At 63.5% G+C, this 54,901-nt stretch carries 64 protein-coding genes, 1 tRNA gene and 1 pseudogene (2 of these 66 cut by a window edge); 25 read left to right on the plus strand and 41 right to left on the minus strand.

Annotated features, from left to right (window positions below; all coding sequences use genetic code 11):
- A protein-coding gene (locus U4960_RS14155) for an aspartyl protease family protein (protein ID WP_324261268.1) crosses the window boundary here: on the plus strand, positions 1–761 show its 3' portion. 190 nt of this gene lie to the left of the window's left edge; 761 of the gene's 951 nt are visible here — the last part of the coding sequence; the start codon falls outside the window, past its left edge; its stop codon occupies positions 759–761.
- Positions 762–811: 50 nt separating this feature from the next.
- Positions 812–2,629, plus strand: a complete 1,818-nt coding sequence (locus U4960_RS14160; protein WP_324261269.1) for an ABCB family ABC transporter ATP-binding protein/permease — start codon at positions 812–814, stop codon at positions 2,627–2,629.
- 1 nt (position 2,630) lies between these two features.
- Here the strand turns inward: U4960_RS14160 and U4960_RS14165 are convergent, their stop codons facing one another.
- Genes U4960_RS14165 through U4960_RS14185 form a run of 5 tightly spaced genes read right to left on the minus strand, consistent with a single transcriptional unit; the run spans position 2,631 to position 5,815 of the window.
- The gene (locus tag U4960_RS14165; RefSeq protein WP_324261270.1) at positions 2,631–3,029 is read right to left on the minus strand and encodes a GFA family protein; all 399 of its coding nucleotides are present in this window, start codon (positions 3,027–3,029) and stop codon (positions 2,631–2,633) included.
- A 15-nt stretch (positions 3,030–3,044) separates the two neighbouring features.
- Positions 3,045–3,443, minus strand: a complete 399-nt coding sequence (locus tag U4960_RS14170) for an ACT domain-containing protein (protein WP_324261271.1) — start codon at positions 3,441–3,443, stop codon at positions 3,045–3,047.
- Complete coding sequence (hslU, locus tag U4960_RS14175; RefSeq protein WP_324261272.1) at positions 3,440–4,741, minus strand: ATP-dependent protease ATPase subunit HslU; 1,302 nt, start codon at positions 4,739–4,741, stop codon at positions 3,440–3,442. The genes U4960_RS14170 and hslU overlap by 4 nt, the downstream gene beginning before the upstream one ends.
- Before the next feature lie 15 nt (positions 4,742–4,756).
- Complete coding sequence (gene hslV / locus U4960_RS14180) at positions 4,757–5,317, minus strand: ATP-dependent protease subunit HslV (RefSeq protein ID WP_324261273.1); 561 nt, start codon at positions 5,315–5,317, stop codon at positions 4,757–4,759.
- Between the two features lie 57 nt (positions 5,318–5,374).
- Positions 5,375–5,815 (minus strand): outer membrane protein assembly factor BamE, encoded by a 441-nt coding sequence (locus U4960_RS14185; RefSeq protein ID WP_324263118.1) that lies wholly within the window; start codon positions 5,813–5,815, stop codon positions 5,375–5,377.
- A 194-nt stretch (positions 5,816–6,009) separates the two neighbouring features.
- On the opposite strand from U4960_RS14185, the gene U4960_RS14190 reads away from it, so the two are divergent.
- Together U4960_RS14190 and U4960_RS14195 are read left to right on the plus strand one after the other, a co-directional pair.
- On the plus strand, positions 6,010–6,516 hold the full coding sequence (locus U4960_RS14190; RefSeq protein ID WP_324261274.1) for a ubiquinol-cytochrome C chaperone family protein: 507 nt from the start codon (positions 6,010–6,012) through the stop codon (positions 6,514–6,516).
- The gene (locus U4960_RS14195) at positions 6,513–7,034 is read left to right on the plus strand and encodes a YceD family protein (protein ID WP_324261275.1); all 522 of its coding nucleotides are present in this window, start codon (positions 6,513–6,515) and stop codon (positions 7,032–7,034) included. The genes U4960_RS14190 and U4960_RS14195 overlap by 4 nt, the downstream gene beginning before the upstream one ends.
- Here the strand turns inward: U4960_RS14195 and ssb are convergent, their stop codons facing one another.
- From ssb to U4960_RS14220, 5 genes are read right to left on the minus strand one after another with little or no spacing between them, the layout of a single operon-like run.
- Positions 7,035–7,568 carry a single-stranded DNA-binding protein gene (ssb, locus tag U4960_RS14200; RefSeq protein ID WP_324261276.1) on the minus strand — a complete coding sequence of 178 codons (534 nt, stop codon included), beginning with the start codon at positions 7,566–7,568 and terminating at the stop codon, positions 7,035–7,037.
- 35 nt (positions 7,569–7,603) lie between these two features.
- A complete protein-coding gene (feoB, locus tag U4960_RS14205) occupies positions 7,604–9,442 on the minus strand; it encodes a ferrous iron transporter B (RefSeq protein WP_324261277.1) in 1,839 nt (612 codons plus the stop codon).
- A complete protein-coding gene (locus U4960_RS14210; protein WP_324261278.1) occupies positions 9,439–9,678 on the minus strand; it encodes a FeoA family protein in 240 nt (79 codons plus the stop codon). The genes feoB and U4960_RS14210 overlap by 4 nt, the downstream gene beginning before the upstream one ends.
- Positions 9,679–9,738: 60 nt before the next feature.
- The gene (locus tag U4960_RS14215) at positions 9,739–10,398 is read right to left on the minus strand and encodes a COQ9 family protein (RefSeq protein WP_324261279.1); all 660 of its coding nucleotides are present in this window, start codon (positions 10,396–10,398) and stop codon (positions 9,739–9,741) included.
- Between the two features lie 2 nt (positions 10,399–10,400).
- Positions 10,401–11,045, minus strand: coding sequence for an ankyrin repeat domain-containing protein (locus U4960_RS14220; protein ID WP_324261280.1), 645 nt, complete (start codon positions 11,043–11,045; stop codon positions 10,401–10,403).
- A 65-nt stretch (positions 11,046–11,110) separates the two neighbouring features.
- Between U4960_RS14220 and U4960_RS14225 the strand changes: the two genes are divergently transcribed.
- Genes U4960_RS14225 through U4960_RS14255 form a run of 7 tightly spaced genes read left to right on the plus strand, consistent with a single transcriptional unit; the run spans position 11,111 to position 15,584 of the window.
- Positions 11,111–11,710, plus strand: coding sequence for an SCO family protein (locus U4960_RS14225; RefSeq protein ID WP_324261281.1), 600 nt, complete (start codon positions 11,111–11,113; stop codon positions 11,708–11,710).
- Positions 11,698–12,156: a YcgN family cysteine cluster protein gene (locus U4960_RS14230; protein WP_324261282.1), complete on the plus strand. Its 459-nt coding sequence runs from the start codon at positions 11,698–11,700 to the stop codon at positions 12,154–12,156. The genes U4960_RS14225 and U4960_RS14230 overlap by 13 nt, the downstream gene beginning before the upstream one ends.
- Positions 12,153–12,887, plus strand: coding sequence for a M48 family metallopeptidase (locus U4960_RS14235; protein WP_324261283.1), 735 nt, complete (start codon positions 12,153–12,155; stop codon positions 12,885–12,887). Before U4960_RS14230 ends, U4960_RS14235 begins: the two co-directional genes overlap by 4 nt.
- A gap of 34 nt (positions 12,888–12,921) precedes the next feature.
- Positions 12,922–13,500: a DUF4402 domain-containing protein gene (locus U4960_RS14240; RefSeq protein WP_324261284.1), complete on the plus strand. Its 579-nt coding sequence runs from the start codon at positions 12,922–12,924 to the stop codon at positions 13,498–13,500.
- Between the two features lie 50 nt (positions 13,501–13,550).
- Positions 13,551–14,000 carry a hypothetical protein gene (locus U4960_RS14245; protein ID WP_324261285.1) on the plus strand — a complete coding sequence of 150 codons (450 nt, stop codon included), beginning with the start codon at positions 13,551–13,553 and terminating at the stop codon, positions 13,998–14,000.
- Positions 13,981–14,961 (plus strand): bifunctional diaminohydroxyphosphoribosylaminopyrimidine deaminase/5-amino-6-(5-phosphoribosylamino)uracil reductase RibD, encoded by a 981-nt coding sequence (gene ribD, locus U4960_RS14250; protein WP_324261286.1) that lies wholly within the window; start codon positions 13,981–13,983, stop codon positions 14,959–14,961. Before U4960_RS14245 ends, ribD begins: the two co-directional genes overlap by 20 nt.
- A gap of 5 nt (positions 14,962–14,966) precedes the next feature.
- Complete coding sequence (locus U4960_RS14255; RefSeq protein ID WP_324261287.1) at positions 14,967–15,584, plus strand: riboflavin synthase; 618 nt, start codon at positions 14,967–14,969, stop codon at positions 15,582–15,584.
- A 15-nt stretch (positions 15,585–15,599) separates the two neighbouring features.
- On the opposite strand, the gene U4960_RS14260 is transcribed toward U4960_RS14255, so the two are convergent.
- The 3 genes from U4960_RS14260 to U4960_RS14270 form a co-directional block, all read right to left on the minus strand.
- Complete coding sequence (locus tag U4960_RS14260) at positions 15,600–16,187, minus strand: GNAT family N-acetyltransferase (RefSeq protein WP_324263119.1); 588 nt, start codon at positions 16,185–16,187, stop codon at positions 15,600–15,602.
- Positions 16,188–16,196: 9 nt separating this feature from the next.
- Positions 16,197–17,372, minus strand: a complete 1,176-nt coding sequence (locus U4960_RS14265) for an aromatic amino acid transaminase (protein WP_324261288.1) — start codon at positions 17,370–17,372, stop codon at positions 16,197–16,199.
- A gap of 89 nt (positions 17,373–17,461) precedes the next feature.
- On the minus strand, positions 17,462–18,238 hold the full coding sequence (locus tag U4960_RS14270) for a DUF1134 domain-containing protein (protein ID WP_324261289.1): 777 nt from the start codon (positions 18,236–18,238) through the stop codon (positions 17,462–17,464).
- Positions 18,239–18,452: 214 nt separating this feature from the next.
- On the opposite strand from U4960_RS14270, the gene U4960_RS14275 reads away from it, so the two are divergent.
- A tRNA-Ser gene (locus U4960_RS14275) sits at positions 18,453–18,543 on the plus strand.
- Positions 18,544–18,709: 166 nt separating this feature from the next.
- Entirely contained in the window at positions 18,710–19,858 is a 1,149-nt protein-coding gene (locus U4960_RS14280; RefSeq protein ID WP_061926341.1) for a tyrosine-type recombinase/integrase, read from the plus strand.
- Positions 19,859–19,989: 131 nt separating this feature from the next.
- On the opposite strand, the gene U4960_RS14285 is transcribed toward U4960_RS14280, so the two are convergent.
- The 6 genes from U4960_RS14285 to U4960_RS14310 all read right to left on the minus strand — a co-directional run bounded on the left by U4960_RS14285 (position 19,990) and on the right by U4960_RS14310 (position 25,002).
- Positions 19,990–20,616 carry a DUF305 domain-containing protein gene (locus U4960_RS14285; protein WP_324261290.1) on the minus strand — a complete coding sequence of 209 codons (627 nt, stop codon included), beginning with the start codon at positions 20,614–20,616 and terminating at the stop codon, positions 19,990–19,992.
- Positions 20,617–20,796, minus strand: a complete 180-nt coding sequence (locus tag U4960_RS14290; RefSeq protein WP_278323610.1) for an ion channel — start codon at positions 20,794–20,796, stop codon at positions 20,617–20,619.
- Positions 20,797–20,847: 51 nt separating this feature from the next.
- On the minus strand, positions 20,848–23,214 hold the full coding sequence (locus tag U4960_RS14295) for a heavy metal translocating P-type ATPase (protein WP_221538604.1): 2,367 nt from the start codon (positions 23,212–23,214) through the stop codon (positions 20,848–20,850).
- Positions 23,215–23,253: 39 nt separating this feature from the next.
- Positions 23,254–23,616, minus strand: coding sequence for a DUF411 domain-containing protein (locus U4960_RS14300; RefSeq protein ID WP_324261291.1), 363 nt, complete (start codon positions 23,614–23,616; stop codon positions 23,254–23,256).
- A 484-nt stretch (positions 23,617–24,100) separates the two neighbouring features.
- On the minus strand, positions 24,101–24,730 hold the full coding sequence (locus tag U4960_RS14305; RefSeq protein ID WP_324261292.1) for a DUF2231 domain-containing protein: 630 nt from the start codon (positions 24,728–24,730) through the stop codon (positions 24,101–24,103).
- The gene (locus U4960_RS14310) at positions 24,727–25,002 is read right to left on the minus strand and encodes a metal-sensitive transcriptional regulator (protein WP_221538598.1); all 276 of its coding nucleotides are present in this window, start codon (positions 25,000–25,002) and stop codon (positions 24,727–24,729) included. The genes U4960_RS14305 and U4960_RS14310 overlap by 4 nt, the downstream gene beginning before the upstream one ends.
- 93 nt (positions 25,003–25,095) lie before the next feature.
- Between U4960_RS14310 and U4960_RS14315 the strand changes: the two genes are divergently transcribed.
- Positions 25,096–26,916 carry a copper resistance system multicopper oxidase gene (locus tag U4960_RS14315; protein WP_324261293.1) on the plus strand — a complete coding sequence of 607 codons (1,821 nt, stop codon included), beginning with the start codon at positions 25,096–25,098 and terminating at the stop codon, positions 26,914–26,916.
- A complete protein-coding gene (locus U4960_RS14320) occupies positions 26,916–28,070 on the plus strand; it encodes a copper resistance protein B (protein ID WP_221538591.1) in 1,155 nt (384 codons plus the stop codon). The genes U4960_RS14315 and U4960_RS14320 overlap by 1 nt, the downstream gene beginning before the upstream one ends.
- 27 nt (positions 28,071–28,097) lie before the next feature.
- On the opposite strand, the pseudogene tnpA (U4960_RS14325) reads toward U4960_RS14320, so the two are convergent.
- A pseudogene (gene tnpA, locus U4960_RS14325) lies at positions 28,098–28,430 on the minus strand (IS200/IS605 family transposase); the annotation flags it as partial.
- Positions 28,431–28,582: 152 nt separating this feature from the next.
- Between tnpA (U4960_RS14325) and tnpA (U4960_RS14330) the strand changes: the two are divergent.
- The 4 genes from tnpA (U4960_RS14330) to U4960_RS14345 all read left to right on the plus strand — a co-directional run bounded on the left by tnpA (U4960_RS14330) (position 28,583) and on the right by U4960_RS14345 (position 31,387).
- Positions 28,583–29,011 carry an IS66-like element accessory protein TnpA gene (tnpA, locus tag U4960_RS14330; protein ID WP_324260344.1) on the plus strand — a complete coding sequence of 143 codons (429 nt, stop codon included), beginning with the start codon at positions 28,583–28,585 and terminating at the stop codon, positions 29,009–29,011.
- The gene (tnpB, locus tag U4960_RS14335; RefSeq protein WP_324260343.1) at positions 29,008–29,355 is read left to right on the plus strand and encodes an IS66 family insertion sequence element accessory protein TnpB; all 348 of its coding nucleotides are present in this window, start codon (positions 29,008–29,010) and stop codon (positions 29,353–29,355) included. Before tnpA (U4960_RS14330) ends, tnpB begins: the two co-directional genes overlap by 4 nt.
- A gap of 62 nt (positions 29,356–29,417) precedes the next feature.
- On the plus strand, positions 29,418–30,956 hold the full coding sequence (tnpC, locus tag U4960_RS14340; protein ID WP_431193972.1) for an IS66 family transposase: 1,539 nt from the start codon (positions 29,418–29,420) through the stop codon (positions 30,954–30,956).
- Positions 30,953–31,387, plus strand: coding sequence for a YybH family protein (locus U4960_RS14345; protein WP_324263120.1), 435 nt, complete (start codon positions 30,953–30,955; stop codon positions 31,385–31,387). The genes tnpC and U4960_RS14345 overlap by 4 nt, the downstream gene beginning before the upstream one ends.
- 112 nt (positions 31,388–31,499) lie before the next feature.
- Here U4960_RS14345 and U4960_RS14350 read toward each other — a convergent pair whose 3' ends face one another.
- Complete coding sequence (locus U4960_RS14350) at positions 31,500–31,985, minus strand: PilZ domain-containing protein (RefSeq protein WP_324263121.1); 486 nt, start codon at positions 31,983–31,985, stop codon at positions 31,500–31,502.
- Positions 31,986–32,225: 240 nt separating this feature from the next.
- Here U4960_RS14350 and U4960_RS14355 point away from each other — a divergent pair.
- Positions 32,226–33,418 (plus strand): IS3 family transposase gene (locus tag U4960_RS14355; protein ID WP_324261295.1). Its coding sequence is split into 2 segments (ribosomal slippage): positions 32,226–32,484 and positions 32,484–33,418, totalling 1,194 coding nucleotides; the frame shifts between segments, so codons are not numbered across the junction.
- Positions 33,419–33,431: 13 nt separating this feature from the next.
- Here the strand turns inward: U4960_RS14355 and U4960_RS14360 are convergent.
- Together U4960_RS14360 and U4960_RS14365 are read right to left on the minus strand one after the other, a co-directional pair.
- A complete protein-coding gene (locus U4960_RS14360) occupies positions 33,432–34,130 on the minus strand; it encodes an anti-sigma factor family protein (RefSeq protein ID WP_324261296.1) in 699 nt (232 codons plus the stop codon).
- Positions 34,127–34,591, minus strand: coding sequence for an RNA polymerase sigma factor (locus U4960_RS14365; protein WP_324261297.1), 465 nt, complete (start codon positions 34,589–34,591; stop codon positions 34,127–34,129). The genes U4960_RS14360 and U4960_RS14365 overlap by 4 nt, the downstream gene beginning before the upstream one ends.
- Before the next feature lie 108 nt (positions 34,592–34,699).
- Here U4960_RS14365 and U4960_RS14370 point away from each other — a divergent pair, with 108 nt between their 5' ends.
- The 3 genes from U4960_RS14370 to U4960_RS14380 are packed head-to-tail and all read left to right on the plus strand — an operon-like array spanning position 34,700 to position 37,744.
- Positions 34,700–35,920, plus strand: coding sequence for a S8 family serine peptidase (locus tag U4960_RS14370; RefSeq protein WP_324261298.1), 1,221 nt, complete (start codon positions 34,700–34,702; stop codon positions 35,918–35,920).
- Entirely contained in the window at positions 35,905–36,843 is a 939-nt protein-coding gene (locus tag U4960_RS14375; RefSeq protein ID WP_324261299.1) for a hypothetical protein, read from the plus strand. The genes U4960_RS14370 and U4960_RS14375 overlap by 16 nt, the downstream gene beginning before the upstream one ends.
- Positions 36,844–36,883: 40 nt before the next feature.
- Positions 36,884–37,744 (plus strand): hypothetical protein, encoded by an 861-nt coding sequence (locus U4960_RS14380; RefSeq protein WP_324261300.1) that lies wholly within the window; start codon positions 36,884–36,886, stop codon positions 37,742–37,744.
- Between the two features lie 177 nt (positions 37,745–37,921).
- Here U4960_RS14380 and U4960_RS14385 read toward each other — a convergent pair whose 3' ends face one another.
- From U4960_RS14385 to U4960_RS14450, 14 genes are all read right to left on the minus strand, one after another.
- Positions 37,922–38,533 carry a hypothetical protein gene (locus tag U4960_RS14385; RefSeq protein ID WP_324261301.1) on the minus strand — a complete coding sequence of 204 codons (612 nt, stop codon included), beginning with the start codon at positions 38,531–38,533 and terminating at the stop codon, positions 37,922–37,924.
- A gap of 10 nt (positions 38,534–38,543) precedes the next feature.
- Positions 38,544–38,861 carry a hypothetical protein gene (locus tag U4960_RS14390; RefSeq protein WP_324261302.1) on the minus strand — a complete coding sequence of 106 codons (318 nt, stop codon included), beginning with the start codon at positions 38,859–38,861 and terminating at the stop codon, positions 38,544–38,546.
- A 9-nt stretch (positions 38,862–38,870) separates the two neighbouring features.
- Positions 38,871–40,718, minus strand: coding sequence for a DUF262 domain-containing protein (locus U4960_RS14395; RefSeq protein ID WP_156170844.1), 1,848 nt, complete (start codon positions 40,716–40,718; stop codon positions 38,871–38,873).
- Between the two features lie 137 nt (positions 40,719–40,855).
- Positions 40,856–42,124 carry a type II toxin-antitoxin system HipA family toxin gene (locus U4960_RS14400; RefSeq protein ID WP_061926355.1) on the minus strand — a complete coding sequence of 423 codons (1,269 nt, stop codon included), beginning with the start codon at positions 42,122–42,124 and terminating at the stop codon, positions 40,856–40,858.
- Positions 42,124–42,381 (minus strand): helix-turn-helix transcriptional regulator, encoded by a 258-nt coding sequence (locus U4960_RS14405; RefSeq protein ID WP_061926357.1) that lies wholly within the window; start codon positions 42,379–42,381, stop codon positions 42,124–42,126. The genes U4960_RS14400 and U4960_RS14405 overlap by 1 nt, the downstream gene beginning before the upstream one ends.
- A gap of 430 nt (positions 42,382–42,811) precedes the next feature.
- Complete coding sequence (locus U4960_RS14410; RefSeq protein ID WP_324261303.1) at positions 42,812–43,708, minus strand: DUF3618 domain-containing protein; 897 nt, start codon at positions 43,706–43,708, stop codon at positions 42,812–42,814.
- A complete protein-coding gene (locus tag U4960_RS14415) occupies positions 43,698–44,156 on the minus strand; it encodes a phage holin family protein (RefSeq protein WP_324261304.1) in 459 nt (152 codons plus the stop codon). Before U4960_RS14415 ends, U4960_RS14410 begins: the two co-directional genes overlap by 11 nt.
- On the minus strand, positions 44,153–44,716 hold the full coding sequence (locus tag U4960_RS14420) for a hypothetical protein (protein ID WP_324261305.1): 564 nt from the start codon (positions 44,714–44,716) through the stop codon (positions 44,153–44,155). The genes U4960_RS14415 and U4960_RS14420 overlap by 4 nt, the downstream gene beginning before the upstream one ends.
- Positions 44,717–44,901: 185 nt before the next feature.
- Complete coding sequence (locus U4960_RS14425; RefSeq protein ID WP_324261306.1) at positions 44,902–46,248, minus strand: PQQ-dependent sugar dehydrogenase; 1,347 nt, start codon at positions 46,246–46,248, stop codon at positions 44,902–44,904.
- Positions 46,245–46,682 carry a DUF2231 domain-containing protein gene (locus U4960_RS14430; protein WP_324261307.1) on the minus strand — a complete coding sequence of 146 codons (438 nt, stop codon included), beginning with the start codon at positions 46,680–46,682 and terminating at the stop codon, positions 46,245–46,247. The genes U4960_RS14425 and U4960_RS14430 overlap by 4 nt, the downstream gene beginning before the upstream one ends.
- Positions 46,683–46,744: 62 nt before the next feature.
- Complete coding sequence (locus U4960_RS14435) at positions 46,745–47,032, minus strand: hypothetical protein (RefSeq protein ID WP_324261308.1); 288 nt, start codon at positions 47,030–47,032, stop codon at positions 46,745–46,747.
- Entirely contained in the window at positions 47,025–49,562 is a 2,538-nt protein-coding gene (locus U4960_RS14440) for a cbb3-type cytochrome c oxidase subunit I (protein ID WP_324261309.1), read from the minus strand. The genes U4960_RS14435 and U4960_RS14440 overlap by 8 nt, the downstream gene beginning before the upstream one ends.
- On the minus strand, positions 49,559–50,527 hold the full coding sequence (locus tag U4960_RS14445) for a cytochrome c oxidase subunit II (protein WP_324261310.1): 969 nt from the start codon (positions 50,525–50,527) through the stop codon (positions 49,559–49,561). The genes U4960_RS14440 and U4960_RS14445 overlap by 4 nt, the downstream gene beginning before the upstream one ends.
- Positions 50,520–50,870: a c-type cytochrome gene (locus U4960_RS14450; protein ID WP_324261311.1), complete on the minus strand. Its 351-nt coding sequence runs from the start codon at positions 50,868–50,870 to the stop codon at positions 50,520–50,522. Before U4960_RS14450 ends, U4960_RS14445 begins: the two co-directional genes overlap by 8 nt.
- A 169-nt stretch (positions 50,871–51,039) precedes the next feature.
- On the opposite strand from U4960_RS14450, the gene U4960_RS14455 reads away from it, so the two are divergent.
- Positions 51,040–51,705: a c-type cytochrome gene (locus tag U4960_RS14455; RefSeq protein WP_324261312.1), complete on the plus strand. Its 666-nt coding sequence runs from the start codon at positions 51,040–51,042 to the stop codon at positions 51,703–51,705.
- Here U4960_RS14455 and U4960_RS14460 read toward each other — a convergent pair.
- From U4960_RS14460 to U4960_RS14475, 4 genes are all read right to left on the minus strand, one after another.
- Positions 51,629–52,279, minus strand: coding sequence for a cytochrome b (locus U4960_RS14460; RefSeq protein WP_324261313.1), 651 nt, complete (start codon positions 52,277–52,279; stop codon positions 51,629–51,631). The two genes, U4960_RS14455 and U4960_RS14460, sit on opposite strands and share 77 nt — an antisense overlap.
- A complete protein-coding gene (locus U4960_RS14465) occupies positions 52,276–52,998 on the minus strand; it encodes a cytochrome c oxidase assembly protein (RefSeq protein WP_324261314.1) in 723 nt (240 codons plus the stop codon). Before U4960_RS14465 ends, U4960_RS14460 begins: the two co-directional genes overlap by 4 nt.
- Positions 52,999–53,065: 67 nt before the next feature.
- Positions 53,066–53,518: a MaoC family dehydratase gene (locus tag U4960_RS14470; protein ID WP_324261315.1), complete on the minus strand. Its 453-nt coding sequence runs from the start codon at positions 53,516–53,518 to the stop codon at positions 53,066–53,068.
- A 113-nt stretch (positions 53,519–53,631) separates the two neighbouring features.
- On the minus strand, positions 53,632–54,315 hold the full coding sequence (locus U4960_RS14475) for an OmpW/AlkL family protein (protein ID WP_324261316.1): 684 nt from the start codon (positions 54,313–54,315) through the stop codon (positions 53,632–53,634).
- Positions 54,316–54,454: 139 nt separating this feature from the next.
- Here U4960_RS14475 and U4960_RS14480 point away from each other — a divergent pair, with 139 nt between their 5' ends.
- On the plus strand, positions 54,455–54,901 hold the 5' portion of the coding sequence (locus U4960_RS14480) for a Crp/Fnr family transcriptional regulator (protein ID WP_324261317.1). The gene runs 282 nt beyond the window's last position; the window shows 447 of its 729 coding nt (coding positions 1–447); its start codon is at positions 54,455–54,457; the stop codon falls past the right edge of the window.

Consider the following 54,901-nt stretch of genomic DNA (forward strand, 5'->3'; position numbering starts at 1 on the left):
ATACGGGTTCCGAAGCGACCGTGGTGACGGATCGGATCCAACAGCAGCTCGGCCTGCGATCTGCCGGGAACGCCGTCGTCGTGGGCATGGCCAGCCGGGTGGCGGTCGAACTGGTCATGCTGGACGGGCTCGAATTCGCCGCCCGCGTGTTCGACGGGCTGGAGGCCCCGCTGCTTGCTGCCCACAATGTTGGTGCGGACGGGATTCTCGGCCTCGACACCTTGCAGGACCTTCGGGTCCTGATCGATTTTCGCGACAACACCATTGCTGTCAATGATGCGGCCGCCCTTGGCGGCAACCGCGGCTATGACATCGTCATTCGCGCCCGGCGCAAGCTCGGACGGCTGATCATCACCGAAGCGACCATCGACAATGTGAAGACGGCGGTAATCCTCGATACCGGCGCACAGACCAGCATCGGCAATTTGGCGCTGCAAAACAAGCTGCGGGCGCGAAAGCGAGAGCTGGTCAGCAACAAGGACGTCAACGGCTTCGACATTCTCGGCTCGATCGGCGTCGCCCGCTCGCTCAAGCTGGACAAGATGCAGATCAACAACCTGCCCATCATGTTCGCTGACGGCCCGGCCTTCGCGCAACTGGGCCTCGCCGGAAAACCGGCCATGATTCTGGGGATGCGCGACCTGCGGATTTTCGACCGCGTCGCGATCGACTTTGCCACGCGCCAGATCCTGTTCGATGCTCCGCCCGGCATAGGATTCGAGTCAAGAACACGATCGGGCGGAGTGCCCGGCCTGCTGTAACGATCCCCTGGGTCATTGCTCAATCGGCCTGACTACCCCACATGGGCGCGATGCCGCCTGACCACCCAACCGATACGCCAGCCGATCACGATAGCTGGGCGACGCTCAGGCGGTTCCTGCCCTATCTGTGGCCCAAGGGTGAACCTGCCTTGCGCTGGCGGATTGTCGGGGCGTTCGTGTTCGTGTTGCTGGCCAAGGCCACCATCCTTACCTTGCCCTTTGCCTACAAATACGCCGTCGATGCGATGACCACACCCGGCAACGAGGGGGCAATGGTCGCTATGGCGCTGGTGCTGGCATATGCCGCCGGGCGCTTCGCCAGCGTCGCGTTCGACAACCTGCGCAACATCACGTTCGAGCGGGTCGGGCAGGACGCCACCCGGCGGCTGGCCGAGGACGTGTTCGCCCGGCTGCATCGGCTCAGCCTGCGTTTCCATCTCTCCCGCCGCACCGGGGAAGTGACCAAAACGATCGAGCGCGGCACCAAGAGCATCGACCAGATGCTCTACTTCCTGTTGTTCAACATCGCTCCGACCATCATCGAACTGGTCGCAGTGGGCGTGATCTTCTGGCTCAACTTCGGCTGGGAACTGGTCGCCGCGACCGGGCTGACGGTGGTAACCTATATCGCGGTCACCCGCTGGATCACCGAATGGCGCACCCAGCTTCGGCGGGAGATGAATGACCTCGATGGCCGCGCGCTCGACCGGGCGGTCGATTCGCTGCTCAACTACGAAACGGTCAAATATTTCGGCGCGGAATCGCGCGAGGAAGCCCGCTATGCCGCCGCGGCGGGCGCCTATGCGCGCGCTGCGATCAAGAGCGAGAACTCGCTCGGCCTGCTCAACATCACCCAGTCGCTGATCACCAACCTGCTGATGGCGGGTGCGATGGCCTGGACCGTGTGGGGCTGGAGCAAGGGCGAACTGACCGTGGGCGACCTGGTGTTCGTCAACACCTACCTGATGCAGCTCTTCCGCCCGCTCGACATGCTGGGCTGGGTCTACCGCACGATCCGCCAGGGGCTGGTCGACATGGGCGCGATGTTCAAGCTGATGGACACCGCGATCGAGGTGCGCGACGTGCCCGGCGCGCCCGCGCTGGCAATCCGCCAGCCGACCGTGACCTTCGAGAATGTCGTGTTTGGCTACGACCGTGACCGGACCATCCTCCATGGCCTCAGTTTCGAGGTTCCGGCAGGTTCGCGCACCGCCATTGTCGGGCCATCCGGCGCGGGCAAGAGCACGATCGCGCGGCTGCTGTTCCGATTTTACGATCCGTGGAGCGGCCGCATCCTGATTGACGGGCAGGATATTGCATCGGTGACCCAGGCATCCTTGCGCGCAGCGATCGGGATCGTCCCGCAGGATTCGGTCCTGTTCAACGATACGATCGGCTACAACATTGCCTATGGCCGTGATCAGGCGAGCGAGGACGACGTGCTTCGCGCCGCGAGCGATGCTTCGATCCTGCCGTTCATCGAGCGCCTGCCGCAGGGTTTCGCCACCGAAGTGGGCGAACGCGGGCTCAAGCTCTCCGGCGGCGAGAAGCAGCGGGTCGCGATTGCGCGGACCCTGGTGAAGGACCCGCCAATCGTTGTGCTGGACGAGGCCACCAGCGCGCTCGACACCCGCACCGAGCAGGACATTCTCACCACTCTGAGGCGGGTCAGCGAGCACCGCACCACCCTGTCAATCGCCCACCGCCTCTCGACCATCGCCGATTCGGACGAGATTCTGGTCCTCGATCAGGGGCTTCTGGCAGAGCGCGGCACCCACAGCGTGCTGCTGCGGCGCGACGGGCTCTATGCCGAAATGTGGGCCCGCCAGCTGAATGAACGCGAGTCGCTGGAGCAGGCAGCGGAGTAAGCTAATCGCCGGGAAAGCGGTCGAAACCGGGCAATTCGGCGAGGCCCGCTTCCCAGTTCAGCGCATCGGCCAGCTGGACATGGACCTGCGGCGGGAACAGCTCGGGATCATCGAGCGTGACGGTCTGGATATCGACCAGCCCGGGCAGGACGTTTTCGTTGACGTAATAGAGCCCGGTTCCGCAGTCGCCGCAGAAATAGCGCTCTGCATCGGCGGACGAGCGGTAGAGCTTCGGCTTGCCCTGCTCGATCGCGAAATCATCCGCCGCGACGGCGATCCACGCCACCCCTGCCGCACCGGCGCAGCGGCGACAATCCTCGCAGTGGCAGACCGAGGAATGGCGCACCCCCCCCTGGAAGCTGTAGCGGATGGCCCCGCAATGGCAGTGTCCGCCCGGCATGATCTCTCTCCTCTGTTACGCCACCTTCGCACCGGCGGCGAGAGCCTGCAAGATCGCCAGTGCGTCATCAGCGCGGTCGGCGGGCACGAACAGGTGGTCATGATGCAGTGCGGCGACGACGTTGCAGGCAATCTGCGCATCGGCAAGTGCGGTCGCCACCGCCGCTGTCAGCCCGACGCCTTCGAGGTCGGAGTGGACGGTGAGCGTGATCCGGGCGAAAGTCGGCGCATCTGCGGCCAATGCCGCCGGGACGATGGCGCTTACGCCCTCGTGCTCGCGAAAGGTGCCCAGTGCCGCGCCGAGCAGTTCCGGGGCGCGGTCCGGCGTCACCGCAACGAAAGCCCAGCGGTGCGGGTCAAGCTGAGGTGCCATCCCCGCGATCATGGCCTGCGAATCGCGAACCGCGGGGCTCACAGGATATACTTGCTGAGGTCGCTGTTCCCGGCGAGGTCCGACAGACGGTCGCGCACATAGGCGGCGTCGATGCTCACTGTCTCGCCGCCATGCTCCTCGGCCTCGAAACTCACTTCCTCAAGCAGGCGCTCCATCACTGTCTGCAGCCGGCGCGCACCGATGTTTTCAAGGGTCTCGTTCACCTGGGCCGCGATCCGTGCGATCTCGGCAACCGCATCCTGCGAAATGTCGAGCGTCACGTTCTCGGTGGCGAGCAGGGCCCGGTACTGTTCGACCAGGTTGGCGCGTGTCTCGCCGAGAATACGGACAAAATCCTCCTCGGTCAGGGCGCGCAGTTCGACCCGGATCGGCAGGCGGCCCTGGAGTTCGGGCAGCATGTCGCTGGGCTTGGCTACGTGGAAGGCACCGCTGGCGATGAACAGCACATGGTCGGTTTTCATCGGGCCATACTTGGTGGCCACGGTCGTGCCCTCGATCAGCGGCAAGAGATCACGCTGCACGCCTTCGCGGCTGACCGAGCCGCCGCGCACGTCGCTGACCGCGATCTTGTCAATTTCATCAAGGAAAACAATGCCATTGGTCTCGGCATTTTGCAGCGCAACCCGGGCGACATCATCCTGGTCGAGCCGCTTTTCCGCTTCCTCGTCGACGAGCTTGTCCCATGCGTCGGGCACCTTGAGCTTGCGGCGCTTCAGATTCTGGCGGCCCATCGCCTTGCCCAGCATGTCACCGAGGTTGATCATGCTCGCCCCGCCCGGCATTCCGGGCACCTCGAATGGCATTTGCGGCGCATCCTCGACGTCGATTTCGACCTCGACATCGTTCATCGCATTTTCGACAATCCGCTGACGGAACGCCTCACGCGTGGCCTCGCTGGCGTTCTCGCCCACCAGCGCGCGCAGCAGCCGGTCCATTGCCGCCTTGCTGGCCGATTCGCGCACGGCTTCGCGACGGCGCTCTTTCTCCAGCCGGATCGCTTCCTCGACCAGGTCGCGGGCGATCTGCTCCACATCGCGGCCGACATAGCCAACCTCAGTGAACTTGGTCGCCTCGACCTTGACGAACGGCGCATCGGCCAGTTTGGCCAGCCGCCGGCTGATCTCGGTCTTGCCGCAGCCCGTCGGGCCGATCATCAGGATGTTCTTGGGCGTGACCTCGTCGCGCAGTTCGGGGCCGAGCTGCTGGCGCCGCCAGCGGTTGCGCAGGGCCACGGCGACGGCGCGCTTGGCATCACGCTGCCCGATGATGTGCTCGTCGAGCGCAGCGACGATGGCTTTGGGAGTGAGGGCTTCTGTCATGGGGTTCCGATGTGCTCAGACGGTTTCGAGCGTGACGTTGTCGTTAGTGAACACGCAGATTTCCGCCGCGACGTGCATGGCCTTGCGGGCAATCACCTCGGCGTCTTCCTCGTAATCCACCAGTGCGCGGGCAGCGGCCAGGGCATAGTTGCCGCCGCTGCCGATCGCGGTAATCCCGCCCTCCGGCTCCAGCACGTCACCGTTGCCGGTCAGCACTAGCAGCACGTCCTTGTCGGCAACGATCATCAGGGCTTCGAGATTGCGCAGGTACTTGTCGGTCCGCCAATCCTTGGCCAGCTCGACCGCAGCCCGCATCAGCTGACCGGAATACTGCTCCAGCTTCTTTTCCAGCCGTTCGAACAGAGTGAAGGCGTCGGCGGTCGCTCCGGCAAAGCCGGCCACGACGCTGCCGTCCTTTCCGATCCGCCGCACCTTGCGGGCGTTCGGCTTCATCACAGTGTTGCCCATGGAAACCTGGCCGTCGCCTGCGATCACGGTCTTGCCGTGCCGCTTTACGCCAACGATGGTGGTGCCGTGCCAGGGGACAAGCCCGTGGGCCGAGGAATGTTCGCTCATGCGCCCGGATATGGGGCTTGCTGCGAACCGGTCAAGCGAATGGGGGCAAAGCCGGCCTCAGCCGCCCGGACCACCCGCGCCGCCAGCTCCCGCGCCGGGTGCACCGACCTGGCCGATATTGCCGAACAGATCTTCGAAGAAGCTCCGTTCGCGGCCCAGCGTCGGGGTGGCATCGCCGTCAGGGCTGATGAAGGCGACCTGATCAAGCCCGGTGTTTTGCGCCGAAGCGACATTGCCCGCAGCGTCAAACTGGATAGCCAGTACCGAATGGTTGCGGATCGAAGGGCGGCCGAACGGCGCGCGCCCGGTCACGCTCGACACGTAATACCAGGTCGGCTCGCCGAACTGGCTGGTAAAGCTCGGGCGGCCAAGCGTGGCGGTGACGGACTGGCGGTTGTCGATCCCCGGCTGGATGCTGCCGACCAGAGCGGCATCCTGAATGTATCCGCGGCTTTCCCGGATTGCGGTGCAACCGCCCAAGCCGAGTGCGGCTGCCATCATTATAGCGGCGCCCAAAGCCTTGCCTGCGTGCATCGAATGTCTTCCCTTGGTTGCCGGATGCGCCCTGAGGCACGCGCCAGCCGTGATTTCGCCCACAGCCTTAGGGGCAGGTGGCGCGGCTGGCAACGGGGCTGCGAATGGAGTTCGCGGCTTGAATTGCCGATGAACGCCGGCATCCCTACATAAGCGCCATGACCTTCCTCAAAACCCTGTTTCGCCGCGAACCCGATCCAGCCGAGGCCCTGCGCCCCTTGTGGCACCGCGTCGTCGCCCTTTCCCGTGATCCGGCATGGTATGATGAATGCCATGTGCCCGATACGGTCCAGGGCCGGTTCGACATGATCACGCTGGTGCTCGCGATGGTCCTGTTGCGGATGGAGCGGGAAGAGGCCCTGCGGCCTGGCAGCACATGGCTGACGGAGCTGTTCGTCGCGGACATGGACGGGCAGCTGCGCGAAACCGGCATGGGCGATCCCACCCTTGGCAAGGAAGTGGGCAAGCTGGTCTCCGTCCTCGGAGGGCGCCTTGGCGCGCTGCGCGAAGCGAACGGCGACGTTTCACAGATGACGGTGGTGATTGATCGCAACATGGCCATTCCCGGCGGCAGCCTGCCGGTGGCGACCAGGCTGGCGGCCTTTGCCCAGCGCCTGGCCGAAACCGACGCCGAAGCCGTACTGCGCGCAGACATTGCCCTATGACGGCGGGAGAACTGACCCGCATGGTCCGGCGCAAGCCGCTGCCCGCAGGTCCGATGGAAATCGTCGCCTCCGACGCAGAGCGCGCCGCACTGGCCCGCCGGTTCGCGATCAGCGCCGTCGAACGCCTTGTCGCGCGGGTCGAACTGGTCGATGCCGGGAGCGCGGTCGCCGTGGAAGGCAGGCTGGAGGCCGATCTGGTGCAGGCCTGCGCCGTTTCGGGTGAGGACTTCGCCCACACCGTGCGCGAACCGCTGTCCTTCCGGTTCGTGCCGACACGCGAACTGCCGGATCAGGCCGACATCGAGATCGAGCTCGCCGGCGACGAACTCGACGACATCGAATACGACGGCGACATGTTCGATCTGGGCGAAGCCGTGGCACAAACCCTGGCGCTGGCCATCGATCCTTACGCCGAAGGCCCCGATGCCGACGCGGCGCGGAAAGCCGCCGGAATCGTCACGGACGATACCCCGCGCGGCCCCCTGGCGGATGCACTTGCGGCGCTGAAGAAGACCTGATCAGAACGGAATATCGTCGTCGAGATCGTCGTAGTTGGAGCCGCCGCCCGAGGCTGCGCCGCCGCCCTGGTTCCAGCCGCCGCCACCCTGGCCGCCGCCCGACTGCCCACCCGGAGCGCCGCCGCCGTAGCCACCGCTGCGCTGGCCGCCACCACCGCCGGCTCCGCCACCGGCACCACCCTGGGCGCCATCAAGCATGGTCATGACCGAGTTGGGACCGCGCAGGACCACTTCGGTCGAATAGCGGTCGTTGCCCTGCTGGTCCTGCCATTTGCGGGTCTGGAGCTGGCCTTCGATATAAACCTTGCTGCCCTTGCGCAGGAACCGCTCGGCCACACCCGCCAGACCTTCATTGAAGATCGCGACGGTGTGCCATTCGGTGCGTTCCTGCCGCTCCCCGGAATTCTTGTCCTTCCACGTTTCACTGGTGGCGATGCGCAGGTTGCACACCTTGCCGCCGTTCTGGAAGCTGCGGATTTCCGGATCGGCACCGAGATTGCCGATCAGCATGACCTTGTTGAGTGAACCGGCCATCAGTTTGCGCCCTTTCGCTTAAAGCCCGGGCGCGCCTACAGACTCAATGCCCGCGCGCCCCAGAATGTGATTCCCGCAAAGATATAGGCCAGCGCAAACAGGTAGGCCACCATCACACCGGGCCATTTCCACCCGTTTGTTTCACGCCGCGCGACCGCAATCGTCGAAATGCACTGCGGCGCGAACACGAACCAGGCGAGGAAGGCAAGCGCGGTCGGCAGGCTCCAGCGTTTGGCGATTTCTGCCCCCAGAGCCTGGCTGGCGGCCTCCTCGTCCTCCGAATCGACCGCATAGGTGGTGGCGAGGCTGGATACGGCCACCTCGCGCGCCGCCATGGCCGGGACCAGCGCCAGCGTCATCTCGCGGTTGAAGCCGATCGGCTCGAACGCCGGGTGCATCGCACTGGCGATCTGTCCGGCGAAAGAGGCATCGAGCTGGCTCTCACCCTCGCCCGCCCGCGGAAATGTGAGCAGGAGCCACAGCGCGATGGTGACGACAAAGATGATCGTCCCCGCGCGGCGCAGGAACACCCAGGCGCGCTGCCACAGGCCAATGGCGAGGTCCTTCAGCAGCGGCAGCTGGTAGCGGGGCAGCTCCATGATGAAGCCGCTCGCCGCACCTTTCGTGACCGAGCGCCGCAGCACCAGCGCCGCCGCCATCGCACCGACAATGCCGGCAAGGTAGAGCGCGAACAGCACCAGCCCCTGCAACCCGATCCCCGGCCCCACGCTGGTGGCGGGGATCACCGCGCCGATGATCACCGCGTAGACCGGCAGGCGGGCCGAGCAGGTCATCAGCGGGGCAATCAGGATAGTGGTGAGGCGGTCTTTCGGGTCGGCAATGCTGCGGGTCGCCATGATACCGGGAATGGCGCAGGCGAAGCTCGACAGCAGCGGGATGAAGCTGCGGCCCGACAGGCCCACGCCCGCCATCATCCGGTCCATCAGGAAAGCGGCGCGGGCCATGTACCCCGTCGCCTCCATCAGCAGAATGAAGGCGAACAGGATCACGATCTGCGGAAGAAACACGACCACCGAGCCGACCCCGGCGATGACACCCTCGGTGAGGAAATCGCGCCCGATGCCCGGGGCCAGCGCCCCCTTGATTGCGTCGGAGGCGAAGGATGCGAGCGCCTCCAGTCCGTCGGCAAACGGGGTGGCCCAGGCGAACACGGCCTGGAACATGACGAACAGCAAGGCGAACAGGATCACCGGCCCCAGCCAGGGGTGCAGCAGCACCTTGTCGAGCCCGGCATGGACCAGATGCGTGCCTGAACGCGAGAGGGTGGCCGCCCGGGCAATATTGCGCGCCGCCAGTCGTCGCTCCGGCAGGGTTATGTGCGGGCCGGGTTCGCCCGCGGCGATTTCAGCTGCGGCAACCGCAGCCGCCAGCTCCGCCAGCCCCTTGCGCCGCACCGCCACGGTGGGGACCACCGGCACGCCGAGCGCTGATGACAATGCTGCCGGATCGAGCACCAGCCCGTCCCGCTCCGCCAGGTCCATCATGTTGAGCGCGACCACCACCGGCAGGCCGACTGCAATCACTTCCTGCGCGAACACCAGGTGGTGCTCGAGATTGGCGGCATCGAGCACCACAACGAGCACGTCAGGCTGCGGCTCGCCGGGAAATTCGCCGTGCACCACGCGGCGGGTCACTTCTTCATCCGGGCTGGTGGCATCGAACGAATAACAGCCCGGCAGGTCGATCAGGGCCATGGCTCCGCCACCCGGCAGCAGCATCCGGCCAGCCTTGCGCTCCACGGTCACGCCGGGATAGTTCGCGATCTTCTGCCGCGCCCCGGTCAGCGCGTTGAAAAGCGCGCTCTTGCCCGCGTTCGGGTTGCCGACGAGAGCGGCGATGCGCTGGCCGGTCACAGCGCCTCCACCTCCATCGCCGCAGCGTGGACCCGGCGCAGGGCGATGGTCATCGTGCCGACCCGCACCGCGAGCGGATCGCGCCCTGCGAAGACCCCGCGATGGGCGACATTCACCTCAGCCCCGAGATCGAGGCCGAGCGCGCGCAGGCGCTTGCCCTCTTCTTCGGCGAGCACGGCCCAGTCGATTGCGGTAATCCGCGCATTGACCCCGCGCGGCAGTGCATCCAGCGTCATGGTGCCGCGCTATGGCAGCGACGCTTCAATGGCAACCGACTATCACTACGCTGCCGCAGGCTAGCGGACGGGATAGCGCAACCGGCCGAGGAAACGGGCAACGCTGAAGCTCTCCCGATCGGGATTGAGCCACTTGGCCTTGACCTTCTCGAACTTCATCACGCCGTCGATCCGGCGTTCGAGGAAGGCGCGCGTCTCGGCCTTGTCTTCGCTTTCGTCGCTGACGAACACGGACAGGGTGGCGGCATAGATCGACGCCAGAATGGTCCGCTTGGTATAGTGATTATAGTCGGTGGCGGTATCGCCTGCGAGACGCCACATCCGGTCCGCGCTGCTCCATCCCAGCTTGAGCGCCCGCGCTGCGTTCTGCGGCAGGGCCATGATCGCCATCGCGCGGCGCAGGGCCTCTTCGCTGCCGGTCATCGCATCCAGCCGGAACTGCACCAGTGCCCGGATCCGCTCACGGATTTTCAGTGCGGCAATTCGTTCGGGAGGAAAAGCATCGGCCATCGCGAAATCGACCGAAGCGATCCAGGCTGCGATCATGTCCATCGCCCCACCGGGATAGGCCAGGGCGGCTACATCGGGATTGACGCCCCTGATCTCGGCGGCATTGATTACGGCTTGCTCGTTCCACCCGTCGAAAACGGCGGCCTCGGCAACAGCCGGGGCGAGTGCCAGACGCAGTTCGTCCAGCGTCATGTCGGAATAGTCGGTCATGGTCAGAAGGATGGTCCGTAGGATTCGCTGGCACCCTTGTTCTTGCGCTCCTCGTCAGCGCGGGTGAACTCGGCCAGGATCTGGGTATTGCCCTGCATCAGCGTGGCATAGTCGCGGGCGGACCGGCCCGAGTTATCAGTCCGGTCAGGGTTCGCACCCTTTGCCAGCAGCAGGCGCAGCAGAGCAGGATCGCGGCGGTGCACGGCGGAGATCAGCGGCGTTTCACCCGCCGCATTGGTGACATCGACCCGCGCTCCTGCGGCCATCAGCGCGTCCACCCCTTCGGCGAACCCCAGGTTGACGGCGACCATCAGCGGCGTGACGCCATTCTTGTCGGCTATGTTCGGGTTAGCGCCCTTGGAGGTGAGAAACCGGATCCACACGGCATCGCGCCGCTCGGTCACGATGTGCAGCGCCGTCTGCCCGGTCGACACGTCGCGGCTGTTGACCAGCGTGCTGCCCGGTTCGTTGAGGGAGTTGGTGACGGCGTCGCCATCCCGTTCCCGCACCGATTTGAGGAAGTTGTACCCTTCCGAAAAGAACTGTGCCGATGCCGGCACGGCCAGAGCCAGTGCCATGGCAACCGAAACCCAACCGGCCCTGCGAACCAGCGCACGCGCCATGTCGTCGATCCTTCCTTCTTTCATGCCCCTGAAAGTGCGGGACTCGCCTCTTGCGATTGTCGCGTTAGCAGAGCATGAACCGGCGCGCCATGCCCACACCGCTCCGCATTCTCGCCCTCTCCGCCCTGCTTCCGCTCGCAGCCTGTGCCCAGGGGCCGGCCCAACCGCCCTTGGCTGAAGCGCCGCTGGCCGGGGCGCGGATCGGCGGTGATTTCACCCTGACCGGTGAAGACGGCCAGCCAGTCAGCTGGACGGACTTCAATGGCAAGTGGCGCGTTGTCTACTTCGGTTTTGCCTACTGCCCGGACATCTGCCCCACAGATCTGCAACGCAGCAGCCAGGGGCTTGCGCTCTACGCCAGGGACCAGCCGCAGCTGGCCGCGCAGATCCAGCCGATCTTCATCACCATCGACCCTGAGCGTGACACCCCGGAAGTCGTCGCCGAATTCACCGATGCCTTCTCGAAAGACCTGATCGGGCTGACCGGCACGCCGGAGCAGATCGCCGCTGCGGCCAAGGCATTCGGCGTCTATTTCGCCAAGGGCGAGGTGAATGAACAAGGCGCCTACATGATGGATCATTCCAACGTCACCTACCTGTTCGATCCGCAGGGCGAGCCGGTCTCGATGCTGCCGACCGACCAAGGTGCCGAAGCGGTCGCGGCGGAACTGGCCAAATGGGTGCGCTGAGGGACCGGTTCTGGGAACTGCCGCTGGAGCAGCTCGACCGGGCCGAATGGGAAGCCCTGTGCGACGGCTGCGGCCGCTGCTGCACCCACAAGCTGGAAGACGAGGACACCGGCGCCATCGCTCACACCAATGTCGCCTGCCGCCTGCTCGACACCGGCACGGCCCGCTGCCGGGACTATCGCAACCGCAAGGCCTATGTGCCCGATTGCCTGCGGCTCACACCCCGGCTGGTCACCGAAATCGCCTGGCTGCCCGGAACCTGCGCCTACCGGCTACGGGCTGACGGTGCCCCCCTGCCCGAATGGCATTACCTGATCAGCGGTGACCGGGAAGACGTGGTCCGGGCCGGGATTTCGGTGTCGGGCAAAGTGGTCAGCGAAGTCGATGCCGGACCGCTCGAAAATCATATTGTCGAATGGGATTACCCGGCAGACCGGCGGACATGATGGACTGGCTGCGCCGCGCATCGATTACCAGGCCAGCCGATCCGGTCGTCGACCTCTCCGGCCGTACGCTGCCGGTGGCGATCCGCCGCCACCCGCGCGCGCGGCGGATGACGATGCGGCTGGCACGCGACGGCAGTTCGGTTCACGTCACCATCCCGCAATGGGGCCGGAGCGAGGATGCACTGGCCTTTGCCCATTCTCGGCGCGACTGGCTCGAGCTGCAGCTGGGCCGCTGCCGTGAACCTGCGGTGGTCGATCCTGCATCGGACATCCTGTTTCGCGGCGAAGCGGTGCAAATTGACTGGTCGTCCGGGCACCGACGCAACCCGCAATTGTGTGGCGATGCCCTGCGCTGCGGCGGCCCGCAATCGCACCTCCAGCCGCGCGTGCAGCGCTGGCTGGAGCGGCAGGCGCTAGAGATGATGAGCACCGACCTTGCCCTCTATTGCGACCGCGCCGGCCTCGCTCCGCCTGAGCTGCGCCTTTCGCGGGCGCAGCGGCGCTGGGGGAGCTGTTCGAGCACGGGGACGGTGCGGATCAACTGGCGGCTGATCCAGGCACCTGACTTCGTGCGTCAGTCAGTGGTGGCGCACGAAGTGGCGCACCTGATCCACTTCGACCACAGCCCGCAGTTCCACCGGCTGCTGGCCGATCTGTTCGGCGAACGTCTCCGCGAAGCAGACAACTGGCTGAAACGCGAAGGGCGGACCCTCTACGCGCGGTTCGGCTAACCGCAAATTAACCCTGTTGCGCGACAATCCGACAATGACTGCCCGCCTTGTCATTCTTGCCGTGATCACCGCCGGACTGGCGGTCGCCCCGGCCTATGCCCAGCGTGGGAACGGAAATGGTAACGGAAATGGGAACGGGAGCGGGAACGGGGGCCAGCCCCCTGCCTGCACCAGCGGCAGTGGCAACGCTGCCAACCAGAACCCCAATTGCATCGACATTGCGCTGACAATCGAAAGCGATATCGATTTCGGCCGGCTGGTCCTGCTGGGGGACGGGATCGGACAGGTCTGGCTCGACCTTGCCACAGGCCAGCGCTACATCACCGGCAGCCTCGATGCCGCCGGGGGGATGCCGGTGACGGGGCGTGCAGTGGTCAACGGCGCACCGCTCAGCACCATCCGGGTCAAAATGCCCGACGCGATCGTGATGGCCGACCCGGCCGGTGGTCAGGCAGAACTCCACGATTTCCGCACCAACCTGCCCGCTGCACCCATGCTCGATTCGACCGGGCAGCTGCAATTCACCTTCTCCGGCACACTCCGCACCGGCACCGGGGTCGCCATAGGCGGGCGCCTGCGCGGGCGGGTGCCGATCACGGTCAGCTACGACTAAGCAAGGACCAGGCTCTGGCGCAGCGCCGGGCAAGGCCCTACATTGGCCCCATGTCCTTTTTCACCAAACTCAATCCGGCAGGCGGCGTGGCCGATTTCTGGAGCGAATTCCGCCGCCCCAACCCCTACCGCTGGCCAATCCTGTTTGCGTCCGTGCTGATCACCGGCGGCATCCTGTCGATGATTATCTGGGATGAAGTGCGCATCCCCCCGCCGCGGCCGAAGGTGACCTATATCTCCACGTTCGCCGAGGGGCGGACTGACGCCGAGATTGCCGCGTCGAACCTTGCCAACCAGCGCCTGCAGGACGAACGCCAGGCCGAATATGAGGCACGGCTGGAGCGCCAGCGCGACGCCTATCGCGCGCTGGGCCGGGCCACCGGGATCGACGTTGAGGCAATCGACGAACGGGTTGCCCGCGAACGTGCCGCCGAACAGGCCGCTCAGGAAGCGGAACGCCGCAAGCTGCTGGGCCAGACGGTTGACGACAGCAGCGAGTGACGCGCGCTGGCTGGCGGCTGCCGCACGCCTTGCGCTGCGCGGCCGCCCGCTGAGCCGACCCAACCCGGCTGTCGGTGCGCTGGTCGTCCGCGATGGCCGGTTGGTTGGGCGCGGCTGGACCCAGGCCACCGGCCGCCCCCATGCCGAAGCCATGGCGCTGGAGCAGGCCGGTTCGCTGGCTAGCGGGGCCACCATCTATGTCACGCTTGAACCGTGCGCGCACGAAAGCGCCCGAGGCCCGGCCTGCGCCGATCTTCTTGCCGCTGCGCGACCGGCCCGGGTGGTGATCGGCGCCGGCGATCCCGATCCGCGCACCGCCGGTGCGGGCATCGACCGGCTGGGCGCAGCGGGGATTGCTGCCGCTGTCATGGATTGCCCGGCTTCGCGCGACAGCCTTGCTGGATACCTGACCCTGTGCGCATCGGGCCGCCCCCACGTCACGCTCAAGCTGGCCCTGTCGCTTGACGGGGGGATCGCAACAGCCGGGGGAGAAAGCCACTGGATCACCGGCGAACATGCCCGCGCCCATGTCCATTCCCGCCGCGCGCTGGCCGACGTGATCGTGGTCGGCGGCGCGACCTGGCGGGCCGACCAGCCTCGCCTCGATGTGCGCCTGCCGGGCCTCGAAGCGCGCAGTCCTGAGCGGATGGTGCTGACGCACGGACCGGCGAAGGGCGCAGGCGTGCTCGCATCGCCTCAGGCCGTCCATCAGCTCGCCGGAGTGCAGTATCTCTATCTGGAAGGCGGCGGCGGCGCGGCGGCAGCGTTCCTGGCAGACGATCTGGTCGACCGGCTGGAGCTCTACCGCGCGCCGATCCTGCTTGGCGGGGCCCGGACCGGTATTGCGGACATCGGCCTTGGCCAGCTGGGGGCGGCGCACGGACGCTGGCGGCTGGTCGAACGGCGGCAGCTTGGCAGCGATTGCTTCGAAGCCTATGAGCGCACCCGCACAGGGAGCTGACGCACATGTTCACCGGGATCATCACCGCCATCGGCACTGTCACCGAGGTCACCCGCAGCGGCGACCTGCGGGTCCGGATCGCCTGCCCTTATGATCCGGCCACTATCGCCATCGGCGCATCGATCGCCTGCTCCGGCGTGTGCCTGACCGTGGTCGAACGCGGCGGGACGGCGGGCGATGCCTGGTTCGTGGTCGACGTGTCCGGTGAAACCGTCGCCTGCACCATCCCCGGGATGTGGGAGCAGGGGCGACGGCTCAACCTCGAAACCGCCCTGAAGCTGGGCGACGAGCTGGGCGGGCATATCGTCACCGGCCATGTCGACACCGTGGGCGAAGTCACGCTGGCACGCGAGGAAGGTGGCTCGATCCGCCTCGCCATCCGCGCGCGCGCCGAGTTCGCCCCGTTCATCGCTGCCAAGGGCTCGATCACGGTCGACGGTGTCTCCCTGACCGTCAACGATGTGCGCGACCGGCCCGACGGTTCGTGCGACTTTGCGCTCAACATCATCCCCCACACCGGTGAAGTCACCACCCTTGGCGCTCTGGCCGAAGGGGACAAGGTGAACCTCGAGATCGACGTGCTGGCCCGCTACCTGATGCGGATGCAGGGGCTGCGGAAGTAAGGGCAGCGAGACCAGTCAGGCGGGCAGGAAATCCTGCCGGCGACAGTTTTCCCCCAGCGGCCCCGCAGCAAAGCCAGCGCGGTCGATCTCGTAGATCACGTGGCGATGGGGGACGCCCGCCCGCACGGTAATGTCTTCCCGCTCGGTCAGCACGCCCCCGATGTTGGCCATGGCCCGGCGCGAGATGACGTTGCTCTCGCCCACGCGAAATTCGACCCGTTCGACCGCTTGCAGCGCGTGGGCCAGCATCAGGCGCTTCATTTCCGCGTTGTACCCGCCGCCCCACAGCCTTCGCGCGAGGAACGTCCAGCCAATCTCGATCGCGCTTTCAGCGCCGTGCGTTTCGGGCGCAGGATGCTCCCGGAACTGCGAGGAACCGGAGATGGCCCCGCTTGCCCGCTCGATCACCACCAGGGCGCCCCCGGCAGCCAGGGCCTCGGCGAAAAATTCGCGGAATACCGGCTCCTGCCAGCGGTCGTGCGCGGGATGGATCTGCCAGACCAGCGGATCAGCCGCGACCGCGAAAAGCGCCTCCCAGTCAGCCTCCTGCAAGGGGCGCAGCACCAGGCGCTCTCCGGTCAGGACCGGCTGACGGTCCAGCACCTGCCTCACTCAGCCGGTCACCGCCGCCAGCGCCGCGATGAACCGGTCGATATTGCCCGAATGGAGCCCGGCCACGTTGATCCGGCCAGACCCTGCCATGTAGATCGCATGCTCGCTCTGCAGGCGCTCGACCTGCTCCTTGCTGACCGGCAGCATCGCAAACAGGCCGTTCTGGTGACCGAGCGGTGTCAGGTCGACCGACCCGGCGGTACCCGCCGCTGCCAGCGTGGCGCGGACCTGGCGCATCCGCGCGCGCATGGTGTCGAGCTCAGCCTCCCATGCGCGGGTCAGGTCGGCGTCTTCCAGCAGCAGGCGCACCGCAGCGCCGCCATGGTCAGGCGGCATCGACCAGGCCGCGCGGGCCAGCGCATTGAGGTTCGAGACCACCGGCGGCAAGGCGCTTTCCTCACGCATCATCACGTAGAGCGCGCCGACCCGGTCGCGGTAGTACCCGAAGTTCTTGTCGCAGCTGTAGGCGACCAGGGCTTCCGGAACAGCGGCCAGCACCCGGCGGGTGCCATAGGCGTCTTCCTCCATCCCCTGGCCAAGCCCCTGGTAGGCGACGTCGATGATCGGGAACACCGGGCTGGCAGCCAGAGCCCCGGCAATTTCGTCCCACTGGGCCGGGGTGTAGTCGATCCCGGTCGGGTTGTGGCAGCAGCCGTGGAGCAGCACGGCATCGCCCATCTGCCCATTGCGGATGACATTCAGCAGCGCATCGAGGTTCGCCGTCCCGTCGGGCAGGGCATGGTCGAACGGCACGAGTTCAAGCGCAATATCAGCCAGGATCTGGGCATGGTTGGGCCAGCTCGGCGTTCCCATGTGGATGCGGGTGACGCCGGCTTTCTGCGCCACGGCCACTGCCAGCCGCACCGCGCCGGTGCCGCCGGGGGTCTGCATCCCTGCAATCCGACCGCCCATGGTGGCATCAGCACCGAAAATGTAAGGCATCAGCGCGTGGACGAAGCCGAGATCGCCTTCCGGCCCGAGGTAGGACTTGCTCTCCTGCACTTCCAGCAGTTTGCGCTCCGCCCCCTTGACCGCAGCGAACACCGGGGTCGCCCCGTCATCGGTGCGATAGACACCGACGCCGAGGTCGATCTTGTCGGCGCGGTCATCCGCTGCATAGAGCTTGATCAGCGCGAGGAGCGCGTCGGGAGCCTGTGGGGCAAGGTTGTCGAGCATAGCGCGCCACTAGACCCGCGCAGCAAGGCCTCGCAACCGGAAATGCTTTTGGGGCACGCCAAATCTGGCTTGTGCCCCCTCTTGCGACCTCAGAAGGGCAGCCAGCGCTGCTTCTTGCTGAACTTCATGTAACCCGCGTTGAGGCCAAGACGCAGCCCCGCGCCCATCCGGATCGGGATCAGCACCACGTCATCCTTGCGCAGGTAGCTCGCGGTGAGGCCGCCGATCAGATAGGCCTGCCCCTCTCCTTGCGGGAAACGCGAGTAGAGCTCTTCACTGTCATGGAGGTTGTAGACCAGCACGAACGTGTTCGACGCATTGGCACCGAAATCGAACCCGATGGACGGGCCGGTCCAGTAGACCTTGCGTTGTCCCTCCACTTTGTGGTGCAAAGTGCCGGAGCCATACCGCACGCCGACAGCAAACGCCCCCCCCGCCTCGCGACCAACGATATAGCCATTCGGCTGCCCCTGATCCTTGAGCAGGTCCTGGATCATCTTGGCGAGACCTTCGGCGCCCTTGCCGAACACGCCTTCGGCCGCGCCGATCAGATCGTCTTCACCGTAGGTCGAGGAACTCGCCTCGGCCACCGCCACACGGTCAGGGCCGCCGGCGGGATCGGCCCAGTCAGGCGCCACTTCGCCCGGTGATTCGGACATGCCCTGAGGCGCGGTTTCGGTGAAGGTCACCCCCTCCGGATCGGTATAGACGGTCTGCTCGCCCGGATTCTCGGCCAAGTCGCCATCAATGGCAAACGCATTGGGATCCATCGATTCGATCGGCTGGGCAGCAAGCGGCGCGGCCAGCAGGGCCCCTGCCCCGGCAATGGCAGCAAAGCTGCGGCGAAATAGCGTGGCGATCCTCATGGTCCCTCCGTCAACGCAAGGCGTAACAAGACATTGCACATGAGAGTCCCTCACGCCTGAAGCGGCAATGAACCGGCGACAAAACGAATCGAAAACGGGGTGAATCGAGTCGCTGCCAGGCATCCGATGCGAAATGAGCGCGGGCCGCAGTCCCCGCTTGCCGTGCTGCAAAGGCCCCGTTATAGCGCCCGCCTTGCCACAAGCGGCCTCTTGCGGAGACGTGGGTGAGTGGCTGAAACCAGTTCCCTGCTAAGGAACCGTACCCTATCCGGGTACCGAGGGTTCGAATCCCTCCGTCTCCGCCACCTATACCATCCCTAGATATCCCAGAAAGTCCCTGAAAGCCGCAGAATTCTGAGGTTTTTCGGACTTGCATCGGAATCTCTAGTTCTTATTTTGTTCTAACTCTTCCCACACTTTCTACCCACTATTGTGGGAGCAGATGTGGGAAGAGAACCAGGATGGATGGCTATGGGAAAACTTTCCGCTGCTCAGATTCGAGCTCTCACTAAACCGGGCCGCTACATGGATGGCGATGGCCTATCGCTGCTGCTCACCGCCCCAAAAAAGGGGTATTGGGTGCTGCGCGCGACCATAAACGGGCGCCGAAGGGACATCGGCCTAGGGCCACTAGACTTAGTTACATTGGCTGAAGCCCGCGAACTCGCGATCGACATGCGCCGCGATATTCAGCGAGGCATTGATCCGATCGAAGAGCGCAAGCGCCAGAAAATCGAAATCCTCACGTTCAAGGCCGCTGCCGAGAAGGTCCACTCCGAGCAAAAGGCGGCCTGGAAAAACGGGAAGCATCAGGATCAGTGGATCAATACACTCGAAACCTATGCTTTTCCCAAGCTCGGCGACCGGCTCGTAAATGACATCGAGGGCCCACTCATCCGAGAAGTGCTCCTCGACATCTGGCTGGAAAAGCCAGAGACAGCTCGCCGCGTAAAGCAACGGATCGGCGTTGTGCTCGATTGGGCCTATGCAAACGGAATGCGCGCGACCGAAGCGCCGATGCGCTCGCTGAGTCGTGCGCTGCCACGGCAGCCCAAGCAGGACGGCCATTTCGCTGCGATGCCCTATGAGGATGTCCCAACTTTCTTGAAGCATCTGCACAAGCGAACGAGTGTCGCACGGCTCGGGCTTGAGTTCCTGATCCTGACTGCCTCTCGATCGGGCGAAGTGCGGGGTGCTAAATGGGCGGAGATCAATCTGGACGCAAAACTCTGGACTGTCCCAGCGGAGCGTATGAAGGTCGGCAAGGAACATGTGGTCCCGCTGACCGATGCGGCAATCGACGTGCTCGAACGTGCCAGACCTTACTACGCTGAATGCAGCAATCTGGTCTTCCCGGGTCGCAATGTCTTGCGCCCGATGTCCGACATGACGCTGCTCAAGATCCTGCGTTACGCGAAGCTAGCCTTCACGGTGCACGGCTTTCGATCTGCGTTCCGAGATTGGGCCGCCGAGAAGACAAGCTACCCCGGCGAAGTGGCGGAAGCGGCGCTAGCGCACTCGGTCAGCAACAAAGTGGAAGCGGCCTATCGCCGTACCAACTATTTGGACAAGCGGCGTGAGCTGATGCGCGAATGGTCAGACTTCTGCGTCGGAAGATAAAGAAGCGCTCTCGTGGGCACGACGGCTTTGCGCCCTCATATCGGTCATTCAAGAAACTGCAGTCGATCTCCAAAAGCTGCCGGTCGTCGGGATGACTGTCACTGATCCGTCCGACCACGGTTCGAAGAATATCAGTCGCCCAACTTGACCTCTTCACGTACGTCCGGCCCTACAGGGCGCTCGAGCGCTTTTACGGCCTCCTCCAAGAGTTCCGGGGTCAGGTCGGTAGTCCGTGCCGGGAGAGGGGTGCCATCTCCCATCTCACCATTGGTCTCGATGTCTTCGATCAGCATCTTCATCTCGGCGATTTCCTTGACCTGCGCTTCGATGATCGAGTCTGCGAGCTTGCGAACACGCGGATCGGTGATCTCTGCTCGCGAACTTGTCAGAACGGCGATCGAGTGATGCGGGATCATCGCTGCCATGTATTCTTCATCGTTGACGGTCGCCTGGCTGCGAACCAGCCACAGCGCCACCGCGAAGGTCAGGGCACCGACGCCCAGGATGATCAAGTTCTTGGTCTTGTCCTTGTACATGCCCCACATGAAGAGAAGCATTACGATCATCATCATGCCGCCCATCACAAAAGTCATCCAGAAGCGGGTCTCGCTCCAGAATACGTGATCGAGCTCGTACGTATTTAGATACATCAGGCCGAACATGATCGCGGTCGAAGTGGCCACCATCGCCATGAAGCGCCAGTAATTGCCCCCACCGCCGTGGTGCTGCTGGTGATCCGGGTCCTGGTTATCGGCCATTCAATCCTCCTGCTGGCTCATGGTCTTGTATACGTACTGGGCCGTGCATCTGATCAGGATGAAACCCGTCAGCGACGCAATGCCTGCAATCTCCCTGAGGTGATCGGTCGGATAGATGCCTCCCAAGCCCACCGTCGTCACGGTGATCAAGGCGAAGTAATCGTAATCCATGGCCGACATGGCCGGTTCCTTTGCGAACCCGCCAAGCTTTTCCGATTGCCGTAGCCGCGATCATTTCTGACCTTCGGCCAATGTCGGAAGCCTTAGCCCACGCAGCCGCAAGGCATTGGCAATGACCGAGACCGACGAGAGGCTCATCGCGGCGGCTGCGATCATCGGATTGAGAAGGAGGCCGAAGGCAGGGAACAACACACCGGCTGCTACAGGGATACCGAGCGTGTTGTATCCAAAGGCGAACACCAGGTTCTGACGGATGTTCCGCATGGTGGCGCGCGACAGGACGATGGCTTGGAGCACACCGGTGAGGTCGCCGCGGACCAGAGTGACGCCGGCGCTCTCGATCGCGACATCGGTACCGGTTCCCATCGCGATGCCGACGTCCGCAGCCGCCAGCGCAGGCGCATCGTTGATGCCATCCCCGGCCATAGCAACGCGCTTGCCTGAAGCCTTGAGAGCCTCGACCTTGCGATGCTTGTCTTCCGGCGAAACGTTGGCTTCGACCTCGTTGATACCGATCTGGCGCGCCACGGCTTCGGCAGTGGCGCGGCTATCCCCAGTGAGCATCACCACGTCGATTCCGCGCTCGTGCAGCGCCCGGATGGCCGCAGCGCTGGTCGACTTGATCGGGTCGGCGACCGCGATAAGTCCTGCCGGTGCACCATCGATGGCGACGAACATTACCGTCTGGCCCTGTGCGCGGCCTGCCTCTGCCGAACCGAGCCATTCCGGATCCTCGATACCCAGCCGACGCATGAGTTTCTCGTTGCCGATAGCAACCATGCGCGATCCTACGCGGGCTTCGACACCCTCACCGGTGGTGGACGAGAGATCCGACGCAGCTTGGAATGTCACTCCTCGTGCCTTGGCGCCTTCCACGATGGCGTGGGCGAGAGGATGTTCGCTTCCTGCTTCGACTGCTGCGACGGCGGAAAGGAAATCCGTTTCATCAAGGCCATCGCGAGGGGTCACGGCTACGAGATCGGGTTTGCCCATTGTTAGCGTGCCGGTCTTGTCGACCACCAGCGTGTCGATCTTTTCAAGCGTCTCGAGCGCCTCGGCGTTGCGAATGAGGATGCCGTGCTGGGCGCCCTTGCCGGTACCGGTCATGATCGACATCGGCGTAGCTAGTCCTAGCGCGCAAGGACAGGCGATGATGAGGACCGCAATCGCATTGACCAGTGCATAGGCCAGCGCCGGGAAAGGCCCCCAGATTGCCCAGACAATAAAGGTAACGACCGCTATCACGACCACTGCAGGCACGAACCAGGCCGCGACTTGGTCGGCCAGGCGCTGGATCGGTGCCCGGCTGCGCTGTGCCTCGGCAACCATCTGGACGATCTTGGACAGCATCGTATCCTTACCGACTGCGCCAGCGCGCATCACAAAGCCACCCGTCTGATTGACCGTTCCGCCGATCACCTGGTCGCCGACCTTCTTGGAAACCGGCAATGGCTCGCCGCTGATCATGGACTCGTCGATGGAGCTCGCGCCTTCGGTCACCTCGCCATCGACCGGTACCTTGTCACCCGGGCGGACGCGGAGCAGGTCACCGCTCGCCAAATGGTCGAGCGACACTTCGCGCTCGTCGCCGGCCCCGAATATCTTGACCGCTGTCGGCGGCGCGAGTTCTAGAAGCGCACGCAGCGCGCTCGATGTCGAGCCGCGCGCCCTGAGTTCAAGCACTTGGCCGAGCAGGACAAGTGTGGTGATGACCGCCGCCGCCTCGTAATAGACACCGACGTGGCCAGAGTGATCGCGGAAGGCGGGCGGGAATATATCGGGCAGGAGCGTCGCGACGAGGCTGAACAGAAAGGCAATCGCAACACCGAAACCGATCAAGGTGAACATGTTGAGATTGCGGGTCTTGATGGATTGCCACGCCCGCACGAAGAAAGGCCAGCCACCCCACAGCACCACCGGTGTAGCGAGAAACAGTTGGGCCCATTGCGCACTTGCCGGCTCGATCAGCCGGTCGAAGCTGATCCCGGGTACCATGTCGCTCATCGCGTAGACGAACAACGGCAAGGTGAAGAGCGTGCTGACCCAGAAGCGCCGCGTCATGTCGACGAGTTCGGGATCGGGTCCATCCTCCAGGCTGACCGTCTCGGGCTCCAGCGCCATACCGCAGATGGGGCAGCTTCCCGGTCCTACCTGGCGGATCTCGGGATGCATGGGACAGGTATAGATCGTCCCTTCGGGAACGTCCTCAACCTGATTGAGATGCGCGCCCGAAAGATAGTGCTCCGGGTCGGCTACGAACTTGTCCTTGCACCGCGCCGAACAGAAGTAGTGGGTCGCACCATCCTGCTCAGCGACATGTGTGGCGCCCTCGATCGTAACACTCATGCCGCAGACGGGATCGATCGCGCTGCCTTCCCCTCTCGCATCCTCCGTGTGATGGGTATCGCAACAGCTCATAGTCGGCCTCCTCTGCGTGGCAGGAGTGTGTGATCGAGATCAGGGATAGGACGCGAAAATCTCACGGCGGCCATTGCCGAAAGCGATGACCTGATAGGGCTGGGTCCGTCCCCCGGCTTCCATACCTGGCGAGCCGAGCGGCATACCTGCGACCGCCAGACCCTGGACCCATTCGGGCCTTTCAGCGAGCAGGCGCTCGACGTCAGCTGAAGGCACATGTCCTTCTATCACATAGCCGTCCGCGATCATCGTATGGCACGAACGCAAGTCATCTGGCACGCCGTGCTCAGTCTTTACCGACGCCATGTCGGGGTGATCGACCGTCTCGACCTCGTGCTTTTCACCGTGGCGCATATGCGCTGCCCAGGCTTCGCAGCATCCGCAACTGGGATCGCGGTACATGGTGAAGTTCGCAGCCTGAGCTGCGCCTGTGCATGCTACGAGAAGTGCAGTGCCGAGCACGGGCAGAAAGGGGCGGCGGGTCTTGTTTCCATTCGAGTTCATCAGTCGTGTCCCATGGTTTTCATGTCCTCTTCCGACATGTTCGACATGTCGTGCCCGGCATGCGGATCCGCAGCGGCCGTTGCGGTCGGGCCAGGTGCAGGTGTCGCCACAGGGGCAGGGCTGGCCTTGCGAGCCGAAGCAGTGGGCGATGAACTGGGCGAAGGAGCCTGGGTAGGAACGGCAATCGGCTCATCCGTTGCGGGCGTGGCCGTAACTTCGGGCTTGGTCGCAGCGGGAGAAGCGATCGTCGTCTCAGCCGCCGGCGCTCCATCATCGACCGGCATTTCGGGGTCACCGCATGCTGCAAGCGTCAACAGGCAGGAAGGCACAACAAGCAACTTTCCAGCGAATGCGAGGGTAACGGGACGCATGAGAGGTTCCTTTAGAGCTTAAAATGATTGAGTCCGTGGGCGAGCTCTCCACCCATGAAGCCTTGAACAATGAGCAATGCGGCAATCGGAAAAAGCAATGCGCGCAGAGCAGCGCGCGAACCTGAAGCGCGGTAAGCAATCCAGGCTGCTGCAATGCCCAGGACAGCAATCAGCATGCCGTTCCAGCGGTGGACTTGCATGACGAAATCGCCGCCGAACCACAGGCCAGTGTGTATCCACCCGAAGAGGGCGGCGAGGACACCTCCCGCAGCGCCGCCAAAGATCATGATCCTTACGGCCGCTTCACGTTCGGGTGTACGGTGGGACATAACGAACAGCTCGGTAAGCGCGGCCATCAAGAAGAGCGCTATCGGAAAGTGGACCGTTGCCGGATGCAGGCTCTTGAGAACGCCGATGATACCTTCGCTCTGAGCCTGCTCGTCATCGTGACCTTCCACGGCTTCATTCGAAATCGCAGCGCTTCCCGTTGCCTCCATATCGTGCCCGGGCTGAGCATGGGCGACCTCGCTTGCCGCTGGACGCGCCTCTTCGCCGCCGTGCTTTTCGTCACCGTGCGCGAACGCAACCGTTGCCGAGAGGAAGAGGGCCAGGCTGGCGAAAAAGCGGAGAACGGAAGTCACCGCTTTGCCTTCTCGAACAGGTCGACCAGCTCGCTGAACTTCTGTTTCTGCTCGTCAGCGTCACCGCTGGCAATCGCGTCAGCCACACAGCACGCAGCATGGCGCTTGAGTATCTCGCTCTCGGCCCGACCCAGTGCGGCCTTTATTGCCTGCACCTGATTAAGGACGTCGATACAGTAGCGATCGTTCTCGATCATCTGCGCGACGCCGCGCACCTGTCCTTCGATCCTGCGAAGACGATTGACGATGCGGGAACCATCGGTTGCTGACACGTTTTGCACTCCATCTGCCGCAATACCCCGCGGGGTATCTTGCAATACTCCTGGGGGGTATATATGACAAGGGCCAAAGGAGTTGCAAGACCCATGTCCGAATTGCTGGTTTCACGTCGACGACTGTTAGGGGCTGGAGCGCTGGGCGCAGGTGCATTGGCCCTGCCTGCCTGGGCCCGCGGTGCCGATCTGCACGGTAATGAATCTATCCGCCCCGGTTTCGACGAGGTGTCGGGCCGCGACATCGCTCTGACAATCGGCGAAGGGCCTCGCGTCGTGCAGGGGCGTCGCGGACACGCGATCGCCGTCAACGGCAGCGTGCCGGGTCCGCTGGTTCGCCTCAAGGAAGGTCAGCCGGTTCGGCTCGCGGTCACGAACACGCTCGATGAAGACAGCTCGATCCACTGGCACGGCCTGCTGCTGCCTTTCCAGTTCGACGGCGTTCCCGGCGTCAGCTTCCCGGGGATCAAGCCGGGTGAGACATTCGTTTATGACATTCCCGCGCTGCGACAGAGCGGCACCTACTGGTGGCACAGTCACTCGGGGCTGCAGGAGCAGGCGGGGCACTACGGCCCGATCGTGGTCGAACCCGCCGCAACCGATCCGGTCCAGGCCGACCGCGATTACGTCCTGTTGCTGAGCGAATTCACCCCTCTCCATCCACATACCATCATGGACAAGCTCAAGAAGGGCGAAGGCTACTTCAATTACCAGCAGAATACCTGGACCGACGACTATCCCCTGTCGGGCGAGGACCGCAGGATGTGGGCGCGTATGCGCATGATGGCGACCGACATTCTGGACGTAACGGGTTCGACCTACACCTATCTCGCCAACGGGCGGGGACCGGAAGAAGGGTTGGAGTATCTCTTCAACCCCGGCGAACGGGTGCGGCTGCGCATAATCAACGGCAGCGCCATGACGTTCTTCAATGTTCGTATTCCCGGGGTTAAGTTCTGGGTGGTCGGCGCCGATGGCCAGAACGTGCGCCCGGTCGAAGTTGAAGAATTCCAGATAGGCACGGCAGAGACTTACGACATCGTTGTCGAGCCGACTGGCGAAGCCCGGACGATCATCGCCGAGAGCATGGACCGGTCAGGCATGGCTGTGGCCACTTTGGCATCCCGCCCCGGTGCGCGCGCAAGCGTACCGCCCCTGCGCGACCCGCCGCTGCTGACGATGGCGGACATGGGCATGAACCACGGGTCGGGCGGAATGGATCATGGCGGTGGTGACATGGCCGGGATGGACCATTCGGCCATGAGCCATGACATGCCATCGCAAGGAGCCGCTGCCGAGCCGATGGGCGGGATGGATATGAGCGGCATGAACATGCGTGATACGTCCAAGCTGCCTTCCGACGTAAGGATCGGCCCCGGTATCGACATGGTGTCGATGAACCCTGTCGATCGCATGGGCGATCCGGGTCTTGGCTTGGACAACGTACCCCACAAGGTCCTCAATTACAGGGATCTCGTTGCGCTCGAATCTAATGACGATTTGCGCCGCCCATCGCGTCAGATGGAAATCCATCTGACGGGCAACATGGAGCGCTACATGTGGTCGTTCGATGGCAAGAAGTTCACCGCCGTGAGCGACGATCCCATCCGCTTCGCCTACAATGAGCGTGTCCGGGTGAAGCTGGTCAATGACACGATGATGGCGCACCCGATCCATTTGCACGGGCACTTCTTCGAACTGGTCAACGGTGCACCTGCCGATCGCCAGCCGCAAAAGCATACCGTTATCGTGCAGCCCGGTGGCAGCGCTACCTTCGACCTTACCGCCGACGAAGAGGGCGACTGGGCCTTCCACTGCCACCTGCTCTATCACATGCACTCTGGCATGTTTCAGATCGTGACCGTCGCGCCGCGGGGCAACCAGCCCGATGTGAAGCGGGTGGGAGAAGACTGATGCGCCTGCTTGTCGCCATGCTCTTCGTGAGCACCGCCGCCCCCGCTATCGCACAGGACCATTCGGGCCACGCGATGCCTTCCGCGCAATCACCTGCTCAGACCGAATGCGAAAAAGAGGCCGAACGCCACCGCGCTATGGGCCATTCGGTGCCTGAGGGGGCGTGTGCGCCCAAAGCGCAACCAACCGAACCTGCGCAGGACGGCCATACCGGCATGGACCATTCTCAAATGGACCATTCCCAGATGGACCATAGTCAGATGCAGGGCATGGACCACTCCACCATGGATCATTCCAAGATGGAAGGCATGGACCATTCCGCGATGGGCCATAAAAACACGCAGCAACCCGAACAGACAACCATGGATCACGGTGCGATGGGGCACGGTACCATGGACATGACACCCATCCCGGAAGGGGCGCCTCCGGCTGCGGCAGGATCGGGTCCGCCACGCGCTGCCGATGCGATCTGGGGTGCCGATGCCATGCGAGCCTCGCGCAATGCCCTTCGCACCGAGAACGGCGGCATGAAGGTGTTCTGGTTCCAGGGCGACCGCGCTGAATATCGCGCGCGAGAAGATAGCGATGGCTATCTTTGGGACGTGCAGGGCTACTACGGTGGCGATACCGACAAATTCTGGTTCAAGAGCGAGGGCGAAGGCGCCTTCGGGGAACAGTTGGAGTCCGCCGAGATACAGGGACTTTGGAGCCACGCGATCGGACCGTGGTGGGATCTTCAGGTTGGCGTCCGGCAGGATCTGACCGGTCCCGAGCGCACCCATGCCGTCATCGGTGTGCAGGGTTTGGCACCCTATACTTTTGAACTCGATGCAGCCGCTTTTCTGTCAAACAAGGGCGACCTGACTGCAAGTGTAGAAGGCGAGCTTGACCAGCGCATCACGCAGCGCCTTCTCCTGCAACCTCGGGCTGAGGTAAGTCTTTCTGCTCAGGACATTCCCGAGCTCGGCATCGGTGCGGGCCTGGATTCGGTCGAACTGGGGCTGCGCCTCCGTTACGAAATCGCTCGCGAGTTCGCCCCGTACATCGGGGTAGAGCAGGAATGGAAAGTTGGCCAGAGCGCGGACTATGCGCGTCTCGCAGGGGAAGATCCCAGCGTGACGAACTACGTCGTCGGTGTCCGATTCTGGTTCTGAATGACTGACCGGCTGACGCCGGTAGGTTCATGGCGAAGGGCTGAAGCCTTGCTTGTGGGTATGGCGGTCGAGATAGCGCATGATGATATCGTCGGTGATGTTTCCGGACGTGGTTGAGAAGTAGCCACGCTGCCAGAAGCGCTAGCCCCAGTAGCGCTTGCGGATATGCTCGAACTCCTGCTGGATCTTGCGCGAGGACCGCCCCTTGACCCGGCGCACGAAGTCGCTGACCGAGATATGCGGTGGGATTTCAACGAACATATGGACGTGATCGCGTGAAAGCGCGCCATTGACGATCGTCACGCCCATTTCGAGACAGACCTGCTTGATGATCTCGCGCACCCTGAGGCGGACCTCGCCGTGCATTCGGCACACGACACACACGGCGATGGTAAGCGTGGTCCGTAGGCCGCCTTGCCGATGACGGCATTGCTGCGATGCTTGTCGCTTTCGGGTGGAGCGGCGCGGTGGATGAGGTCGTTGAGCATGTGAGTAGTCATACGAGCAGTCGTATGACTGGTCGTATCGAGGTGATCGCCCGTGTGTCGGGGCGGCGGTTCTGGACCGTCGAGCAGAAGCTGACGATGCTGCGCGATGCCTTCGGTCCGGGTGGATCGGTGCGCTCGGCGATGGAGCGCCACGAGGTGACGAGCGGGCTCCTCTACACTTGGCGCCGCAAGGCGATGTCTGGCCTGCTGCTCGATCCGCCACTGAAGACGTTGCCACATCCTGCAGCAGAGCCCGGCCCTTCCTTCGCCGAGGTGCGCATCGCGGATGCGGTCGCGATCCCGCCGCCAGCGCAGACGCCCTCCCTGTTACCGTCGGTCCTGGAGGTTCCCGGTCGGATCGGGATCGAGCTACCGGGCGGTGTCAGGTTGAGTGTCGATGCGTCGGTCGATGCCGAGGCGCTCAGTCGCGTGCTCGCGGTGCTTGGGCGGTGATCGCGCTGCCACCCACGACGAGAGTGTGGCTCGCCTGCGGCGCGACCGATATGAGGAAGGGGATGTGCGGGCTCGCGGTGATGGCGCAGGAGGTGCTGAAGCAGAGTCCGCACTCTGGCGCCGTCTTCGCCTTTCGGGGCAAGCGCGGCGATCTCGTCAAGCTGCTCTGGTATGACGGCCAGGGCCTGTGTCTGTTTTCGAAGCGGATCGACCGCGGCAAGTTCGTGTGGCCGATGACCCAGACGGGCGTCGCACACCTCAGCGCCGCCCAGCTTTCGATGCTCCTGGAAGGCGTCGACTGGCGTCGCCCCGAGCGGACCTGGCGGCCGGCGTTGGCGGGCTGATAATCGGCAGGATTCAGGGGTTTTTGCTGGCATTTTCGTTGCCGGTCCGGTACAAGTTTTGCGTGTCGGATGAGGCCGCTTCCACCCCCGATCGGGACGCGCTGATCGCCAGCCTTGAAGCGCAGATCGACGCTCGCGATCACGTGATCGCGATGCTCCGCGCCCAGCTCGACCGCTTGCGCCGGATGGCCTTCGGAACGTCGTCCGAGAAGCTCGCGCGCGAGATCGCCCAGATGGAGCTGGCGCTCGAAGAGCATGAGGCCGAAGCGGCCGTCGCGGACGCGCGCGCACCCGATATCGTCATCAAGCCCGAACGGCCAACGCCGGTCCGTTCGCTGCCGCCGCACCTGCCGCGCGACGAGGTCGTCCACGAGCCCGCCACCGGTGCCTGCGCTTGTCCCTCGTGCGGCGGCGAGCTGCGCCGCCTCGGCGCCGACGCCGACGAACAGCTCGACGTCGTGCCGGTCAGCTGGCGTGTCGTGCGCCATGTCCGGCCCAAGTATAGCTGCCGCGCCTGTGAGAAGATCGTCCAGGCGCCGACGCCGCCCAAGCCGATCGCGCGCGGCAAGGCGACGTTTGGCACGCTCGCCCATATCGTCGTCTCCAAGTTCGATCACCACCTGCCGCTTTACCGCCAGGCGGAGATGATGGCCGCGCAGGGCGTCGATATCGATCGATCGACGCTCGCCGGATGGACCGGCCAGGCTGCGCATCTGCTCGACCCGATCGTCAAGCGCATCCGCGAGGAAGGCCTCAAGGCGACCAAGATCCACGCCGACGACACGCCGGTGAAGGTGCTCGAGCCCGGGAAGGGCAAGACGGCGACCGGAAGACTCTGGGCCTATGTCGTCGACGATCGCGCAAGCGGCGCCACCGCGCCGCCGCTCGTCTGGTATCGGTTCACCGCCAACCGCGCCGGCGTCCATCCCAAGCGCGAACTCGCCGGGTTCGCCGGCTTCCTCCAGGCCGACGCCTATTCCGGATTCAGCGGCATCTACGCCGGTAATCGCGTGTCGGAGGTCGCCTGCTGGGCGCACTTCCGACGCGAGCTGTTCGAGCGCCACAAGCAACAGCCCACCGCGCTTACCACCGATCTGCTCGACCGGGTCGGACAGCTCTACGCGATCGAGGCCGAGATACGCGGCCAGCCGCCCGATATCCGACGAAGCATCCGCCAGGAGCGGTCGCGACCGCTGGTGACGGCGCTTCGCGCCGCGCTCGACGACGCGCTCAGGAAGCTCGCGCCCAAGTCGCCAACGACCAAGGCCATCCGCTATGGCACCAAGCGATGGAACGCGTTCACTCGCTTCCTCGATGACGGTCGCCTCGAGATCGACAACAACATCGCCGAACGCGCGATCCGCCCCATCGCGATCGGCAGGAAGAACTGGCTGTTCGCCGGCTCGGAGGCGGGGGGCGCCCGCGCCGCCGCGATCTACTCCGTCATCGAGACGGCAAAGATGAACGGCCTCGAACCGCAGGCCTACATTGCCGACATCATCGGCAAGATCGCCGCCGATTGGCCCGCCGCGCGCTGGGACGAACTGATGCCGTGGAATTGGCAACGACCGATCGATGAACCCATCGCTCAGGCAGCCTGAGCTGCGGTCTTCAGACCACGCTTACCGGCGATGTCCAGGACGCGCTCGAGCAAGATGCGCATGCAACGCTCGTCGCCTACCGAGACGCCTTGGTCGCGCGAGACGAGGCCGCCATGAGAGCGCTGTTCGCAGACGATTCCATGGTGTTTGAGAACGGCAAAGCTGAAGGCTCCTTTGCGCAGTACATGGAGCATCATCTCGGCCCCGAACTGGGCGAGATCACCGAGTTCACTTTCACAAATCCGACGGTGAATGTCCGGATGGTCGGCCATGTAGCGTTAGGCCATGAAACCTATCGATACCGGATTGCGCTTAAGGACGGCCGCGTGATCGAGCGAGACGGGGTCGCCACGTCCGTCCTGACTCACGGGCACAGCGCATGGAAAATCGTCCAGTATCACTCCTCGTCCCGCGCCCCGCGTCCGAACTGATCAGGCAGTCGATTTTAAAATGGCAATTCAACGGTCGCGTAAGCTTCGGCTGCATATCTTCGGTAGCAAAGTCCACAAATGGCTGACCGTGGGTAGGCGAAGCTTTTCGTTTTTAAATGCCGATTGGCATGAGATTCAGCAGCACGTAGATGAAAGCAACCACCGCCGCCGACGTCAGGGCTACCATAGTATAGACCAACCAGTTCGGCGCTGGCTGGACAGGTGGACGTTCTCGAAGTCGATTGAGCTTCGGCGTGCCTTCACCAGGCGGGAATGCCGGCGCTCCCAGGATTACGGCACTCACGGCGGCCTGAGGAATGGGCCGTTCGAACTTCACGCCGTATTGATCGCCATCTGTCCACACGATGCTGGAACCGAGCGTGTCTGTTTCCGGCAACTCAAGCTGGATTTTGTCGCCAATATTGAAATGGGTCGATGATTGCAGGCGCAGACCCGTCTTCGAGATGTCGAGAATGACTACTCGGGTCCTCGTACTTGAAGGGCCAGTATCGAAGCCGAACTCCAGGCTTCGTCGGGGGGATGCGCGGCGATCGTCCGACTTCTGCGAAGTGTAAAGTGTAGCCGCTTGCGGTAGGATCGATCCTCTCCTCCAATCTACTCTCGCAGAAAAGCGTTACTTTTCTGTTAATGGCAGGACTCTTCAGATCCCCTTGGCCGGCACGCCTGTGAGCGCCTGAGAATTGAGGCAAACCCAATGCGCCAGACGGATTGGAAACCGAGTTCATTTGAATTCAGGAAGTTTTGACCTGCCCCCCAGAAAGTGGTCCGTTTTGGTAGTTAGGATTCCGGCTATTTGCAGCTTGAAAGGAGCTGATGAATGGCACGGAAGAGATACACGCCAGAACAGGTTATTGCGATGCTGCGAGAGGCCGAGGTTCGGCTGTCGCAGGGGGAGAAGGTCGGTGCGATCAGCCGATCGCTTGGGATCTCTGAGCAGAGTTACTACCGCTGGCGACGTGAGTATGGCGGCCTGAAGGTCAGCCAGGCTCGGCGTTTGAAGGATCTCGAGAAGGAGAATCAGCGGCTCAGGAAAGCGGTGTCCGATCTCACTCTCGATGCTCTGATCCTGAAGGAGGTTGTCGAGGGAAAGTACTGAGCCCTTCACGACGACGGCTGGCCATCGATCATGTGCAGGAGGTGCTGGATGTATCCGAGCGCCGTGCCTGCAAGGTCGTTGGCCAGCACCGCTCGACCCAGCGCAAGCTGCCTACACCACCAGCAGACGAGAAGCCGCTGACGGCTGCGATCATCCGGCTGGCCCAGCAATATGGTCGCTATGGTTATCGCCGGATCACAGCGCTGCTGCGCAATGAGGGCTGGCTGGTCAATGCCAAGCGGGTCGAGCGGATCTGGCGTCGTGAGGGGCTTAAGGTGCCGCAAAAGCAGCCCAAGCGTGGGAGGTTATGGTTTAACGACGGTTCCTGCGTCAGACTGAGACCGCAATATCCCGGTCACGTCTGGAGCTACGACTTCGTCATGGACCGCACACATGACGGAAAGGCGTTCCGCATGCTGACCGTCATCGACGAGCACAGCCGTCAATGCCTGGCGATCCATGTCCAGCGCAAGCTGAAGAGCGATGATGTGCTGGCGGTGCTCACCGAGCTGTTCCAACGGCACGGCCCGCCCGATCACATCCGCTCTGACAATGGGGCTGAGTTTACCGCACACGCCGTACGCGACTGGCTGGGTCGGATCGGCGTGAAGACGCTTTACATCGAGCCGGGATCACCATGGGAGAACGGATACAACGAGAGCTTCAACGGTAAGCTCAGGGACGAGCTGCTCAACGGTGAGATCTTCTACACATTGAAGGAAGCGGTCATCCTGATCGAACGCTGGCGCATCCACTACAACACCATCCGGCCACACTCATCGCTCGGATACCAGCCACCCGCACCACAAACGATCTTGCCTCGCCCTGCTAGACTGCCTTACGCTACGCTCCAGGCCGCCCAGCAGGGCGACCACAACCGCCGGAACTCTAACATAACCGGTGGACCACCTTAATGGGGCAGGCCACTCAGCGCCAGCCCTGCTCGCGCGCGGCCTGCTCTTCCTGTGCATCGAGCGCCGGACCCGCTGCCATCTCCTGGGCTAGGGCGAGGATCTCGGCTTCGCCTACGCCGGCCATGCGGTAATCGCTCGAGGCGCCTTCGCTACCTTCGCCAAGTGCCTCGAGCTTCCAGCCGGCCTCGTCGCGGCAGGCAAGACCGCCGCCCGCGCTGCCGCTGAACGCGCGGCAATAGCGGCCTTCCTCGCTGCGGAACGACAGAAGCACGCGGGTCTCGTCTCCCGGCGACTGGTCGGCGACGAGCCGGTCGTCGAGTACCCCGGCAAGCTGCGTATCGGCATAGGCCGGTACTTCGCCGCCCGAGCCTGGCAGGATCACGGCAAGCGCCAGTGATGCGGCCAGAGCTGATCCGGCGATCCAGCCCCAGTGGGGCTGGCGCCGCCTGCTCTCGCGCTGCTCGCGGGCCGCAGCGAAATCGACCACCTGGGCCGGTTGCGGCTGGGCCAACATGGCGGCGAGCCGGTCGGGCACAGCCTGGTCGAGGACAGGCGAATAATGGCCGGCCAGCATGCTTTTAAGCGATTTGTGCCGTTCCACCTGCTGCGCCAGTTCGGGATCGGCCTCAATCGCAGCGGCGACCTGCGCCTCGCGTTCGCCTGATAATTCACCATCCGCGAACGCGGCGATGTCTTCAGGGGTAATTGTCACGATGCTTCTCCGAGCATTGCCATCAACGCGTCGCGGCCGCGCACGAGGCGGGAATTGAGCGTACCGACCGGGCAGCCGACGATCTCAGCTGCCTCCTTGTAGGCATAGCCTTCGACCATCACGAGCAGCACGGCCTCCCGCTGGTCTTGCGGCAGCTTCTGCATGGCGCGATCCACGTAGGACAGTTCGATCACGGCTTCCTGCGCGCCGTCGCAACCGACACCCACACCGGCCTCTTCGGGCACAAAGGTCTGCAGGCTGCGCGTCGTCTTGCGGCTCTCGTCGATCCAGATATTGCGCATGATCCGATATATCCAGCTGTCGAGCCGCGTGCCTTCTTCCCAGCGGGACCGGTTGGTCAGCGCGCGCTCGATGGTAATCTGGCAGAGATCTTCACCGTCGGACAGATTGCCGGACAGCCCGATTGCGAAACGACGCAATCGGGGCAGCAGGGCCAGCAAGTCTTTCTCGAACGATGTGTTCAGTGTCTCTGCCTTCCAGGGATTAAACGGACGAGCGCGTGCGTTTCATCCATGCTTAATACGTTTTAGTCGAAGAACGAGAGTACGATGCGAGTTTTTACCCTGCTTTGCGCCGCACTTGCACTGGTTACCACGCCGCTGGCCGCGCAGGTTGCGCTGCCGCGTGTCCAGCTGCCGCAGGTGGGACCAGTAGTTGGCGGAACGCTCGATATTCTCGACGACACGCGCGCCGGGGTGCATCGCACGGTGGAGCGGCTCGCCCGCGAGCGCCTGCGTACGATTGACCGGCTGGTGCGCCGTAATGCCGATGCGATCGAGTTTGATGCGATGGGAGCGCCTGCGCGGCGCGGCGAGCTGCTGGTGATGGACGTGTCCGCCAATGCACTGGCTCCTGCACTGGAGACCGGCTTCACCATTCTTTCGCGCGAAGAGGTCGAAGGTCTGGATCTCTCGCTCATTCGCCTCGGCGTGCCGGAGGGGATGGAACTTGCAGAAGCGCAAGCGGCGCTCGGCCTGCTCCTGCCGCAGGCACAGGTCAGCGCCGACCACCTCCACTTCCAGTCGGGCACAGCCAATGGCGCGATGCTGGCTGCCTCGGCGCAAGTTAGCGCGGGCAGCGCGGCGCCGGTCGGCATGATCGACGGCGCACCCGGGCCTGCGGTGAAGGTCACGGAGACGCGCGGCTTTGTCGCCGGCGCACCCTATCCCAGCCACCATGGCAGCTCGATCGCATCGCTGCTCGCGCATGCCGGCGCGGGCACGATCCGCGTGGCCGACGTCTATGGCACCGACAAGGCCGGTGGCAATGCGCTCGCCATGGCCAGGGGCCTCGGCTGGCTGGTTTCGCGCGGCAGCAAGGTTGTGACGATCAGCCTCGTGGGGCCGCGCAACGCAGTGCTCGAACGGGCGATCGGCGCGGCCCAGCGCAAGGGCGTGGTGGTGGTTGCGGCGGTCGGCAATGACGGACCGGCCGCCCCGCCGGCCTATCCCGCATCCTATGACGGCGTGGTTGCCGTGACCGCAGTAGATGGCCAGCGCCGCGCCCTGATCGAGGCGGGTCGTGCGCTCCATCTCGACTATGCTGCGCCAGGCGCGGACATCTATGGCCGCAATGCCAAGGGCAAGCGCATCGGCCTGCGCGGAACGTCCTTTGCCACCCCGCTGGTCGCTGCCCGCCTAGCGTGGGCGATGGGGCAGGGACGCGACTGGCGCGCCGCGCTCGATGCGGAGGCTGTGGACCTCGGACACAGGGGCCATGACGATACCTACGGCAGAGGCCTCGTCTGCGGCGGTTGCGTCGGGCGCTGAAAATTTTTGCGCGTTTATGGATTAAGCGCCGCAGCCCACCCGTTTTCCTTTCGAGCGGATGCACCGACATTTTCGCATCCGCAGATCGAAAGGAACTGATGATGAAGAACCTCATGCTTGCCGCTTCGGCGCTTACTCTTTTTGCGGGTCCTGCCCACGCCCAACTGCTTGGCAGCGGCCAGGCTGGGATCACAGGATCGCTCAACGGCACGATCAATTCTACCGTTCGAGCACCGACGGAAACTGTTCGCTCGACTACCCGCGGCACGCTGCGCGGCGATGCCGCCACGAGCGGCGGGCAGAATGTCGATCGCGAAAATGGCAGTGTTGCCATCGACCGCAGCGTCGACACCAGCCTCGATGCAACCACCAGCCAACTGCTCGGCACGCCTGCCGGCCAGGCTTCAGGCAATGCTTCGGGCTCTGCCAAAGCCTCGGGTTCGGGCAGCGCCAATGCCCAGTTGATCGGCACCGATGACGTGATGGGCACAGTACGTGGAACTGCTTCAGCAGTGGGCAATGTCGCGACCTCCGCCGCCAGGTCATCCCGTCAGCGCGCTTCTGGTGCAGCCGGCCAAGCTGGAAGTGTCGCCGGGTCGGCTAGCAGTGCGGCTTCTGGCGCAGGCATGATCGACAGCGGTGTGCTCGCCCTTGCGGGCAGCGGGGCAGCGCAGGGCGAGGGTGCTTTTGCCGTCGCCCCCGGCATGCCCGTCCAGCTCCCGTGGGGCGAGCAGCTCGGAACCGTGCGCGACATTGTCGCCACCCGCAGCGGCGAGGTGCGCCAGCTGGTGGTCGGGACCAAAGACGGTCTCACGACCATTCCGGCCGGAAATCTTATGGCTCGCGGCTCCCTTCTCATCGCAGGTCAGGGCAGCAGCTCAGCCTTCAACGAGGCTGCCGCAGACGCGAGCGGCACTGAATGAGCAGCCGTCACAATAAGCGAAGGCCGGATCGCCTCAAAAGGTGACCCGGCCCTTCGCCAAGCCTGCACACGAAGTTTCAGACAAAGAGATCGCCATGCGGATCGCAATACTAACTCTCATCTCAATTAGCCTGGGCATCCCGGCAGCCGGTCAAGAGGCCGAAGTAGCACAAAACGTTGAAAAGGTCTCTGAAACGGAAGTTACCTTGTTAGCGGGTGTCGATTATGCCTCCGGGAACGTAAATGGCAAAGGCTATGAAACCGTTTCCCTGACTAATGGAATCATTGCGCGTTCCGGTCGTTTGTCTCTCGCCGCTTTTGTCCCATATGTGGTCACAACAGCGCCCGAAGAGCTTATCGTCAGCAACGGCGGCGTGCTTGGCACACCACTGCTCTCTCAGCCATCTACGCAGTCTCGCGAGGTTACCCGAGAAGGTATTGGTGATCTCATTCTGCAGGGCGGATACTCATTTCCTATAGGGAGTTTTGACGCGTTTGTTGCCGGCAACGTGAAGGTACCTACCGCCTCTCGAGAAAAAGCCTTGGGAACAGGCGAGCTCGATTACGGAGTGAGCGGTCAAGTATCGCGGCGAATTGGGCGAAGCGTTCCCTTTGCTTCTGCCAGTTACACGGTCATCGGTGAACCCGAGGGCTTCAATGTCCGAAACACCGTGGCCGGAAGCGTTGGCAGCCATATCTTCCTGAGCGACACGAGTTCGGTGACAGCCTCCTATAATTACGAGCAATCGGCCACGGCCGACGTCGAGGACCATCAATCGATCGGGATAGGCCTGGACACCAGCCTTTCTACTCGCATTCGATTAGGTCTCGATGGACATGCGGGATTGTCCAGCGATGCTCCAGATGCTCGTCTCGGGCTCAGGGTCGGAATTGGCTTCTGACCGTCAGCTATCGAGACCAGATCGCCTACATTTGTATATTAAATGAGGGTGAGTAGTGGACTTGGAAAATGAATTCAGCGAATGTCCGCAACTACGGCCGTCACCCTAACTGCGGCTTTTCAATAGGGCCGCATCGAAAGCTGCCAGTCCGCCTCCGGCCCATTTCATGCCCTTTCGCTACAAGCCAATCTCGAACGGCTTGATCCGCTCCTTGGTCAGCTCAGGTTCCTTATCTCGTTCGACCTTCGGTTCCTGGTTGGCCGCTTGGATCTGACCCGCGCGCTGTCCCTTGGCTGCCGCTAGGCCAAGTCGCTCGGTGATTTCAGCGGCTGATGTCTTCTCGCCCAGATTGGTCGCAATCCCTCGCCCAACCTTGTCCCGGTTGTCGACAATCAGCGTGAGCTCGTCTCGCGGACGTGTGATCGTGACAAGGAAGTTGCTCTGCGAGAGCAGGCGCCGCTCGCGGCTGTCGAGCACGGCAATGCCCTTATCTGCTGTGAGGCCCTGCGCCATATGGGCGTTGAGCGCATAGGCGAGGTCGATCCGCTTCAGCATCGGGTCGTTCGGCTTCAGTTTATGCTCCATGCCGCTGGAGCTCGTGACCGTCACGCCGTCCTGGTTGATCGCGGTCACTATTGCCCTGTCGGCATTTATCAATCCGCGTTTATGGTCGCTCGCCGTCCAACGGATGGCGTCCCCGGTATAGAGATCGAGATCCTTCTTCTCGAACAGCTGCAATGTTTGGTCGCTGCCCTTCGACGACAATTTCGCTGGCACGAAGCGGCGCAAGTGCCCTCGCTCATCGCGAAGCGTAACAACACCCTTTGTCGAGCGCGATGGCATATTGCTGCAATTGGGCGAATGCGCGGTCGAGGTCCTTCTTCTTGCCCTTGTATTCCCAGGCGAAGCATTCCTTGCGCCAGACATCTGCCCAGCCCTCGCCCCCGCCGGTTTTGGAAGCGCCCTTTTCAAAGGTGAACCATTCGCCCTTGGGGTCGGCGGTGATCGGGTCTTCGATGTCGAGCAGGCGGCAAATGTCGTTAAAGTGCGACTGGGAAGCCGTACGCTCTTTCAGGTCAACGGCGCGCCATTTCTGGATAAATTCTGCAGGGGTCATGGGTAGTGGTTACTCCGCAGCCTCTAGCTCTTCTTCCGCGTAGTAATCCTCTTCGTCATGGTCGGATGGAACCTCGGCCTCTTTCAAAGCCTCCTTGCCCATCGCGTTTTCGATGATGGTCAACAGCCTCTGGCGCCGATCATCCATGAACCCCTCGAAGTCGTCGGCATGCAGATAGCTTTCCTCGATCTCGTGGCTCTGGAGGATCGCGGTCAGGCGATCGGGGGCAATCGCCGGATTGTTGTCATTACCCTTGGTCAACCTGCCCAGATAGGAGGAAGGGGCAACACCGCCGAGCATCCTGTTGGTGCCAGACGCAATCGGCGTCTTGTTGACGATGCTGTTGTAGATCTCCGGCCCAATCCCGACACTCTTGCACCACGCTTGCGGGAAGATGTGATGGATGTCGACATTCTCATCGAAGAACACAGCCTGGTCATAGGGCTGGCCTGACTTGAAGTCCTCCGCCCCGCATTTCATCAGCAGAGCATGAACACCCTTGTAGGCTGCCGAAAGCCTTGAGCGAAGGGTCCGCAACCTGCGCTCCTCAAAGCTGGCTCGCTGAACAGTCTGAGGCTCTGCGCCGCCCGACAGCCAAGGCTTGAAGTCGCGAATGTCGAGCGCGAAGCGGCTTTCAACCGCCGAACCATACAGCTCCCCAAACACTCCGGACCAGTACCAGCGGGCCAGCTTCTGCCGGACTGCGTCGTTTTCCCAGGCATTCCCAAGCTCTGCCAAAATCGCCGCAAGCGGGACAAGTTGGGTCTGATAGGGAAGATCCCGCGCCTTGAAGATCTTCAGCGAATGGAGAAACTTGGCTGCCGCGATGTAACCCGCTTCAACCTTCGGCGCGAACTTCTGGTATGCCGACAATGGAACCTGAAGCAGGCTGTTGCGCGTTGCGCTGATTGCCGGCGGCTCCTTGCCCGCTGCGGCCGCCGCTTCCCGTACCTCCTTGGTATATAGCAACGAGATCGCCTGCAGAAATTCGACGGGTTCGATCTTGTCTAGCACTGGTTGGCTTGAGACCAGTCGCTTACGGCGTTCCTTCCAATCGTCGCGCAGGTGGAATTCATCTGCCGCATACATCGCGGTCACAAGCTCGAATGCGTCGAGCGGCTTTCCGCCTGTGTTCACCTTTTCGAAAACGAGGCAGACAGCTGCCCTGCTCGTGTCCTTGCCCAGTTTGATAACCGGCACCTGATACTGGGTAAAATTGTTGACGACCTCCTGCATGAAGTCGTTGACCAGTTTGAGATGCTCCGCGCGCTGGGCGAGATCCTTGTAGATCCAAGCTGTTGCGGCCTGATTCCAAATATGCGCCTCAAACATTCGGTCGATCGGGAAATGCAGGTGTTCGAACTCGTTCTCCTCGGTTGAAAGATCGAGCTTGATGTCCCGGCCAAAGTTCTCGCGGATGATCCGGTCTTCGGGGACCGGCACAATGGCTTCGCTGCGCGGGACATCGGGATCGAGCGCTGCGCGAATATCGAAGTAGAAATGCAGCTTGATCGGTCGCTTCTTCACAGTCTGAGTTGAGACTGGAACGGTTGTGTAAGTCGACTGGTAGAGCGAGGTCATGCGCTGCTGGCCATCAAGCAGGTAAGCCTCGATATCCTTGGAGGGAGAGGGCGCGCCCTCAACGGGGCGAACCGCAAACGACACTTCGCCAGTCGCATCCAAGGTCATAAGCGCACCCACTGGGAAGCCCTCAGAAATCGAAGCCAAAAGGTCGGTGATGCGATCTTGGTCCCAAACCCATCCACGCTGAAAATCTGGCAGCTGAAGCTTGCCCTCATGGCATTCGCGCATGAGGTCGCTGAGCTTGTATGGATTGGTCTGAAATGACGTCGTCAAGATTGCCCCCTGCCAACCGATTGGCGATGAATTGACTTTATAGAGAATTATTTAGCAAGAACGTAATGGACGAAATCTGTCTCGATCACTCCGTTTGGTCTATTGAAACGTCATTCTTGCACCACCGATCTGCACCCTCATGTCTCTAAGAGCTTCAAGGCAACGATGCTGGCACGAGCCGATAATGCCTCTGCGACCGGCGCGACCATTTCCTCAGCCGGATTGCCGGGCACCTGAACACCCTTCTCAATCTCCGCCCTCACCGCTTCAGTAAGGTCAGCCAACCGGCGACGGATGAAAGGCGCACCCAGCCCGGCCTCTTCCGCGAAGCGCGCGACGTTCCCGATGTCGAATTCCTCCACGGTCGCGGCGCGGCCAAATCGCATCGCGAGCTTTGGCGAGAGTTGCTTCCACATGTGTGTGGCGACGACATCGTAAAGCGGGGCAAGCGCCACTTCGCCGTTCTCAAGTCTTAGCAGGCTGTAATTCTTCGCGTGAGCGTCGGCGTTGCCGATGATGAGGTTGAAGATTGCCGCGTCGGCAAGTTTCAGCACTTCGCGCGCGGGTCGAGTGGCAGCGCTACGCAACAGCGCAAAGCTGTCCCGAAAGGTCGGTCCACCCTCTGCCGCGTATTTTCGGTTCGAGGGTACGCCAAGTGCTTGGGCGAAGTCTTCCTGGTGCAGTCGGTGTGTTTTTCCTTCAACCGAGATGCGATCATAGCGTTCAACCAGCAGGAACGGTTTCCCCGCAGCAGTGCGCCACTCTGCATGGGCTGCATCGATACCCACGGCGCGTGCCAAAGCGAGGCAGAAGGCCTCATTCGCAGCCAGGTAGGGAAAGCGGTCCGGTTCGGGCTTTATTAAATGGGTAGAGGGTTCGCCCGGACGAGGGATCGCGATGCCTCCTTCTGCGGTGAGCACCACGGGCAGTTTACTCTGAGCCCCTGCAAGGCTCAGCCTTGCGCCGCCCTCGCCTGCCAGCATGGGCACGGAAGGCAAACGGTCGAATAGTTCCGCTAGCTCGCCCTCTAGGAGTGGTTCTGGAGCGGTCGTGGAGTAGGCTTGGAACAGCTCTTCCCCCTCGGGCAGGAAGGCCAGAGTACCCGCAACATCTCCGCCCAAGGCCTCGAGCAGACGAAATGGATTGTCAGGCGAAACCCCAAGTGCCCGGGCGATAGCGGTGCGCTGACCTTCTTCGGGAAGCAGACCGCCAAAGACCGCCTTGCAGGCATGGTCCCCAAATGGCCCTTCCTGCTTAGGCATTGCGTGGGAAAGTGCCGGTGCCTTGTCGTCAGCGAGCCATTCCGGCAAATAGACGAAGTGCATCGCACCACCCTTGTCGATGGACAGTTCGCCCGCCTGACGCTCGCCCCACCAGACAACCAGCGTGTCCAAGACCGGCAGCATCACTCCACCTCGTCCTTCTTAGGCTCATCCATTCGACCGGCGGTCACGATTCCGTCGGGCCGCTTGATCTGTAGTTCGCATCCAAGGGCCGCGAGCACATCAAGCACCTTGCCCATTTGGACGGTGGGCTTTCCTCGCTCCAGCTCGACCAAAAAGCGCAGGCCCACCCCGCTTGCGGCGGCCAGCTCGTCCTGGCGTAGTCCAAGCTCCTTGCGTTCATCGCGAATGATCTGGCCGATAGTGGCAACATCGAGCATGTACGTTACCTTTCCCGAGCGGGAAATCTATGCCAATTTCCGGTCAATTGCAAGGGAATTTTCCCGAACGGGATATTTCGTCTTTGGAGAGACGTTTTGATAGGGTAGTTTTCCCGTGCGGGTAATATTCTGCTTCTCCAAAATTTCGTGATTCTGAGCCCCCGAATTGCTCAAAGCCAGATCTGAAAATTGCAGTTCAGGAAGGCGGGGTAGCAATTGTGGTAGCGAGCCCTCGAAGCGCTTCACATTTCCGTTAAACCACAAGTGATTGCATCAACCCACTTGCCACCTCCGTCTCCGCCACCTCGCTCTCCCTAAATTACCGATTTCTCATTGAAATTGCCCGCAGGGGCGATAGCGAGGAGGCAGAAAACCTGTTCCGCCTCCTCGCCTGGCGATTTTCACCGTCGCTTTGAGATGCGCCGGCCCGTCAGTTCGGGCGATAACTTTCCGTCACACGATTGTCAGACGCCTGGTTGCCTGCGTGGACCAGTCGGTCGTCCGCCTTGCCAACCAGTTCGTCCTTCTTCTGCCGCGCCTTGTCTGTCATCTGGCGGCCTTCAGCCTGCGCGCGGTCCAGTGCCTTTTCACCGGACGAGCCGAGATAGTGCTCTTCCATGCGCGAGGCAGGAAGGGCAGCCCCGGCCACTGCACCCACCAGCGCGGCAGCCAGCCCGCCGATCAGCGGGTTTTCACGATAGAGGCCCTCGACCTGCGACGCCGCAGCCCGGGTCCTTTCACGGGCCGCCCGACCAGCTTTGTGCGCCTGCTCGCCGGCCTGATGTCGCCGCTGCCGAAGCTGCTCTGTCGCATGGTCAAGGCGCGAGCGGAACGAATGCTCATCCTCATCGTGGCCCTGCTCGATCATGAAATAGTTCGCTCGCGCCAGATCGCGGCGGCGGCGGTAGGAAACATCATCATCCTCTGGGCGGCGCTCGCACAGGTTCATGTGAGCCACGTAGGTGCGGTGCTCCCGGTGCCAACCTTCGTCGTCATGATCATTTTCGCGAGACTGCCCCCGGATTGACCTCCCCGTCATGCCAAGGTTCGGCTTGAGGGCCGAAGGGCGCGCGTCGGCATCGCTCACGAGCCAGAGCCCCCCAGTGCCGATCAGGGCCAGCGCCAGGGGATTGCGCCGTGCTGCGTCAAGCAGGTACCGCGCGTCGACATCGCTTTCCTCTGCCCGGTCAAGCAGCGCGTCGAGCATGTTGCGCCCGGTCATGCGGCCTTGCAACTGGTCAACCGTGCGGCTCATGTCCTGCTGCGTGGTGCGGATTTCCTGTTCGATCTCTTCGGGCGTGCGTTCGTCGGTGTGGTTATCGGGCATGGTGTGCTCCATTACTGTGCATGTGACCTGTCAGGACAGCCGGGGTATCCTCGGCGGTCTCGATGGTGCGGGTTGGGGTGAGGGTGGTGGCGCTCATCTTCTTCCTGGCACCCGCGTACATGATGCCTGCGATGATGAGCGTGGCGGCTCCGACGATGACGGTGCCGAGGGCAATGTTCTCGATCGCCACGCCGACCAGATAGGATATGCCCATCAGCAGCACCCCAAGGCCGGCAATGCCTACCACGGCGGCGCCCATCATGGCGCCAGCCGCCGCTTTCGCGTCGGCAGTGGCCTGACGGACTTCGGCCTGCATCAGGCTGACCTGTTCCTGTGCCAGATGGGCCCCCTGGCGGGTGAGCTTAGCGACGAGATCCACTACGTCCTCGTCACCGCTGGGCGCTCTAGCGCCCGTGCTTGCACTCGGCTGGATCCTGGGTTCGCTCATGAGGTGGCTCCTGCGGACATACCGGCGCTTGCCATGGGCGCTGCGGTCGCCCGATCGCCCGGCGCTTCAAACTCGCCGGCGTTGGGGCCGCGCCCGTCGTCATATCCGCCGTACCCGGTGCCGGTATCCTGTCCCGCTTCATGGCTCCGATGGTCGGCCCCCGCACGGAGAACCCGCGCGGCGGCAAAGCCTGCCGCCGCCGAGGCGGCGAGAAACGTCGCCGGGTTGCCCCGTGCGAACTGGACCACCTGCTGCTGAATGTCATCCACGCTGCGATTGTCTACCTGCCCGGCAAGCTGACCCAGCTTGTCCGCCGCCTGCCGTACTGCAGAAGCCAGCCAGTCAGGGACACTGTCATCATTTTCAAGCTCGCCTGCTGCACTGCGCAGGGCGGACGAGGCGGATTGCGCGGTGCGGGCGGCCTGACCCTTGCCTTTCTCGGCTTCCTGGCGGGCGCGATCCGCAGCGGTTTCCTTCAGGCGCTCGGCGTCGCGGCCGAATTCCTCACGAACACCGGAAGCGGTGCTCTCCGTGTCCGGGGTGGTCTGCTGTGTCGGCATGAATGATCTCCTTCTGGATGGTGTCCATCAATGGAAGGCGGGCGGGCTGCGGGGCGTTCCCTGCCTGTGATGAGGCTGCGACGAGACGCCCCGCAATCGGGGCGGCTCCCTGTCCCTCAAACATGGCCTATCGCCGGATGCAGATGCGCCGAAATGCGCGAAGCTGCGGAGCGTCGGGCCGCCCGCTAGATTCCCGAAGTTACCCCGGCTGTTCCGACCGGTGGCGTCAGTGCTGGCGCTGCGGCCCGCGCGATCCGCCAGACCGTGTTGGATACGTCATCAGCCACGAACAGCACGCGTCGCTCAGCATCATAGGCCACGCCGACAGGCCGGCCCCTCGCATTGCCATCCTTCAGGAAGCCGGTCGCCACGTCGATCGGTTCGCCCGATGGACGGCCACCTCGGAACGGCACGAACACCACCTTGTAGCCCGACGGGTCATTGCGGTTCCAGCTGCCGTGCTGGCCCACAAACGCCCCTTCGGTAAATCGGCCGCCCAGGCCGCCGTCCGTCGCGAAGCTCAGGCCAAGCGCGGCAACATGAGAGCCCAGCGCGTAGTCAGGCGCGATCGCCCGCTGCACCAGATCCGGCCGCCGGGGGCGGACCCGCGGATCGACATTGCTTCCCCAATAGCTGTAGGGCCAGCCGTAGAAAGCGCCGTCCCGAACCGAGGTCAGATAGTCAGGCACCAGTTGCGGGCCGATCTCGTCCCGTTCGTTGACCACTGTCCACAATTCGCCAGTCCATGGATTGAAGTCCATCGCGGTCGGATTGCGCAAGCCCGAGGCAAACACGCGGCTGGCACCCGTCACTCGGTCGATTTCCCAGACCACCGCCCGGTCTTCCTCCACGTCCATGCCCCGCTCGCCGATGTTGCTGTTGGAGCCGATGCCGACATAGAGCGTGGTGCCGTCCGGGCTGGCAGTCATGGCCTTGGTCCAGTGGTGGTTGATCTTGGCCGGCAGCTTGGTCAGCTCGGTGGGGGCAGCCGTGATCCGGGTCGCCCCTTCAGTGTAGGGGAAGCTGACGAGATTGCCCTGGTTGGCGACGTAGATCGTCCCGTCCACGAAGGCGAGGCCGTAAGGTGCGTCGAGCCCGTCGATGAAGGTGGTCTGCAGATCGGTCTTCCCGTCGCCATCCTCGTCGCGCAGCAAGGTGATGCGGTCGCCGCCCTTGACCGGGCTCTTGCCCTGTTTCTTGATGAAACCGGCAATGATGTCCTTGGGCCTAAGCGCCGGAGCATTTCCGCCCGACCCTTCGGCCACCAGCAGGTCTCCGTTTGGCAGGATCAGGATCTGGCGGGGTATCTTCAGGTCCTGCGCAACCGGCATGATCGAATAGCCCGCAGGAACCGTGGGGAGTTCGCCGCCCCAGTCCTGAGGCGGGGAGATTTTCATCGCCGGGATCAGCGAATCCCTGAGCTCGGGAAGCTCGGGCGTCGCGCCCGTCTGGTCAAGCGAAGGGTCGCTTTCGGGCGCGCAGGCGGCGATCGTGCCGGCTAGCGCGATCAAGGTCAGGTGCTGCCGTTTCATGTCTGCACCTCCTCGCGAATGGTACTCCCATAGGCGATCCACGCCGCGAAAAGGGCGAGCACGGTGCACACAATCGACAGGGCAAGGCCCAGCGTGCCAACCGAATGCCAGCCATCGCGCGCGTGCTGGAAAGCGTTAAGCACACCGGCGAAGAACATCACGCCAATGACAGCGATGTAGAGAAAGGCGCGCCCCCGGGCGTGGCGTGCGCGACCGAAGAACAATGTCAGGATCGCCAACGCGAGCAACAACCCGGCAGCAACATCCGCCCCGGCGATCAGCCAGGCGGCGAAGTTGGTCCACTGGATCTGGGCAGTGTTGAGATAGGCGATGTCTGCCAGCAGCGCCGCAGGATAGAGCGCAACCGGAAAGGCCAGCAGAATTGCGTGGAGGGGATTTACAAAAGTTCGGTGGTGCACGGCGGCATGGTCCATCGGGCCGTTCTCCCTTTGCCTGGTCTGTCCCCCTCCTGCCCCTGTTCGCCCGACCCGCCCCATCAACCCACGATTGCCGGAAAAGTGCCAAGCACGATCGCAGCACCTGCGAGCCCCATCGCAGCGAGCGCCAGCGGAGGGCGTGGCCGACCGATCCTCCGCACCCACGCGAACAGAGCGGCGATTGCCACCAGCAAGGCGGTAATCGCAATCCAGCCCGCGAGCGGCTGGCCCGGAAACACCAGCGCAGCGCCATAGGCGACCATGAAATGCGCCGCCCACACCGCGAAGACCACCACCAGCGTCCGGTAGATCGCGGGCCGCTCGATCGGATCGCCTTGCTCAGCCACCGGGAAACAGCCTCGGCACAAGGGTGAACACCGCGCCCTGCAGGGCGCTGAAGCCGATGAAGCGGGCGACGATATCCATGGTCACATTGGTCGGCGTGGTCAGGAGCCCGCGCGCCTCGCGGAAGGCGAGGTAGACTGCCATGATCGCGGAAACGATCACCACCTGGCCCTGCAGCACACTGAGCATGAACACGGTCGCGCCCATGCCGCTGGTGGTGGGATGCAGGCCGGTGCCAAGCCATCCGGTCACATCCAGCCAGAGCGCGCCAACGAGCAGCACCACTGCCAGGGCAGCGACCATCCAGGGAAGATCGCCTGGTGGTTTGCCGTGTCGCCGCCTGAGAAGCCGCCGCGCACCCCATGCGCCCGTGAGCGCGGCAGCCTGTAAAACAACAATCAGCGCGGTCTGGCCCAGCGGCGGCGGCGGACCACGCCCGTCCGGATGAATGCCGAGGAGGTAGAAATAGGCGAACAGGGCCATGAAGCCGATCATGCCGACCACCACGAGCAGCGCGTTGAGCGCCCACCAGCCGTGGCTGCTGGGGCCGGTGATCGAAATCGGCACGGTGATCCCGGCACCGATCTCCGCTTCCTGCTGTGCAATCGGGCGATCAGTATCCCACAGCCAGCGCAGTGTGCTGACCACTGCAACAATCGCGCAAAAGATCGCAAACGCATAGGCCTGCACGGTCAGCGCGAGGAAAAACCCGGCTGTAAACACCGCCGCCGCCATCGGCCAGCCGGAGGGACCGGGCATCAGCTGGAGATATTGTGGCTCCGCCATCACGGTAGAGGTAATCAGCGTCTCGCGCCGGCCAGTGACCGAGCGGGGCAGGAAATAGCGCCCCTCCTCCACTTCCCGGCCGATTTCCGGCCGGTCCCACAGCGGATCACGTGAGCTCACCACCGGGATCGAACGGGCTGAATAGAGCCCGGTCGGCAACCATTCGAGCGTGCTGCCGCCGTAGATGTTGCCGATATCCTTGGTCTTGGTGAAGCGCAGGTTGCGGGCACAATCGGCCAGGAACAGCAAAACCCCCGCCGCCATCACGAACGCCCCGGCGGTCGACAGCAGGTTGAGCAGGTCCAGTTTTCGCCCCGGCATATAAGTGTAGACCCGCCGGGGCATTCCCATCAACCCGGTGAGGTGCATCGGGAAGAAGGTCAGGTGCAGACCGCCGAACATCAGCCAGAACACCCATTGACCCACCCGGTCGGAGAGGGCGCGGCTGCTGGTCATGCCGTGCCAGTGGTAGAACGCCGCGAACATCGGGAACACCATCCCGCCCAGCAGGACATAATGCAGGTGCGCCACGATAAAGTAAGTGTCGTGCGCCTGCCAGTCGAACGGCACCATCCCCACCATCACGCCGGTCAGGCCGCCCATGGTGAACACGATCACGCTGCCGACCACGAACAGCGCCGGCGTGGTCCACCGGATTGTCCCGCTGGCGAGCGTGGCGATCCAGCAGAACACCTGGATTCCGGCCGGCAGGCTCACAGCCATGCTCGCAGCGGAAAAGTATCCCGCCGATACGCGCGGCATGTCAGTGGTGAACATGTGGTGCGCCCATACGCCGAAGCTGATGAAACCGGTGGCAACCAACGCCAGCACGTTGAGCCGGTAACCGATCAGCGGGGTGCGCGCGACGGACGCCACCATCATCGACATCAGCCCGGCGGCGGGGATGAAGATGATATAGACCTCCGGATGGCCGAAGAACCAGAACAGGTGCTGCCACAAGAGCGGGTCACCGCCGCGTGTGGCATCGAAGAACGGCCAGTTGAAGGCGCGCTCGATCTCCAGCAGCATCGTGCACAGGATCACTGCGGGAAAGGCGACCAGGATCATCACCGCGAACACCAGCATGGCCCAGGCGAACATGGGCATCTTGTCGAGCGTCATGCCAGGGGCGCGGGTCCGCAGCACGCCGACGATGATCTCGATTGCCCCGGCGATGGCGGATATCTCGATGAAACCGATGCCAAGCAGCCAGAAATCGACGTTGATATCGGGGCTGAAGGCAATCGATGTCAGCGGAGGATACATGAACCAGCCGCCGTCTGGCGCGAGGCCGACGAACAGCGAGAAGAAGAACAGCGTTCCTCCCACTGCATAGGCCCAGTAGGCATAGGCCGAGAGGCGCGGAAACGGCAGGTCCCGCGCCGCCAGCATCTGCGGCAGCAGCATGACGCCGATCGCCTCCACCATCGGCACCGCGAACAGGAACATCATCACCGTGCCGTGCATGGTGAAGAACTGGTTGTATGTTTCCGCCCCCAGGAAGTCCTGCATCGGTGCGGCCAGTTGCACCCGCATGCCCAGTGCCAGGATGCCGGCGGCAACGAAAAAGCCGAACGCGGTCACGACGTACCAGAAACCGACGTAGTTGTTGTTGACGGCGGTCAGCAGGCGCCATCCCCTGGGGGCCTGCCAGACCCGCTCCAGCTCCTCCACCTCGCTATCCGGACGCCTCTCGGTTGGGAAACGCGCGTAGAGCGCCGGATCGAAGCCCGTTTCCGACCTCATTGCTGCTGCCCGAGCCAGGTTGCGATCGCCTCGATTTCTTCTGCAGAGAGAACATCGTAGCTGGGCATGCGGTTGCCGGGCTTGATCGACTGGCTGTCACCGATCCAGCCCATCATGGTGCCCCGGTTGTTGGGCAGGATGCCTGCACCCAGCGTGCGGCGCGAGCCGACATGGGTGAGGTCGGGCCCGGCAAGCCCGGTGGCCTGCGTCCCGGCCACACGATGGCAGGCAGCACAGCCGCTCTCCATGAACAGGGACTGGCCCTGTGATCCGGCTTCATCAGGCGGACCGTTTGCCAGATCAGCCGGCGCCAGCGCCTGCGTCCTGCCTTGCCGCCACTCTTCCCAAGCCGGCGGCTCATGCGCCACCGCGACGAAGCCCATCAGGGCGTGCTGCATCCCGCAATATTCGGCGCAGACCCCGCCGAACTCCCCGGCCCGATCAGCCTCGACCCGCAGCAAGGTACGTCGTCCGGGAATCATGTCCTTCTTGCCCGACAGGTGCGGCACCCAGAAGCTGTGGATCACATCGGCCGATTCCAGTTCCAGCACCACCGGTACACCCGCCGGAATATGGATTTCGTTGGCATCCTCCATGATCACTGCGCCGCTTCCGTCGAGATACTGGACCCGAAACCACCACATCTCGCCGGTCACGCGGATGCGCATCTCGTCACCGCGAATGGGCTCGGTCAGACTGGCGGTCAGGGTCAGCCCCCACACCAGCAACGCGGTAAGCACCACGCCGGGAAATGCCACGCCGCCGATCCAGATCGCCCGCTCGCCGCCCAGCATGGCTTTCCACCGCGCCGGGCCTTTCACCGCAACCCACAAGGCGGCGATGACGACAGCGGTGACGAACACGCTCAGGCCGAACAACGCCCATGCCAGCGTCGTCACGCTGCTCGCATATGGACCAGCCGGATCGAGCACCGGCGGCGGCCAGCCCCAGAACGCCTCAATCATGGTCCAGTCCGTAGAGATAGGCCGCAATATCTTCCGCCTGCTGCGGGGTGACGGGCATGGCGGGCATGGTCGAACCCGGCTTTGCCGCAGGTGCATTGCGCACAAAGGCGGCCAGCACGTCGGGCCGGTTGGGCAGTTGGCCGGCGATCAGGCCGACATCGTCGAACCCCTCCAGAGAGGGTCCCAGCCGCCCGCGCGGCCAGTCGAGACCAGGGATTTGGTGGCACGCGCCGCAACCGGCCTGCCGGATTGCCACCAGCCCGCGCTCGGTTGCCGCGCTGTCTGGTTCGCGGCGCGTTTCGACCGGGTTCTTGCACCCGGCCAGGCCCACTGCGAGCGCCATGACACCAGACATCACCGGCCATCGCAAATGCCAACTCCGCTCTGCCTGATTGCCACTGCCAAAGCCCCTCTGTTCAGGCTCACCCTTCGTATGGGGAACCTTGCAACCGCCAGCTTCGTTCCCGCATCTCATGGATTCGACCATTTCCTTCCGTGCAGGTGTGCTGCTGATGAGCGCCGCTGTGGCCGCTGCTTCCTGCACGCCCGACCCGGTCAGGATTCCGTTCGACCAATCCGGCGAAATGGTTGCCTTGTCGGGAGGATCGGCAGGACCAAGAGCTGCGTGCCACACCTGCCACGGCCTTGATGGCGGGGGAGACGGCGCACGCGCACCCCGGCTTGCCGCGCTCGATCCGGGATACCTCGTACGCCAGCTCGATTTCTTCGCAGACGGTCAGCGCAGCCATCCGCAGATGAGCTGGCTCGCCAAGCGGCTCGGCAGCGATGAGCGGATGGCCGTGTCGCTCCACTATGCGCAGATGGCGATGCCTCAGGTTGGCCGGATCGATCCGGCCATCAGCTGTACGCAATCCGATGCCGAACGCCTCTATCACGAGGGCGATCCGGCGCGGGGATTGCAGGCCTGCGCTTCGTGCCATGGGGCTGAGGGCTCCGATTCTGACAGTGGCGCGCCTTCGCTGGCTGGCCAGAGCGGCGCCTACCTGTCTGAACAGCTTCGCCGCTGGCGCAGCGGCGAACGCTACGGCGATCCGCTCGGGCAGATGCGGCAGGCCGCGCGGGCGCTTCAGGAGGAGGAAATCAGCCCGCTTGCGGATTATATCGCCCGGGGTCAGGCGCGCTCTCGTCGTCCGGAATCTCCGGCAGGATGCCCCTGACAATGTCGTCCCGGTCCCAGAAGTGATGCTTCAGCGCGGCACCGACGTGCAGCGGAACCAGCAGTGCCAGACCCACCACGCCGAAATGGTGCAGGTCCAGCGCCAGCTCCAGCACCTGATTCTGCCACGCCGGGGACAGAGTGTGGAACGGCATCGGGGGAACGTCGACTATCCCTGCAAGACGCAGCGGCCACGCTGGCTGATAGACTGACCACATCGCCCACCCGCTGAGTGGCAACAAGGCAAACAGCGAGTAGAACGCATAATGGGTCAGGTGGGCCACGCGGCTCTGCCAGCCGGGCGCATCGGCATCGTTGACCGGATCAGGTATGAACAGGCGCCACAGGAAACGCAGCACGGCCAGCAGCAGGATCGCCAGCCCCAGTTCGCTATGGAGCTGGTAGGCTGCCAATTTGTCTGCCCCCGCAGGATAACGCCACAAGGTCCAGCCAAGCCATAGCTGGTACAGCACAAGGCCAGCCATGATCCAGTGGAACCACACCCCGACCGGGGAATACCTGCCCTCCTCGGTGTGACTGACCGCCCATTGCCGGATCAGGCGGTGCAGTCTCATGCCGCACGCTTTTCGCCGCCCAGCGCGCGATAGAGAATTGCCAGGGCCGCCAGCAGATAGACCAGGCTCGCTGGTGCCCACATCACGATGCCGGCGATCTGCTGGTCCTCCAGCGCCGACAGGCCCCAGGCCCGGGCCGATATCCAGTGCGGTTCGTAGAAGGCACGCGGAGCAAAGGTGAGCAGCGCGCCCAGCGCCCCCATGGAAACCATGGTCGCCAGCAACATCGCGGCGGCAGCAGGCGCCTCAGCGCGAACGACCTTGGCCCTCCACACGGCGGCAGACCCGGCAATCGTCACCTGCATTACCCAGAACGCGAGGTCGCTGCTCATTGCGGCCGCATAGAGCGGCGGCGCGTGCCACAACCAGAAGATCATGGCGTGCAGTGCGGTCCACAGCACCGGCGAACCGGGCAGGTCCGTCCGATGCAGGCGAAGGGCCGCGACCAGCAGCGGGGCGAGCACGGCCGCAAGCGCCACGTCATGCAATATCCGGACGGTAAAGAGCGCCGAACCGAGCGCGCAGAACGGGCTCACGAACAGGAAGACTGCAACGCCGAGGGCTGCTGCCGCGTAGCCCGCGCGCACCCGGTCACGATAGCGCCAGGCGGCCAATGCCAGCCCTGCCATGGCAGTGAGCAGAACCGGGTCTAGGTTCCAGCGCACCAGCCATTCGGTGGGCAGTGGTGCCTCCCCGCAATAGGGCAGCCATAGGGGCAAGGTCAGTTCTCCCAGCTGTGGTCCTGATCGGACAACAGCCGTGCTGGCCAACCCGTTCCCGGTTCGCCTAGACCGGCTTCTTGTGCTGAAGCCCGCTGCGCTTGCAGCTGGCCACCAGATCGCCATGCTGGTTATAGGCCCGGTGCGCGAACGTGACGATGCCGGCATTGGGGCGCGATTTGCTGGTCCGAAGCTCGATCACTTCCGTCTCGATCCGCAGGGTATCGCCGATAAACACCGGCGCGGGGAAGCGCACCTCATCCCAGCCGAGGTTGGCAATCGCGGTGCCCAAAGTGGTGTCGCCAACGGAAACGCCCACCATCAGGCCCAGAGTGAAGGTCGAATTGACCAGCACCCGGCCATAATCGCTCGCCTTCATGTATTCGGCATCGAGGTGCAGCTGCGCCGGGTTGTGCGTCAGGGTGGAGAACAGCAGGTTATCCGTCTCCGTCACCGTGCGGCGGATCGGATGGTCAAACACCTGCCCCACGCTGAGCTCGTCAAACCAGATGCCGGGCATGGCCAATTCTCCTTTTGTGCCGCAACGCACGCCGGATAGACCAGCACCCCGTGAAATGCCAACGCCCCCGCTCCCGAAAAAACGGTGGGGGGGCGCCAGTCAGTTCAGGCCGGTCAGAACCGCATGGCGAGGCCGGCCGAGAGCACCCAGGGATCGACCTTGTGGACTGTCTCGATCGCCAGGGTGTTGCCGGCAAACCACTGCGCGGTGGTATCTACGAAATACTTCTTCGCATCGAGGCTGACCGACATGCCCTGGTCGTTGATCGGGATATCGGCACCCGCCTGGAGCGCGATGCCAAGCTCATTCGACATCTTGAAGCGGGTCACGCCCAGCGGAATGGTCGCAGCACCCGGATTCTCGTTGATCCAGATGAAGTAAGTCGGGCCGGCCCCGACATAGGGCTTGATCCCGCCGAGATCGAAATGGAACTTGGCGGTGAAGGTAGCCGGGATAACCTTGGCGTCCGACACCAGCTCGGCCCCGGCCGGCAGCCCGGCGACAGCGTCGACATCGTGCTGGGTCATGCAGCAGATCGTCTCGACCGAGAAATTGTCGGAAAAGAAGTACTCGATCGCCACAGTCGGCACGACGTTGTCGTTGGCCTCGGTCTGGGTGGCTGCGGGCAGTCCGACGATATCGGTGTTGACCCGCTTGATCTTGCCATCGGGCAGAACTGCCGTTGCGAGAACCTTGACCTGGAGCGGTCCTTCCTCGTCCTGGGCAAGTGCGGGCGTGCTGCCCAGAGCAAAGGCAGCGGCAAGAGCGGCAGAGCCTGCCAGCAGCGCGAATTTCATTGGTCTTCCCTCCGCTTCGCAGTGGCCGCACTGTGCGACCGAGGATTTTGCGAAGCGGGGTTCAACTAGGCCCGCCGAATCGGCCCGACATTGACGCAGGTCAAAGACTCATCGCCACCCGGGCATCATTGGGGGCATCATGATGCACAGCGCCCCTGCTCCGGTGGAAAACCACCCGCGTGCGGTTTTCGGACCCTTCGCGCAGACATTCCTGCCCTCGGGAACGCCGGATGATATCGTGTCCGAACTGATGGCGATCGGCCATCTCGTCAGCGCCAAGCGGTGCGCCAGGGCATTCCTGGACCCGGCGGTTGACCAGATGGTCTACCTGTCCCGAGGCGCCACCAAACTGGTTGCCACCGCATCGGAAGGGCGGGAGCAGATCGTCGCCTTCCACTTTGCCGGAGACCTGATTTCCGTGCCTGCCAGCGCGCAGCATGCCTATTCGCTCCATGCTCTGGTCGACAGCCAGCTGCTCACGTTCCCCACCCGCCAGTTCGTCGACTGCGCCGAACGATCCCCGGCGGTACTGCGCCAGGTGCTCGACCGGGTATTGGTCGCGCTGCACCGGTCACGCGACAAGGCA

The sequence above is a fragment of the Altererythrobacter sp. H2 genome (assembly GCF_035319885.1).
GTDB lineage: Bacteria > Pseudomonadota > Alphaproteobacteria > Sphingomonadales > Sphingomonadaceae > 34-65-8.

Coding starts and splice junctions, on each gene's coding strand:
- U4960_RS14160 (WP_324261269.1), top strand. CDS start 812: ATGCCGCCTGACCACCCAACCGATACGCCAGCCGATCACGATAGCTGG.
- U4960_RS14165 (WP_324261270.1), bottom strand. CDS start 3,029: ATGCCGGGCGGACACTGCCATTGCGGGGCCATCCGCTACAGCTTCCAG.
- hslU (WP_324261272.1), bottom strand. CDS start 4,741: ATGACAGAAGCCCTCACTCCCAAAGCCATCGTCGCTGCGCTCGACGAG.
- hslV (WP_324261273.1), bottom strand. CDS start 5,317: ATGAGCGAACATTCCTCGGCCCACGGGCTTGTCCCCTGGCACGGCACC.
- U4960_RS14185 (WP_324263118.1), bottom strand. CDS start 5,815: ATGGCAGCCGCACTCGGCTTGGGCGGTTGCACCGCAATCCGGGAAAGC.
- U4960_RS14190 (WP_324261274.1), top strand. CDS start 6,010: ATGACCTTCCTCAAAACCCTGTTTCGCCGCGAACCCGATCCAGCCGAG.
- U4960_RS14195 (WP_324261275.1), top strand. CDS start 6,513: ATGACGGCGGGAGAACTGACCCGCATGGTCCGGCGCAAGCCGCTGCCC.
- ssb (WP_324261276.1), bottom strand. CDS start 7,568: ATGGCCGGTTCACTCAACAAGGTCATGCTGATCGGCAATCTCGGTGCC.
- U4960_RS14210 (WP_324261278.1), bottom strand. CDS start 9,678: ATGACGCTGGATGCACTGCCGCGCGGGGTCAATGCGCGGATTACCGCA.
- U4960_RS14215 (WP_324261279.1), bottom strand. CDS start 10,398: ATGACCGACTATTCCGACATGACGCTGGACGAACTGCGTCTGGCACTC.
- U4960_RS14220 (WP_324261280.1), bottom strand. CDS start 11,045: ATGAAAGAAGGAAGGATCGACGACATGGCGCGTGCGCTGGTTCGCAGG.
- U4960_RS14225 (WP_324261281.1), top strand. CDS start 11,111: ATGCCCACACCGCTCCGCATTCTCGCCCTCTCCGCCCTGCTTCCGCTC.
- U4960_RS14230 (WP_324261282.1), top strand. CDS start 11,698: ATGGGTGCGCTGAGGGACCGGTTCTGGGAACTGCCGCTGGAGCAGCTC.
- U4960_RS14235 (WP_324261283.1), top strand. CDS start 12,153: ATGATGGACTGGCTGCGCCGCGCATCGATTACCAGGCCAGCCGATCCG.
- U4960_RS14240 (WP_324261284.1), top strand. CDS start 12,922: ATGACTGCCCGCCTTGTCATTCTTGCCGTGATCACCGCCGGACTGGCG.
- U4960_RS14245 (WP_324261285.1), top strand. CDS start 13,551: ATGTCCTTTTTCACCAAACTCAATCCGGCAGGCGGCGTGGCCGATTTC.
- U4960_RS14255 (WP_324261287.1), top strand. CDS start 14,967: ATGTTCACCGGGATCATCACCGCCATCGGCACTGTCACCGAGGTCACC.
- U4960_RS14265 (WP_324261288.1), bottom strand. CDS start 17,372: ATGCTCGACAACCTTGCCCCACAGGCTCCCGACGCGCTCCTCGCGCTG.
- U4960_RS14270 (WP_324261289.1), bottom strand. CDS start 18,238: ATGAGGATCGCCACGCTATTTCGCCGCAGCTTTGCTGCCATTGCCGGG.
- U4960_RS14280 (WP_061926341.1), top strand. CDS start 18,710: ATGGGAAAACTTTCCGCTGCTCAGATTCGAGCTCTCACTAAACCGGGC.
- U4960_RS14285 (WP_324261290.1), bottom strand. CDS start 20,616: ATGGCCGATAACCAGGACCCGGATCACCAGCAGCACCACGGCGGTGGG.
- U4960_RS14290 (WP_278323610.1), bottom strand. CDS start 20,796: ATGTCGGCCATGGATTACGATTACTTCGCCTTGATCACCGTGACGACG.
- U4960_RS14295 (WP_221538604.1), bottom strand. CDS start 23,214: ATGAGCTGTTGCGATACCCATCACACGGAGGATGCGAGAGGGGAAGGC.
- U4960_RS14300 (WP_324261291.1), bottom strand. CDS start 23,616: ATGTACCGCGATCCCAGTTGCGGATGCTGCGAAGCCTGGGCAGCGCAT.
- U4960_RS14315 (WP_324261293.1), top strand. CDS start 25,096: ATGTCCGAATTGCTGGTTTCACGTCGACGACTGTTAGGGGCTGGAGCG.
- U4960_RS14320 (WP_221538591.1), top strand. CDS start 26,916: ATGCGCCTGCTTGTCGCCATGCTCTTCGTGAGCACCGCCGCCCCCGCT.
- tnpA (WP_324260344.1), top strand. CDS start 28,583: ATGACTGGTCGTATCGAGGTGATCGCCCGTGTGTCGGGGCGGCGGTTC.
- U4960_RS14370 (WP_324261298.1), top strand. CDS start 34,700: ATGCGAGTTTTTACCCTGCTTTGCGCCGCACTTGCACTGGTTACCACG.
- U4960_RS14390 (WP_324261302.1), bottom strand. CDS start 38,861: ATGACCCCTGCAGAATTTATCCAGAAATGGCGCGCCGTTGACCTGAAA.
- U4960_RS14400 (WP_061926355.1), bottom strand. CDS start 42,124: ATGCTGCCGGTCTTGGACACGCTGGTTGTCTGGTGGGGCGAGCGTCAG.
- U4960_RS14405 (WP_061926357.1), bottom strand. CDS start 42,381: ATGCTCGATGTTGCCACTATCGGCCAGATCATTCGCGATGAACGCAAG.
- U4960_RS14410 (WP_324261303.1), bottom strand. CDS start 43,708: ATGCCCGATAACCACACCGACGAACGCACGCCCGAAGAGATCGAACAG.
- U4960_RS14415 (WP_324261304.1), bottom strand. CDS start 44,156: ATGAGCGAACCCAGGATCCAGCCGAGTGCAAGCACGGGCGCTAGAGCG.
- U4960_RS14420 (WP_324261305.1), bottom strand. CDS start 44,716: ATGCCGACACAGCAGACCACCCCGGACACGGAGAGCACCGCTTCCGGT.
- U4960_RS14425 (WP_324261306.1), bottom strand. CDS start 46,248: ATGAAACGGCAGCACCTGACCTTGATCGCGCTAGCCGGCACGATCGCC.
- U4960_RS14430 (WP_324261307.1), bottom strand. CDS start 46,682: ATGGACCATGCCGCCGTGCACCACCGAACTTTTGTAAATCCCCTCCAC.
- U4960_RS14440 (WP_324261309.1), bottom strand. CDS start 49,562: ATGAGGTCGGAAACGGGCTTCGATCCGGCGCTCTACGCGCGTTTCCCA.
- U4960_RS14445 (WP_324261310.1), bottom strand. CDS start 50,527: ATGATTGAGGCGTTCTGGGGCTGGCCGCCGCCGGTGCTCGATCCGGCT.
- U4960_RS14450 (WP_324261311.1), bottom strand. CDS start 50,870: ATGGCGCTCGCAGTGGGCCTGGCCGGGTGCAAGAACCCGGTCGAAACG.
- U4960_RS14455 (WP_324261312.1), top strand. CDS start 51,040: ATGAGCGCCGCTGTGGCCGCTGCTTCCTGCACGCCCGACCCGGTCAGG.
- U4960_RS14460 (WP_324261313.1), bottom strand. CDS start 52,279: ATGAGACTGCACCGCCTGATCCGGCAATGGGCGGTCAGTCACACCGAG.
- U4960_RS14470 (WP_324261315.1), bottom strand. CDS start 53,518: ATGCCCGGCATCTGGTTTGACGAGCTCAGCGTGGGGCAGGTGTTTGAC.
- U4960_RS14475 (WP_324261316.1), bottom strand. CDS start 54,315: ATGAAATTCGCGCTGCTGGCAGGCTCTGCCGCTCTTGCCGCTGCCTTT.